The sequence below is a fragment of the Lysinibacillus sp. FSL P2-0066 genome, assembly GCF_037969495.1.
Lineage (GTDB): Bacteria > Bacillota > Bacilli > Bacillales_A > Planococcaceae > Lysinibacillus > Lysinibacillus boronitolerans.
The window spans coordinates 2885743-2943413 of sequence record NZ_CP150202.1; the positions used below are offsets into that span (position 1 = coordinate 2885743).

A 57671-nucleotide genomic window follows, 5' to 3' on the forward strand; every position below is an offset into this window, starting at 1 on the left:
GCGAGTGTTACATGTGACAAAGCATCGGCAATCAAGGACAGCCTACGTACAACAATAAACACCCCCAGCAGTGGTGCAAGTATGCCAATTAATAATCCAGAGAAAAAGGCATTTTGTAAAAATTCATAATGTAAAATTGCTTCAATCATGTGCCTACTCCTTCTAATGAATCTTTCTCACGGAATGGCCATACCAAGCATCTAGCGCGTCCTGAGAAATATTATCAAATTCATTTTTATAGCCGTGGAAGTGAATGGTTTGATTTAAACATGCCACATGACTAATACGATTTGATACCGTATCGACATCGTGTGTGACAAGAATCATCGTAATTCCTTGTTCCCGATTTAATTTCGCCAGCATATCATAAAATGACTGCACGTTCTCGTGATCAATGCCGACAGTTGGCTCATCTAAAATGAGCAGTTTGGGATCACTGACTAAAGCTCTTGCAATAAAAACACGTTGTTGTTGTCCACCAGATAATTCTCCAATATTGCGATTCATATAAGCATCCATGCCAACTGCCTTTAAAGCTTCTTGAACTTTGTCTTTGGCGTCTCGGCCAGGTCTTTTAAAAAGCCCTAATTTTTTTGTTAATCCACTTTTCACGACCTCTTGCACGGTTGCTGGGAACCCAGAATTAAAGGCATTGGATTTTTGTGAGACATAGCCAATCCATTCACGGTGCTTAAAGTTTGCGCTTGTTTCACCAAATAGCTTTATTTCACCGGATAAAGGTTTCAACAAACCTAAAATAATTTTTAATAATGTTGATTTTCCCGAACCATTTGGACCGAGAAGTGCTAAAAAATCTCCCTCTTCTACACGAAAAGAAATGTTTTTTAAAACTTGCGTATAGTCATATTGAAATGACACATTTTCAATGTCAATAAGTGTTGTTTTCATGCATGATCGCTTCTTTCTAATTCAAAATCATTACGATTTACAAATTGTAAGTATAAAGGAAAGTGCAGTTTTTGTAAAGAAAAGAAGATGGATGCTTTTTCGAATAGGCTGATGGCAAGTGTGTAAATGATTTCGTGAAAATAAAATGGGATAAAGGAGGATTGACTTTGAGTATTCAATTTTTACAGCAATTAGCACAAAGCACGGATAAGGAAATTGTCGCGATTGCTCGTGAAGAAGGTTTTAGCATTACGACTTCTGAAGTAAAAAAACTTCGACCTTATTTGGAGCAATTCTCATTTTCTTGGCTATTTTTAGGTATTCCTAAAGATATTCTTGTTGAAGTGGAAGCTGTTTTAGGGAGAAAGCGCTCTCGCCAACTGATTGCCTTGTTTACAAAATAAAAAAAGCCCGAAATCAGAACCAGCCTGATTTCGGGTTAGTTATATTAGCCCTTTAAAGCTTCAATATGCTCAGGCTTAAATGTACCGTTTCGTAACATATCGATTTCCACTTTATACGGAGCTACCTTAGATTTAGCGTCACTAGTGAGAGGGACAAACGGTGTCTCTAAAATTTTAGGAACATCCATTAATTGTGGATGGTGTACTACATAGTTGAGGGCATCAAAGCCAATATGACCAAAGCCAATATTTTCGTGGCGATCCTTACCTGCACCACGCACATTTTTGGAGTCATTGATATGCAATACTTTAATGCGTTCCACACCTATTATTTTATCAAATTCGTTTAATACCCCATCAAAATCTTCCACAATATTATAGCCAGCATCATGTGTATGACAAGTATCAAAGCATACAGAAAGTCGCTCGTTATTTGTTACACCATCAATAATTTTAGCAAGCTCTTCAAAGGAACGTCCACATTCTGTCCCCTTCCCTGCCATGGTTTCTAATGCAATTTGAACGGGATAGTCTTGAGATAAAACCTCATTTAAACCTTCAATAATTTTAGCAATACCAGCATCAGCACCAGCTCCTACATGGGCACCAGGATGTAACACAATTTGCGTTGCCTCCAGTGCTGCAGTACGTTCAATTTCCGATTGTAGGAAATCTACACCGAGACGGAATGTTTCTGGTTTTTCTGTATTGCCAATATTAATAATATAAGGTGCATGTACAACAATATTGGTCATACCATGCTCTTTCATATGCAGGAGTCCATTCATGATGTTTAAGTCAGCAATGGCTTTGCGACGCGTATTTTGCGGTGCTCCAGTATAAATCATAAATGTATTGGCTCCGTATGACAGTGCCTCTTTACTAGAGCCAAGTAGCATTTCTTTCCCGCTCATCGAAACATGTGAGCCAAGTAACATGTTAAAGCCCCCTTATTTTTTACCTCGTGCTTTTAAGCGACGTTCACGTTTTTTAATTTTTTCCATTTCCCACTTCATATTACGTTTGTAGCCAGGTTTTACCTTTTTAGGCTTACGTACCAACGCTTTTGCTTTCACATCAATTTCATTTTCTTGCTTCACACGATTTTTACGTGCATGACGCTCTTTTAACTCTGTCCATTCGCCATCTTTTACATCTTTTTGTACAAAAGGAATGCCCATTTTTTCTACGCGAACTACTGCATCCTCGTCTGATGGCTCAAATAATGTAATGGCTGTCCCTTTATTGCCTGCACGCGCTGTTCGACCAACACGGTGAATAAAGAATTCTAAGTCTTCTGGAATCTCGTAGTTAATAACATGAGAAATGCCTTGGATATCAATACCACGAGCAGCTAAGTCAGTTGCTACAATGTATTGGTAGTCAAGCTCACGGATTTGCTTCATCATTTTTTTACGATCACGTGGACTTAAGTCACCATGAATTTGACCACAACGGATACCATGCTCATTTAAGTAGCCAGCAACGTGTTCTGCTGTTTTACGTGTGTTGGTAAAGATAACAGCTAAAAAGGGATTAATGCCCTCAATGACTTCTAATAAACGTTTATTACGCGATTTTGAGCGCACTGGTACAAGCACAAAATCGATGCCTTCTGCCACTGGTCGTTTATCATTCATATGGACGTGCACTGGCGCTTCCATATATTTCTTTAAAAATGGCTGAAGTTTTTCTGGAATTGTTGCAGAAAAAACATACATTTCAAGCTTTTCTGGCATCTGTGAAGCAAATCCATCAATCTCTTCAATGAAGCCCATATCAAAAGCTAGATCCGCTTCATCAACAACTAAGATTGGTGCTGTATGCACAAATAACGCTTGTGCTGAAACAAGGTCACGAATACGTCCTGGTGTTCCAACAACAATTTGTGGCTGTGTTTTTAATTTATCAATGGAGCGTTGTTTGTCCGTACCCCCAATAAATAGTTTTGCTTGAATCGCAGTTCCTTCTATTAATTGATTTAATGCATCAAAAATTTGTTGTGCTAACTCTCGAGTAGGAGAAGTAATAACAGCCTGTACTTCCTGTTTTTCTACATCAATACGTTGAACAATCGGGATTAAAAAACTATGTGTTTTCCCTGTTCCTGTATGTGCCTGTCCAATAGCACTTTTTCCTTTTAATAAAAGCGGAATAATTTCTTTTTGAATTGGTGTCGGTTCTGTAAAGCCTAGATTTGCAATGGCGTCCTGCAAAAATGGCTGAAAATTATAATCAGTATATTTTGACATCATTCGTTCCTCCTAACATCTTTTTCATTGTACCATGATTCGAACTTTAAGGTATATTTACGTTCTATTTCTTACTAGCATAAACATATTTTTAATGTTTTATTATCACCGTAACAAAGCCCTTATCAAAGGTACTTGAAATACGCAGAATATGCAATCAAAAAAGCGCTGCAACAATGTTCGAAAACGCTTGTAATATGTAATTTTTATGTCAATTTATAGGGAACTAATGATTAGCAGATTTCCCACATGTTATGATAGAGCTGTAATATATTATGGGAGGTTGGTAGATTATGAAAGCAGCAAGATGGTATAAAGCAAAAGACATCCGTGTAGAAAACATTGAAGAACCAGTCATCGCACCTGGAAAAGTAAAAATTAAAGTACATTGGACAGGGATTTGTGGCAGTGATTTACATGAATACGCAGCTGGGCCAATCTTTATTCCAGTGGAGCAACCTCACTATGTAAGTAAAGACATCGCACCCATTGTGATGGGACATGAATTTTCAGGAGAAGTAGTTGAAATTGGCGATGGTGTAACATCTGTTCAAATAGGAGATCCTGTAGTAGTAGAACCAATCCTTGCATGTGGCGAATGTGCTGCTTGTAAAAAAGGTAAATATAATATTTGTAAACATTTAGGTTTCCACGGTCTTTCAGGCGGTGGCGGAGGATTCTCCGAATATACAATGGTAGATGAAAAAATGGTTCACAAAATGCCAGAAGGGCTTTCTTATGAGCAAGGAGCACTTGTAGAACCAGCGGCAGTCGCTTTACATGCCGTGCGTCAAAGTAAATTAAAAGCCGGTGACAAAGCTGCCGTCTTTGGAACAGGACCAATCGGGCTTCTTGTTATTGAAGCATTACGTGCAGCAGGCGCAGCAGAAATCTATGCTGTAGAGCTTTCAGCAGAGCGTGCCGCAAAAGCTTTAGAACTTGGTGCAACAGCCGTCATTAACCCTAAAGAGGAAGATGCCGTTGTGCGTCTGCATGAATTAACAAATGGTGGTGTAGATGTTGCCTTTGAAGTAACGGGCGTTCCTGTGGTTTTACAACAAGCTATTGACTCAACAACTTTTGAAGGTGAAACAATCATCGTGTCGATTTGGGAGTCTACAGCTGCTATCCAACCGAACAATATCGTTCTATCAGAGCGAACAGTCAAAGGAATTATTGCCTACCGCGATATTTTCCCAGCCGTAATGGAGCTGATGACCCAAGGTTACTTCCCTGCAGACAAGCTTGTTACGAAACGAATTGCTCTTGATGAAGTGGTAACAGAAGGCTTTGAGGCATTAATGAAGGAACGTAATCATATTAAAATTCTTGTAAATTCACAAGCATAAAATAGCATCCATAACGCCTCAGTGTAATGGTGTCCAGATTTTTTGAGCTTGCTTAAAAAGCCCCTCTTCAAAATCTGTGCCATCAGTAGTGGGCTTTTATCTTAATCCAGTCAGTGTTTGAACACCAGCTGAATCAAGAGAAAGAAAACGTCGAGTAATTGCTCGGCGTTTTTTTTAAGGTTCACTTGTGGCACAATTTTTTGGACTACATATAATACGTTCACAAGCAAAAAGTAATATGTCACTTCTGTGAATTTCCATATAAGGATCGTGGGTTGTTGTTGTTTTATTGATCTTTATCGAACCCTCCTATTAGCCTTTGCATATCATAGCTATAGTCAGGTATGTCATCAATGAAAAACAAGTAGAAAGGAGATCATTATGGTATTTCGACCACCTTATCCATACCCAATGTATCCGGGTGGCATGAGAATGCCCATGCCCATGCAAACACCTCCACAGATGTCGCCACAGTCCTTTTTCCCGCCTGGAGGCTTCCCTGTTCAACCACGAATTCCAGGCGGCTTTCCAATGGCTAATGGAATAGGTTCATTTGGAGGGCAAATGCCGATGCCACCTGTGCAAGAAGCTTCGAAAGTCGGCTCATTTTTACAGCAAGCCAACAGTTTATTTAATACAGCCAAAACCTATACCCCTTATATCCAACAAGCTATGCCGATGGTGAAAAATATTCCATCACTCTTAAAATTATATAAAGGATTCCAAGGACTTCCTTCCGCTGGCGGTGGAGCAACTGAAGCAGCAGGAAGCGATAGTAAGGCTGCTGGAGGCAATAGTAAGACTGCTGGAAGAAGACGGTCATCTAGGCAAAGTGCATCATTTACGCCTCCCGAGCCACTTCCATCTAAACCACGTATTTTCCAACCACCAATGTAAATGAACGTTTCTTTGTATTCACAGTCACTGTCCGTTATAATGTAGATAGGTAAGCTTGAAAGGAGTCACAACCACCATGCAAGTATTAAAAATTAATCCACGTGGCTATTGCTACGGTGTTGTAGATGCGATGGTGATCGCTCGTAACGCCGCACTTGATAAAACATTACCAAGACCTATCTACATCTTAGGGATGATTGTGCATAATAAACACGTCACAGATGCGTTTGAAGAGGATGGTATCATCACGTTAGATGGTGACAACCGCCTAGAAATTATTGAACAAGTTGAAACAGGTACTGTCATTTTTACAGCACATGGTGTTTCACCGGAAATTCGTGAGATTGCGAAGCGAAAAGGCTTAGTGTCCATTGATGCTACATGTCCTGATGTAACAGTTACCCACGATTTAATTCGTGAAAAATCAGCAGAAGGCTATGACATTATTTATATTGGTAAAAAAGGACATCCCGAACCAGAGGGTGCTATTGGCGTTGCCCCGGATCATGTCCACTTAGTACAGTCTTCTAACGATATTGATGCTTTACAATTAACGAATGATAAATTACTTGTCACAAATCAAACGACAATGAGCCAATGGGATGTCGCCCATTTAATGGATAGTTTAAAAGAAAAATTCCCACATATTGAGGTACACAAAGAGATCTGTTTAGCTACACAAGTACGTCAAGAGGCTGTTGCACAGCAAGCAGGTGAAGCGGATTTACTTATTGTTGTAGGTGATCCTAAATCCAATAACTCGAACCGCTTAACACAAGTTTCTGTAGAAATTGCAGGAACACCATCCTATCGAATTGCAGATGTTTCAGAGCTAAAAGTAGAATGGTTAAAAGGTATCAACATCGTTGCTGTAACAGCAGGTGCTTCTACGCCAACCCCAATTGTAAAAGAGGTTATTAACTTCCTTGATCAATTTGATGAAAATGATCCATCTACACACGAGATTAAGCGTACAGTGACACTAGATAAAATTCTGCCAAAGATTAAGACAGCAACACCTGTTGATAAAATCATGCCTTATTAATTACTCGCAAAAAATCCTGATTGCATAATGACAATCAGGATTTTCTTTATTTACTAAAGTAATAGTTTATAGGACGCCCAATGCCACCATAATGGACATCCATTGTAATTTCCTCTTGTTTTTCAAGATAATCTAAATATCTTCTAGCTGTTACGCGGGCAATGCCAATTCCACTGGCTACTTCTTCTGCTGAAGCACCATCCACCGATTGTAAAAAGTGCACAACCTTTTCAAGTGTTGTACGATTAAAACCTTTTGGGAGATTTTTCTCGGATTTCAATGTAACAGATTGATCCAATAGGGTTTGTCCATCACGATAATGAAATAACTGATCTAATTCTCCCTGTGTGAGCTCACGTTCTGTTTGAGTTTGCTTGTTAAAGCGTAAATAATTGTCAAGTGTCCCTTTAACACGTTCAAAAGAAAAGGGCTTCATAATATAATCAAAAACACCTAGATGTAGTATCTGTTTCACTGTCTCCATATCATTTGCAGCCGTCACGGTAATAACATCTACTGGTAGATCGAGCTCACGTATTTTGCGTAAGCTTGTAATACCATCTTGCTCTGGCATAAAAATATCCATAAAAACTAAATCAGGCTTCAGTTGACAAATTTGCGTAATGCCTTCTAACCCATTAGGTGCCTGTCCAACCACTTGAAAATGCTCTACCTTTTCAATAAATTGACGATTTACCTCTCGTACCATTGGATCATCCTCAATTAATAATACTCTAATCTGTGTCACTGCTAGCCCTCCATCCCATTATGAATAATAAAAGGTGATTAAAAAACTTGTTCCTTTGTTAGGCTCACTGATGACTTCGATGTCACCCTGCCCTTTTTCGACAATTTCCTTTATTAAAAATAACCCTATTCCACGGTAGTTTTTCTCTTTTGTAGAATAACCATTATCAAAAATGTGCTGCTTGACCTCTTCCGTCATGCCAACACCATTATCGGTTACTAATATGGCTAATACGTCATCATCTTCATCCACAGAAACATGAATCACCTTCTCCTCGACCTGTACATCCTTTAATGCATCAAACGCATTTTCTATCAAATTACCAAAGAGAATGACGAAATCATGATGATCCAAATTAGCTGGAAATGATGTAAATCGGCTTTCACGGTCAATTTCCAATCGAATTCCTTGTTCCTTCGCATAGGAAATTTTACTGAGCAATAGCCCAGAAATATTTTCATTTTTTATTCGTTCGTTTAAAAAGTTAGTGATTTCATCATGCTCTTCCTTCACTTGTGTTAAGTAAGAAAGTGCCTGTTCATGATGACCTAGCTGTAAAAGACCCGCTATCGTATGCAGTTTATTTTTATGTTCATGTGTTTGTACACGAAGGGCTTGGACAAATGCTCTAACGCCTGTTAATTCTTCGGCAAGCTTTTTCACTTCCGTACGGTCTTTAAACATGGCCACTGCCCCAACAGTTTCGCCATTAACCTGTATCGGAATTCGATTACTCATAATACTATGATTATTAATATACAGCTCACGATTAAATAACGGCTGATCCAGCTCTAAAATTTCAGGAAGTCGTGTATCTGGCAAGACATGAAAGATTTTCTGTCCAATCAATGTAGAGGGTTTTTCATAAACGCCTAAGATATCACAGGCTTTTTCATTAAAAATCGTAATGGTCAAATCATTATCGATAGCAATGATGCCTTCGTGCATGGCATTAAACGTTTCTGTCCGTTCTACATACATTTTGGCAATTTCATGCGGCTCTAACCCAAACATTTGCTTTTTCATATGAAGCCCCAATGTTCGTGCTCCCCATACACTAAATAGTAACGATAATAGTACAGTAACCATTAGTTCGGTTTGCATTGTTTGCAGTAACTCCACTACCGTAAGAACACTGTACCCTACTACTGTAACACCTATTTGTTGTCCTTCATGGTTCATAATCGGAACAAACGCACGAACCATATTACCGTGTTCTCCACGTGCAATCGACGTATAGTAATGCTCTGAAAAAGCGGCGTTTAAATCTCCAGATTGAGATATTCGACCAAGTTCCTGGCTATTAGGATGGGAATATTTTCGTCGTTGCATATCAAGAACAACAATATATTTTGCCCCATTGATATCACGGATTTCCTCTACAACAGGATTAATATGCTGTACGGCATCATAGTAATTTTCACTAGCAATATATGTTTTTATTTCAGGAAGCTGAGAGACGGTTTTTGCTACAAGGAGTGCCTGATCACTTAGTTTGGTCTTTTGCTCATTCATGACAAAACCTAACAAAAAAGTACCGCCAATGCTAAAGGAAAGCATGAGAATAAAAAAAGTCAGAGACATAATTTTTCTTTGCATGGATAACTTCTGAAATTTCAACTGACCGCCTCCCTCCTACTATATTTTAGCTTACTCCATATGTTAGAATAACAAAAACATCAGAAAATACGAATTAATTGGGTGTATACAATGAAAAAATTTATTATTGGTACGATTATAACTGTGCTTGTGTTAATCCTCACTATCAGTGTTCAACAAGGATTACTATTCGCCAAGCCACTTCCCTATGATGATGAGCAAAAGGGTTTAGACACACAGATAACAATTCATTTAAGTCATGTCGTCGCTGAAAATACCCCTAAAGGCCAAGCTGCCAACAAATTTGCTGAGCTAGTAGAAGAAAAAACAAACGGGAAGGTCAAAGTACATGTTTACTCCAACTCCTCTTTATTTAATGATGAAAATGAATTTCAGGCATTGCAAAAGGGAGAAGTGGAAATGATCATCCCTACTTTTTCTAAAATGACGGCTTATGTTCCTAATTGGCAGGTGCTTGATTTACCCTTTCTATTTAATACAAATGAGGAAGTAAAGGAAGTCCTAACGGGTTCTATTGGTGAACAATTGGTTAATGAGCTAGAGCCGTTCCATATTAAAGGGCTTGGCTTTTGGTACAATGGGTTTAAGCATCTAACCTCTGTTGAGCAGCCTATTCATACTTTTGAAGATTTACAGGGCTTACGAGTGCGTACGATGCCAAGTAAAACATTAGAAAAGCAATTTGAAGTGGTCAAAGCAACACCTATACCTATTTCTTTTAGTGAGGTCTTTTCGGATTTAGAGAAGCATGCAATAGACGCACAAGAAAATACCGCTTCTAATATCTATTCAAAGGGTTTTTACAAAGTACAAAAGCATATGACTATCACTCAGCATGGGATTTTAGGCTATGCTGTGTTAATGAATGAAACCTTTTGGAATTCTCTACCTATCAAAATTCAGCATCAGTTGTTGGATGCTATGAAAGAAACAACCGATTGGCAATTTGAGCAGGCTGAACTTATGAATGAACAAGATATGGACAAGCTGAAACAGCTAGATGATTTTGATGTGTATACAATGAGTCCCCAAGAAAGACAACGCTTTAAGGAACAACTTGCACCTGTTTATGATTTTTATAGAGCCCATATTCAAAACGATCAAATCTTAGCAGAGATTGAAAAAATCGTTGATCCCTAATACTTTTGTTCATTAATGAAAAATCCTTACAAAACGTAAGGATTTTTTCTTTTGTATTATAATAGTTTCCCCAATTTTAAATCTACTATAAAACAGCTTAAAACCCTTGATATCACTAGCACTAACTCCTCTTTCTCTCAGAATGAACAAAATGAACAATACAACCATTACGGTCATAAACACTATTGTCGGAAAATTTCAGCTATGATAACCACATGAAAGCGTTCACACAATATTCATCGTTGTTGTAGGGGGAGAACTATATGCGGATAAATTTTAAAAACTTGACAGTACAAGTTTTGATCGCCATTGTACTAGGGATTATCGTGGGAGCAACCTTCCCAGAATTCGGGGCAAAGCTCAAAATCTTGGCGGATATATTTATTAAACTTATTAAAATGTTAATAGCACCAATTATCTTCTTAACAGTCGTCATCGGCATTGGTAGTATGGGGGATGTCAAAAAGGTTGGGAAAATTGGTGGAAAAGCTTTAATTTATTTTGAAATTGTTTCAACTTTTGCCCTTGCAATTGGCTTAATCGTTGTCAATATTGTTCAACCCGGTAAAGGTTTTAATACAGATGCTGCAAGCGGTGCCGATGTTTCTCAATATACAGAAGCGGCAGCTGCAGAACATGGTTTAGGTGCATTTATTATGCAAATTATTCCTGAAAATGTAGTAGGTGCTTTAGCAAATGGTGAATTATTACCAGTCTTATTCTCAGCTGTTTTATTTGGATTAGCCGCTGCGGCAATTGGAGAACCAGCTAAACCTGTTATTAAATTTTTCGAGCAAGTGGCCGATATTTTCTTTAAAATCGTTAACATGGTAATGAAAATTTCGCCTATTGGTGCGTTTGGCGCCATGAGCTATACAATCGGAAACTTTGGACTTAAATCGCTAGGAAACTTAGGATTTTTAATGCTATCTGTTTACATTACAATGTTTATTTTTATTGTTGTAATTATTGGATTGATTACCCATTACTTCGGCTTTAGTATTTTTAAATTTATCAAGTACATTAAAGATGAAATCTTTATCGTTATCGGAACATCCTCATCTGAATCTGCATTACCTTCCATGATGCGTAAGCTCGAAAACTATGGCTGTTCGAAGCAAGTGGTAGGGTTAGTTATTCCCACAGGCTACTCATTTAACTTAGATGGAACATCCATTTACTTATCAATGGCTGCCATCTTTATTGCACAAGCCTATGGTGTGGATTTAGATGTTTGGCATCAAATTACGTTATTAGCCATCTTAATGCTTACTTCTAAAGGGGCAGCTGGTGTAACGGGCTCTGGCTTTATTACACTAGCAGCGACATTAGCAGCATTCCCGATGATTCCTGTTGAGGGGATTGCCCTTTTAATCGGCGTAGATCGTTTCATGTCAGAAGCACGTGCAGTTACAAATCTAATTGGTAATGGTGTAGCTACAGTGGTCGTGTCAAAAATGGAAAAAGAATTTGATACAGAGCAGGAAAAGCGTGCTCTATCCGGTCATACCCAAATGTCATAAAATGAACAGGCTGCTGAAAGCGGAAATAATTTGCTACTTCAGCAGCCTGTTCTTTTATTTATAAAGAGGTAAGTAGATAAAAAACACCGTAGAGCTAGTTTCTTGAAACCTCATCGACTACCTACTCGTATAAATAATGACTGGAGGTTTCTTTATGACAACTTTTACACTTACCTATCCGAAGGGCTTTAAAAGCTTCACTGATATTCCAATCGTGAATGAACAGAACGAAACAGTATGTGTACTTCAAAAAATGGAGCGTACCTCTGCTGGTAAAGTACTGAATGCTGTCTTGCTGGTAGCTGCACAGCAAACATTACCGTACCGTTATGAGACACGAACTACTTTAGGTGCACCACTTTTTCAAGTACAATCTACCCTGTTAACAAAAGGAGTCAGCCATCAAATTGTCATGCCTGATGGTAGCTTGATACCGATACAACGGAAAACAGTGCAATTATTAGAATCCTCTTATTCTTTCAAAATGGACGATATAGAATTTCGTTTTGAAAAGGATTTTACCTCTACTGCTTATTTATATTGCAATGATGAAAAGATTGCTAGTGCAAGCTCTATTGAAACTGAACTAGTACAGACAGGCATACAGTTTAAGCTTTTCCAAGCGGATGATATGCACTTTGTTGCACTCCTAGCAACCCTTTATCAAGCACTCTTTGCCATAACTACATAGCTGGATTTAAACATGATAAAGACATCGAGTGTCAAATTCTCGATGTCTTTATCATGTGTCATCATACACGGCTAATTTAATTTTTCTCGTTGTGCATTTAATATGTTAATAACATAGGAATCATTTTGTGATACTTTTGCTTGTACAATCTTTTTGATGGCTTCTTCCATCCTTAAAGCTAACGCAAGTGCCTCATTCGTAGCGCCCTTTATCGTTGTTTGTATGGTAATGGTTGTTTGATTTTCAATGACTAAATATTCATATACATCAAAAGCTTCTAAGCCTGCGATTAACTCTTCCATCAAAAGGTTCATATCATCTCCCATTACCTTGTTGTTATCAAGTAAGGAGGTAAACTCCCACCTTTCAAAAACTATCGGATAGTCCTTTAATGGAGACGTTCTTATAGCATTTTTTGCTATGGATTCCATATCTTTTTTAATTGACTGGAAATAGTCTTCTCCGCCTACAACTTGAATTACTAATTCCTTTTCTTCCGTCGTTTTAACGTCAATGCCGACATACTTTTCAAGGAGCTTATCCTTCAATCGAGCTAGACTTAACTCTTCATTTGTTATAAGCGATTGAGCCTCTTTATTTGCTTCTGACCTTTTCTCTCCTGCAAATATATCAAATAGGATCAACATAGATATAATGACTACTAACAGTCCGATGACAAGTCCAAACCGTTTACCCATTGAATCCCTCCTGATAGGAAGGTATGTCCCCTTTTACTACAATATTCGCTTTTCTAGCTTGAAACAGCACATACTTTTCATACTAAAAAACGAAGTGTCACATACAGGATCTCCCCTCCTTCATAAAGGAAATCTGCAAGTGTTCAAACACTGGACTATCAGATCCTGTATCGCTTATTTTTCCCCATATATTCCGTGATGCGAAATAAATTTGCTTTGTTTTGACCTTTCTGTGTCATACGTCTCAAAAAGGAGTACACTTAAGAGGTAGTAATTCTATCATTTTGGAGGGTTTTGTATGGACTCAAAAGCAGCGGATATTAAAAATATACTGACATTAAATTTGCTTGTACAAATCTTAGAGGAACGTGGCATTATGACAGATAAAGAACTAAAAGAGCGCCTCACCAATACAGTAAAATTATCATCGATGGAAAATGATTTAAAGGAAAAGGTCCTTGAAGAAATCAAACATTAATGGATTTTACCTCATCAAAAAACGACCGCTTTCTGAAAGCGGCCGTCTGAATCAAAACTTTAAGTTTAGGATCGAATTGTTTTCAAAGCAGTTGACCATGGCACGAGCTGGTCTAACATTTGATGTACAGAATCTGCTTGCACCTCTTTTGGTTTAAAGACAGAGCCGTTTTCAAAATCAGTAAATAATGATAATGCTGGATGCACTCGAACATCAGCAACTAGCAATTCTCCGAGAATTCCCCTTAGATGCTCTGCTGCACGTGCACCTCCAACAGAACCATAAGAGACGATACCAGCAGCTTTATTATTCCATTCCACTCGTAAATAATCTAATGCATTTTTTAATGCACCTGTAATGGAGTGATTGTACTCCGCAACAATAAAGACAAAGCCGTCACAAGCTGCTACTTTTTCTGACCATGCAGCTACACCAGAAGTGTCTCCACCTGGTTCCCCTAAAAATGGTAATTTAAATTCAGCGATATCAATTATTTCATATTCCGCATCACGACGTTTTTCCGCAACTTCCTTTACCCAAGTTCCAACCTGTGGGCTTACACGACCTTCTCGCGTACTTCCTAAAATAATACCGATTTTTAACATATGACGCCTCCTCTTATCATCCATTCTTGTGACTCCATCACGGTTCATCGTACGTGCTCGCCACTCGTAATCATTTTGGTCAGGAAAATATCTCTTTATTCATCACCCGTTCATTAGCTCTGAATAGTTAGAATTGAATTATCTCTAATTCAAGATTAAGGTACCATCAATCTTTCTTTCCTGTCAAATATTTAAACTAGAGGGATAAAGAGGATTATTTTATTTTAATGGGCTGCTCTAATGCCTCTAATTCCTCTTCAATAGAGGCGTATTGTCTTTCCACAACATACTTGGCATCTGATAAGGCAGCATTATAAATGTAGGGGGCAATATGCTCCTTGATAAAATCTAACAAACGTTCGGCTTCAAATTCACTAATATCTTCATCACGCTGATTATAAAAAAACCGTTGAATATCAGCAAGAATCATTTCCTGCTGATCTTTAGATAAACGAATAAACAAGACAACCCTCTCCACTTCTGTTAATCAATTTTTTCTTCATCTTATCACTATTTATAGATTTCTTGCATTCAAAAAGGCTGAAACACTAGTACTGCTAGCGTTCAGCCTCCACCTCATTGTTTACATTCAAATGAGTAGCTAGTGGATAAAAAGTTTTTCTCCTTTGCTACAATCGCTTGTCCACCATCATCTTCACATTGCTGTGTCATTGCATCGATTTTCTTATCATTGACCATATTTGTCATCACCGTCATACCAATACCAAAAATAACGATGAATAAACCAATCATGATCCATAGCTTGCCGGCTTTATTACCAGCTGGTCTTTCATTAGCCATATTTGTTCCCTCACTTATACAAATAAAAATGGTTCTGTATGGATCGTTGATTGGATGAATTCAACCAAGTATTTTTTATCCTTACATAGTTCAGTCATTTTATTTGCTACTCCTGCAATCATTACCTTTTCTACATGATGACCAGGATCTACTATTTGCAAATCAATAGCTTGTGCGTCCTGGGCTGTATGGAAGTACATATCGCCTGTTAAGAAAACATCAGCTCCTGCACGTTTTGCCGCATAGATATATTTATTACCATCTCCACCAACAAGCGCAACCTTGCTGACCTTCGATTGTAAATCACCCACTACACGAACAGCTGGCACATCTAGTTGCTGTTTAACGAATTCAGCAAATTGCTGTAACGTCATTTCCTTTGTTAAGTAACCTACACGCCCTAATCCCATCACATTTGTTTGCTGCTCAAGACGTATCACATCATAGGCAGGCTCCTCATAAGGATGACTAGTAAGCATGGCCTTTAACACGCGGCCTTTAATAGATTCAGGAAAAACAACTTCTACCTTTACTTCTTCCTCCACATGTAATTCGCCAACAGAGCCTACGAACGGATTCGCTCCTGCTAATGCACGGAACCGACCTTCTCCAGTCGTTGTATAACTACATGCTTCATAATCGCCAATACGACCCGCCCCAGCATTTGCAAGCGCCTCACGTAATGCTTCTGCATTAGCAGTTGGTATAAAGACTGCTAGCTTCAATAAATTCTCTGCATACGTTTCTTCTAATATAGAACGGTTTTTTAGCTGTAGGGCATCTGCTAATAAATCATTTACCCCACCTTCAGCTACATCTAAATTTGTATGAGCGGCATATACAGCAATATCGTGTTTAATGAGCTTTTCATATAAGCGCCCTGCTGGATGATCTGTGCGGATATTCGCTAGGCGTCTAAAGATTGGTGGATGATGTGCGATAATCAGCTCACAGCCTTTTTCTATTGCCTCATTTGCCACGGCTTCATTGACATCTAACGTCACCAAAACTTTACTTACAGGTTTGTTGAGGGTCCCTATCGCTAGTCCAATTGGATCATTGTCCATACAAGCTAGTTTTTTGGGCGACCATGCTTCGAACACTTGAATAACTTCTTGGCCATTTACCGTTTTCATCTTACAAAACTCCTTCTACTAAATGTATCAGAGCCGTTAACTCTGCACGCTTTTCTTCAATTTCAGGTGTTTGTTCTGCTCCTTCAATGGATTGTAGTACACGTTGCCAATTGTCTTTTTCACGCAACCATTTTTTCGTAAATGCTGGTGATTTACGCAGGCTTAGCTTAGGTCCAAACAAAATCTCTGCTGTAGAGAGCTCCATTTGCCCTCTTTGTAACACAAGGATTTCATAGATTTTATCATCTTCCTCTAAAATCTCTTCATCAAGAATCGCCCATTGATGTGCTAAAGCCCACTCACGGATAACCTTGGCGTGAATATTTGGCTGTAGGATTAGACGTGTGACACCTTGAAGCTTTTCTGGATGCTTCTCTAGAATGGAAACAATTAATGGTCCACCCATGCCAGCTATTGTCACCGTATCCACATGGTCAGCTTCTTCTATCGCTGCTAAACCGTCTGCAAGGCGTACTGTAATTTTTTCAGTTAAGTTTTCCTTCTGTACTTGTCCTACCGCCGATTCATAGGGTCCTTTTACAACTTCCCCTGCTATGGCATATGAGGCAGTCCCTTTGTGAATTAAATAGCATGGTAGATAGGCATGGTCACTACCAATATCCGCCATGACTGCTCCTGTAGGAACAAATTTCGCTACTGCTTCTAATCGCTTTGAAAGTTTTTGTGCGTTCATTTTTATACCGCCTATCTTCAATAGAGTCCATTAATAGTATGGATGATGTCGTGAAAAAAAACAAATGGAGTTGTCTCACATTTCTATGTGGACAACCCCATCTTCATGATGCTTAAATCTAAAAAGTAGCTGTACTATTTCAGTACAGCTACTTGTCAGTTTTACTATTCTAAAGTAGAAATGTATTCAGCGATTGCTTTTGCTTCCTCTTCAGTTTTCATGTTTGGTTGCATTGGAGTACCTTCGATACCCTTTGTTAAAACTTCTACGATATGTGCTTCATCTAAGCCATGTAGATTTGGACCCATACTACCAGTTAAGTCACCACCATGACAACCGATACAAGATTGTACTAGTGCTGAACCATCAGCTTCTGCATCTGTTGTTTCTGTAGTAGTTTCGCCACCACCCTCATGTTCAGCAGCAATTTCTTTCTTGTTATCTGCACCTTGTAAAGACATGAAGAAAATAAGACCAATACCAAATGCCAGAATTAAGATGTAAGGAACGACTGGATTGTTTTTCATAAGTTTCCCCTCCTCATTTTAAGTCTACTTCTATTATAATATAGAATCAGTCAACATCTAATATTGTACTTCATTAACAAAGAAACGAAAAGCCCTATTCGCTAAGTTTTCCTTTGTTTGTAACAAATTCGACATTTCTGTATCTATTGGATAAAATATGTCTTGCCAACATCCAAAATTGGTCAAATTTATCCTTTTATACAATTTCTTTTTCATTATATTTATGCTGTTATCATACCCTTTTCACTCATTGATATACCCAAAATTAAAAAATCTGTACGTTTTTAATTAGCGTACAGATTTTGAATCTTCTGAGGTAAAAACTTTAACATGATACTGACCCTATTATAGATAAATTGTCACAAATTATGGTTTTATATAAACACTAAAGATCAATTAAGTTTCTAACCTGATTTAGTAGATGGAGTTCCTTGTACATCGATAGAAATACCATTTGCTAAATCAGGATAAATTTATGATATAGTACCCAACTAGTGCTATTAATCCTAAAGCACCTGAGACTGTGAAATATAGAAGTTTCATTTTAATACCTGACAACAGCCAAATGACACAATTTGCTGCAATCAAGCAAAATAAAACCGTATTATTTCCACTAAAATATGTAGTACAAATTCGGATCGACATACTAAATAACAGGATGGCCGCTAGTACATGAAAAATGGGAGCTAGTAGATTTTTTTTTCGAGCCATTTGCCACGCAGCAATAAATAAGATGCATGCACCTACTCCCACGATTACTGTAAAAATCAATGTTAAAGATTGCATTGTAAAATAGAGTGCCAAAACAGCCATTATGGCGATACATAGACCCACTACCAATAGGATCATTTTTCTTTTTTCTGATGGCAAGACCGCTTGTTTAGGATGTTGCACTGGTTCTAACTCCTCTATGTCAGCCCCCTCCGTATAAAGAGCTGCTAAAAAGTCACAATAGTGCTCAGGTAAAAGTTTATTTTGCTTCCAAAACAAAATTTCATTAAGGATTATTTTTTTGCGAGGATTTGTCATAGTGTTAGCTCCAAACATTGCTTAATAATGGTTGTATTACAATTTTATCTCACACTATTTGAAAACACATCTGTATAAAGTCGCAAATCTAGCATTTCCCTCATTCTAATTATCTATGATTGCATAGCATCGATAGGTGAATAGCAGGGCTAATTTCTTTTTTGTTGACTTTTCAATTCTATAAAAAAGGAGCTATACCAATTAGTCATTTTCTCACTACTTGGATAGCTCCAGCTATTTTAAATTTTATTCTAAGAAGTCTTTTAAACGTTTACTACGAGAAGGATGGCGTAATTTTCTTAGTGCTTTCGCCTCGATTTGACGAATACGTTCACGCGTTACGCCAAAGACTTTCCCAACCTCTTCTAATGTACGTGTGCGACCATCGTCTAACCCAAAACGTAAACGAAGTACGTTTTCCTCACGGTCTGTTAACGTATCTAGTACATCTTCTAATTGTTCTTTTAACAGTTCATAGGCTGCATGGTCGGAAGGAGATTGTGCTTCTGAATCCTCGATAAAGTCTCCTAAATGGGAATCATCTTCTTCTCCAATTGGTGTTTCAAGAGATACTGGTTCTTGTGCAATTTTTAAAATTTCACGTACTTTTTCAGGTGTTAAATCCATTTCTTCTCCAATTTCCTCTGGAGAAGGCTCACGACCTAAATCTTGTAAAAGTTGACGTTGTACACGTATTAATTTATTAATGGTTTCGACCATATGAACAGGAATACGAATCGTACGCGCTTGGTCAGCGATTGCGCGTGTAATCGCCTGACGAATCCACCATGTAGCGTAAGTCGAGAACTTAAATCCTTTACGATAATCGAATTTTTCAACAGCCTTAATAAGACCCATATTTCCTTCTTGAATTAAATCAAGGAATAGCATTCCACGACCAACATAGCGTTTTGCAATCGATACAACTAGACGTAAGTTCGCTTCCGCAAGGCGTTTACGCGCTTCCTCGTCCCCTTGCTCAATACGTTCAGCAAGTGCAATTTCTTGCTCAGCAGATAATAAATCTACTCGGCCGATTTCTTTTAAATACATACGTACAGGGTCATTGATTTTAACACCTGGTGGCACACTCAAATCATTTAAGTCGAAAGTTTCTTCGTTCGCTTCTTCTTTCATTAGACTTTCTTCTTCAAATTCTTCTTTTCCAATGATTTGAATATCTTTATGCTTTTCAAGATCCTCAGCAAAATGGAAAATTTCTTCGTTTTCCAATTCATAAGGTGTTAGTTTCTCTGAAATTTCTTTCATTGAAATTTCACCCTCTGTTTTTGCTTTTTCTTGTAGGAATTTTTTTGCATCATCTAATGTAATTTCTACTTCTATCTCTTTTGAACGTTCTGACTTGTCCGCCATAAACCTTCCTCCTTCTAAACAACCGAATCGGGTTAAATCGCCGATAACGATTTTCTTAAATGAATAATCTGTTGGGCGATTTCAAGTGCACGTGCATACTCATGCATCTTCTCCGCTTCCTTTGACTCATGCATCTTTTGATAAATTTCTTGCTCAATTCTATATTTTTGAAGCTGACGGATAGAGTCCATAACCTCTGCCTCTGCTTGATCTGGATCTCGCTCAACTAAAGCCGCTTCCATGACAATTTTTCGTAATTCAGCGTCATCCAAAATTTCCACAAAACGTTGATAATCAGGATGACCATACTCCTCATAAAATCCAACTAAGCGAACAAAAACTGCCATATAGGCATCTCGTACAAATGGCTCTTTTTGCTCACTACGTAATACCCTGTCCACTACATCTATATTATGAAGCATATGAGCCAGTAATAAACGTTCGGCACGTTCGGCTGCGTCCATAGGCTTTTGTTGTTGCGTGACTGGCATTGAAGGTATCTGTGTAGGCATTTCTACTTTAGCAGAACGTACCTGATTAGCCTCCAGTTTTCGGAATTGGGCATAAATGGCTTCTTCCGAGATGTTTGTTTCATTTGATAGCTGTCGTATATACAAATCTCGTTCAACTGGTGAAGATCTTCCCACTAGCTGCTCAAGAACTTCTTGAATATATTGAAGCGTATCATTTTCAAATTGAAAGTTCTTATTGCGTCTAGCATGCATCATCATAAAAGCAATATACGCATGAGGTTTTTCCAAAATTTGTTCCTTAAATGCTTGTCCACCTAAAGTGTGAATGTATTCATCAGGATCTAATTTTTCTGGCAACACGGCAATATCAACTTTCATTCGCTCTGTATGCAGTAGCTGCGCCGCTCGTTTCGCTGCATCAAATCCAGCATTATCACCATCATAGCAAATCGTAATTTGCTCTACTAAGCGCTTTAGCTTTGTGATATGCTGATTTGTTAACGAAGTACCCATTGTCGCAACAACATTCATGACACCTACAGAGTTGGCTGCTAAAACGTCCATAAATCCTTCCATCAATACTACTTGACGATTTTTTCTGATAGAAGTTCGTGCTTTATCTAGGTTATACAGCACTTCACTTTTTTGGAAAATTGGTGATTCTGGACTATTTAAATATTTTGCTTCCTCACCATTGGATGAAAGGATACGTCCTGAGAAGGCAATAATTTTACCATTCTCATCTCGAATAGGAAACATGATACGTCCTCTAAAACGATCAAAATAACGCTCTTCTCCCTCTCTTTTGATGATTAAGCCACTTTCGGCAATTTCTTGTAAGTTATAACCTTTTCTTTCAAGCAATATTGTTAATGCATCAAAGCTTGGGAGAGACCAACCAATGTTATTAGATTCGATAAGTTCCCTTGTAAATCCTCTTTCTAGCAAATAATTTAAAGGTTCTTCACCATCTTCTGTATTCAACAGTAAATGATGAAAAAAATCTGCTGCAAAAGCGTGTGCTTCTTTCATCCTTTCTTCCGCTTTAGATATCTTTTTCGTTCCTCCAGGGAAACTTGGCTCAACATCTAAGTGTATGCCAACACGTTCCCCAAGTTTCACAACTGCATCAGGAAAAGAAATGCCTTCAATATCCATTACAAAAGTAATGGCATTGCCCCCTGCACCACAACCAAAGCAATGAAAAATTTGCTTGTCTGTAGATACAGAAAAAGACGGTGTTTGCTCTCCATGAAATGGACAGAGACCAAACCAATTTCGCCCACGCTTAGTAAGCTGCATGTATTCACTAATAACATCAACGATATCTGATTGTGTGCGAATCTGCTCAATTACTTCTTCTGGAATCTTCCCTGCCAAATCCATCACCATCTTTAATATTTGCGTTCTAGAAACACAATTCGCTATTCGTTTTAAAATTCCTTTATTTCTCGACAAAAAATTAGGATTTTTCTCTTATAAATATTTTTACCACAATTTTATTATTATAAAACAAAAATTAGTTTTTATCTATACCATTTTCAAAATCCACTCAAAAAAACCGCCTCTGCTAACCGAGGTGGTTTAAAATTCTATCCTTATTTACAGGTCAAAATATGTTCGATAATCGTATTTGCTGTCTCTTCAACAGCTTTATTTGTCACATCGATAACTTGACAACCTATTCTACCGACAATTTTTTCAAAATGCTGAATCTCATCAAGAATTCTTTCATGCTGTGCATAGATAGCATCATCATTCAAGCCGAGAGACATTAATCTTTCTTTCCGAATTGAGTTTAACTTCTCAGGGGAAATAATCAATCCAAAGCATTTTTTAGGGTCTATCTGTAATAGCTCTTCTGGTGGTTCTACCTCTGGCACTAAAGGTACATTCGCCACTTTATATTTTTTATGGGCTAAATATTGTGATAGTGGTGTTTTAGAAGTTCGTGATACACCAACTAGTACAATATCAGCCTGTAATAATCCTCTTGGATCTCTACCATCATCATATTTTACCGCAAATTCAATCGCTTCAATTTTTTTGAAATAATCATCATCCAGCAGATGAACAATACCAGGCGTTTCCAATGGATTTTCTTCCATAAAAGCTGCCATTGATTGTAAGGCTGGCCCTAAAATATCAACAGCCTGAATTTTTTCTTGTTCACATAAATCATGTAATAATTTACGCATTTCTTGGCGAACAAGTGTATAAACAATGAATGCTCGCTGTTGCGAAGCAAGAAAAACAATTTTACGGATAAGCTCCTCTGATTGAATATGTGGAAATCGACGAATCACAGTATTTTCAAGACCCGGTCGGAACTGGCTAATAACCGCTTTTGCAACTTGATCACCAGTTTCACCGACAGAATCAGATACAACAAATACGCGTAGTCTTTTCATGCAGCTCTCCTTCATTTAGACATTTTGTGCAAGAGATAAGAAAGCCCGTGTAATCGTTGTTTTTGTAAGACGACCAACAATCGTTAAACCACCCTCTTGCGGTTCAACTACTGGTAGTGAATCAACCTCACGTTCAATAAGTTTGTTCGCTGCAACAATTAAAGAATCTGATCTTTCACAGTACGAAATATTTGGCATACGCGTCATAATAATATGTACTGGAATTTTATTTAAATCCTGCGTGCCAATACTTGTACGCAGTAAATCTTTGCGAGATAGTACGCCTGTCAAAAACTCATTCTTATCTACGACAAAGAGTGTACCAACATCTTCTGAAAACATAAAGCAAATTGCATCATAAACCGTCATTGTTTCAGGGACAACTACTGGCCCAGAATGAAAATCCTTCACTTTTAAATTGTGAATACTATCTATTAATGTAACAGATGCCTTCTTACCTGAATAAAAATAACCAACCCTTGGTCTTGCATCCAGAAATCCTGCCATAGTTAGGATTGCTAAATCTGGTCTTAGAGTTGCTCTTGTCAGATTGAGACGTTCAGCAATATGTTCCCCAGTAATTGGGCCATTTTCTTTCACAATTTGTAATATGTCTTCCTGACGTTTATTGAGTTCGATTGGACTCACCGCCTCAAATCTAATAGTGTTATACTTATGCTCAATTATTATATACTATTTTAATAATTATTGCGAATTAAAGAACTACATGCTACAATATTGACACATACGCTTGCTCTATCAGTATTTTCGAGCAAATTGCGTTATACAGGCGATGATGGGAAAAAAGTATCTGTTCCATTCTATAGCGAGTAGAAGATGGTGAAAGTCTACACAGCAACAGAGAAAAGGCACTCCCTGAGCTAACTTTTTGAAAAGAGGTTTTAAACTACTCGTTTAAAACAATCAGGGTGGAACCGCGGGTATTAGCACTCGTCCCTGGGCATACAATGTGCCCGGAGACGGGTGCTATTTTCATTTAGTTGCAACTGAATGAAAAAACTATGGCGTTTTTACCGCTAAAACAACGTATTAAAAATTTAAAGGAGGCTATTTTATGGCTAACAAATCAATGGAAACCATCGTATCTTTAGCGAAGCATCGAGGCTTTGTCTTCCCTGGTTCTGAAATCTACGGAGGTTTAGCAAACACATGGGATTATGGTCCACTAGGTGTCGAATTAAAAAATAATATTAAAAAAGCATGGTGGCAAAAGTTTGTTCAGGAATCTGAATACAATGTAGGTATTGATGCTGCTATTTTGATGAACCCAAAAGCTTGGGTTGCTTCTGGTCACGTAGGAAACTTCAATGACCCAATGATCGACTGTAAATCATGTAAGGCCCGCCACCGTGCAGATAAAATTATCGAAGACGCTGCATTAGCGAAAGGCGATGAAATCATTGTTGATGGTATGACATTCGACCAAATGAAAGAAACAATGATTAAATATGACGTAGTATGCCCTGATTGCGGAAAGGCAGATTTCACAGATATTCGCCAATTCAACCTCATGTTTAAAACATTCCAAGGTGTAACGGAATCCTCTACAAATGAAATTTATTTACGCCCAGAAACGGCACAAGGTATTTTCGTGAACTTTAAAAACGTTCAACGTTCTATGCGCAAACGTACACCATTTGGTATCGCACAAATCGGTAAATCTTTCCGTAACGAAATTACACCGGGTAACTTCACATTCCGTACACGTGAATTCGAACAAATGGAGCTTGAATTCTTCTGTAAACCTGGTGAAGACCTTGAATGGCATGCATATTGGAAAGAATTCTGTAAAAATTGGTTACTAAACCTAGGCATGAAAGAAGATTCGATGCGCCTTCGTGACCATGAGGATGATGAGCTATCTCACTACTCTAACGCTACAACAGATATCGAATTCAAATTCCCATTTGGCTGGGGAGAGCTTTGGGGTGTAGCAGATCGTACAGATTACGACTTAAAACAACATATGGAGCACTCTGGTGAAGATTTCACTTACATTGATCCTGTATCAAATGAACGTTATGTTCCTTATTGTATTGAACCATCATTAGGAGCTGATCGTGTAACATTAGCCTTCCTATGTGATGCCTATGATGAAGAGGAGCTAGAAGGTGACGATAAGCGTACCGTTTTACGTTTCCACCCTGCTTTAGCACCTTTCAAAGCTGCTGTTCTTCCACTTTCTAAAAAATTATCTGATGAAGCTACAGATGTTTGGGCTGAACTGCGTAAAGCCTTCCCTGTTGATTTTGATGAATCACAATCAATTGGTAAACGTTACCGTCGTCAAGATGAAATTGGTACACCATTCTGTATCACATATGATTTTGATTCAAAAGAGGATGGCCAAGTAACAGTACGTCATCGTGACTCTATGACACAAGTTCGTATGCCTATTGCTGAAGTAAAAGCATATATTGAAAAACACCTACAATTCTAATCACTTAAAAAAAGAGGGGGTAGCCAGCCGGCAACTCCCTCTTTCTTATGCTTTAAATGTTGAAAATAAGCGCTCTTGCATTTTTTCCTCGAATGAAAACTTTTTCATGCTCAAACCTATTAAGCTCACTAATAGCTCCTCAATATCCGCTAGTGAGTAATAAAGGAATGTACCTTCTCGCATTGGACGAACCCGTTTGTCAAAAGTTAGTTCCTCTTCAATAAAGTAAGCGACATTAACATCACAATGTTCCATCAATTGCGTAATACGTTGATCATCACCTGGGTTTATAAAGAATGGCACAATTTTATCAATATACAAAATACTTTGAACAAGCTTAATGAAGAAATTTTCACGTAGCGATGTCTCCACAACTAATATGGTCGTTTGTTCATGTTGATAATCCATATATAAAACGTTTAATTGCTCCTCTAGTAGCGTTTTTAAAATACCAATAGAATTGCGATATTTCGTCATATCTGTTTGGATTTCTCTTGTTAATAAACGTAAAATACGAAAGGCTGGTAAGAAAATTTTTAAGACAATTTCTTTAGGATGTAAATGGTCAATTAATTTATTAAAATGAATTCTCAGATTATTTTCGTCACAGCGGATTAATTGTTCAACAAATAAGTTGAAAATCTCTTCAAAGCTATTAGCTCGATAGTCGATCATTTTCGCAATTCTCACACTGTAGTTTAAAGGTAAGTTCATTGATTTCTGCTCATCTAACAACCTTACTTTGGGTAATGTAGGAAATAAATCATAAACAAGCTCTACTTGCGCACTGCGGTTATCTGATAACATAACAACAGAGTTAACTGGATAAATCCCTAAACATTCTACAAATTTATGCATAAAGCTCTCATTATATAAATGACGATCTCTGTATAAGACAGCTAAAGCATCTGTAGCACCATAGCCAACATGATAGACTCTCTTGGATGTCATCGCTGAATATACATCAACAATTTGTAATAATTGTACACCCTCACTCATATCATCCGCGCAAAGTTGATTGGGATAGCCCTTTCCCGCAAAGCGTTCATGATGATCTCTTGCCAAATAGGCAATGTCTTCCTCGTTATGTTCCATGAGTAGCTCGTAGCCTTTTGTTGTATGTGTCTTTACAATATCGAACTCATCTTCAGAGAGTTTGCGTTTCAGATTTAATATTTCTTGAGGTATAAAAACCTTCCCGATATCATGGAACAAATAGCCCCTAGCTAGTGTTTCGATATCTGTTAAACCTAGGTATCTAGCAAAAATTGTACCTAATACAAATACATCAAATGAATGGACAAATGAATACTCGTCCCATTCCTTTAAACGCATAAGTAGCTCATAGCGATGTTTTTTTTCCAAAATCTTTTCAAAAACACCTCTTACATAAGCCGTATCCTGTATGCTTTTAAGAATTTGTCCATAGCGTAATTCGTGCACGACATTCTCCAACGTTGTCATAAAAAGCTGACTAACTGTCTCTTTATAATCATCCACAGGATCTCTTTTTTCAATTAATGGGGCAAATAGATCTTCATATTCTCTTGTTCGTTGAGCACTTAAATCATGGACAACTCGAACTGAATCAGATGGCAAATAGACAGATAATTCATCTACTTTACGAAGTTTAAGTAAGGCAATAATTCGCTCCGTTAAAACTAAATCCTTTTTAGCCAATAAACGATACTCTGAAAAAATATCTTCTGCTAATATATCATTTGCTTCAACTTCATGAATACTTAAGGTTACTTTTCGTAGCATATATTTTGCCACATACGCAATGTACTAAGCACTATGTGACTCCCTCCTTCTTCCATAGGACTGCGCTATTCTGATAAACGTATAACAATACGTTTTGCTGATAGAGGCTTTTATATTTCATAGGCATGTCTAAAGTGATCAAGCGTACATCAGTTTCGATGGAGATTAAACGACTTAATTATATTTAAAAAATATAATTACCATTATCTATACCATTTACAATATCATAGGTTAAAATGCCTTTTCAACTAGTATATGGGTCTCGAATGAACAGTTTCTACCACTTATATAATGAAAACTAAACAAAAATACAAATCTTTTTACCTATTAAAATACTTATAAATATAGATATAAATAAAAATATAGATAAATCAGACTTCATATTCTTTATTTAAAGACAGAAAAATAACAAATAAAATTAAATATCAGCAATAATTTTATTTTGTAAAAATTGAAATTTATTCATTAAAAAGAAAGGTAATATAGTTGCATCCTCCTATAAAATCAAAGGTATTTCTTTTTATTTAAAAGATAAAATGAAGTTAGTTCTACGCTATGCAAGTTAATTAGTTTTAGCTCACCCTTTTTAGGCATCATCGATTACCAAACACGTCATGATATGGATGAAATTCCCTCTATTCGCTGTTCCATCTTTTTGGTATAAATAAGTTATTATAGTTAGTATTAGCTGTTAAATAATGATTATTTAATAAGCTATAGACTCATCACCTTTTAACATTCATTCGTCCGGAAGTTTGAACTGATACATAGGAAGGTCTGACCAGAAACATATATACTATAAAATTTTCTATTGTACTTTTTGGAGGAATTTAATTGCAGTCTCAACGTTTATTTCAACTAGCTATGGCTTCTGCTTTAGCAACAAGTGCGATTATTATCGCACCACCCGCACATGCAGCATCATTTTTTCCTGATATCAACCCAACCAATGAGGAAGGTAAGGCTATTATTCAATTAGCAGAGCGTGGCATTATTTCAGGCTATATGGATGGGACATTTAAACCCGCTAATCCTATTACACGTACACAGGCTGCGAAGATTTTAGCAGGAATTTTAAAGTTAGATACAGTTCACGTAAAAAATCCCCAATTCAAAGACATCAAACCTGGCGATGAAAACTACGGAGCCATTGCAGCATTAGCAAATGCTGGCATTATTAATGGTGCAAATGGTTATTTCTACCCTACTCAAAATATCACTCGCGAGCAAATGTCTAAAATGATTGCGAAAGGCTTTGGATTAATAAGTACGAGTAACACGCAATTACCGTTTACAGATGTTAAAAAGGGGAATGAATTTGAGCCACATATTAAAGCATTGTTTGCAAATGGGATTACCAAAGGAACATCTGCAACGACTTTCGGCCCAAAAAGCAATGTAAAGCGCTCTCAGCTGGCTGCTTTTGTTGTACGAGCTGAAAAGTTGCTAGGCAATGCAACCGTCTATGCAAGTCAATTTAAACAGGACTATATTTTTGCCTCTTATGGTGGTCTTGAGCCAGCAGAGGATATTTTCACATGGAATGAAGAGGAAGATATGACAGAGTCTATCACGATTACCCCTATAAAAGAAGGTACGGGTAAATTAGTGATTACTGGATTGACGGATGATTCAGAGGACTTTATTGACATTTTTTATTTAGTACATGTCAAAAATGTAAATGGTAAGCTGAAGGTAACACTTGAAGAAGTAAAAGAAGATGATTATATCGAAAATTTACCACTCGATTTGTCTGAAAGCAAATTACCATTCATGCCAACAGAGGTGACGGTTCAAAACGCGAATGGACAGCCACTCGCTTCAAATTTCTATAACTTTAATCAACAAGATCAAACACTGTCCATCTCGCAAAATGGACAATACATTGTTACATTTTCAGATGGGACGCAACAACAAAAGATGGCCGCAGATGTGTATTCCTATGATTTTGTTCGCAGCATTGATTTATATCATTTGACAGATGAATTAATACTGACAGCGCAAGAATTACCTTTCGAACCAACACATGTAGCACTCGAAAGCTTTGGTTTTGAGCCAGTGCCTGTAAAAGCGACAATTCTTGACGGGCAACTACATATTACGCCAAAAGCTGAAGGTCTAGCGATTCTCCATTTAACAGGTAAAAACAATGAAACAGCATACCTTTATATTGAAAGTAAAAAAATTGCTGGACACTGGGCCTTTTTAGTGACAGAGGATGAGGATGAATTTTAAATAACGTGAAATGCCAGATGAACATTATGATTCATCTGGCATTTTGTCTTTCGAGCGTATTTGCAGTTCAGGGGTACGTTCTAGTTGCTCTATAAATTTTCTCGTCTTAAACCGAATACCGGTTTGTTCTTCATAGATGGTTGTTATAATTTTTTTAATGAAATATTTTGTTTCTTTTTTTAGTTCTATTTTTCCAATTTGGTCGATAGGAACAGTGTAGAACATCCTGATAAGTTTCAGCTGTGTTGGCGTTAAGCGAATGATATAGGGGTCATGCTGATAACAGCGATGGCATAAGAATCCTCCTTGAGCAAAGGAAAAAGCGAATTCCCCATCTACTGCGCCACACGCAGCACAGGCATGTAAAATAGGTTGTACACCTGTATAGGGTAACATCTTCCATTCAACAAACAGCGTAATGGCTTCAGGATCATAGCCATCCTCAATTGCTTGTAGTGCATGTAATAAAACATCAAACGCAAAGGGCTCTGGCTTCCCTTCTTCCACAACTCGCTCCACTAATTCCATAATGTAGCTAGCATAAGCAGTAGCCATAATATCCTCACGAATATGGCGCATTGAATTCAAATGTTCTCCCTGTTGCAAAGTTCCCATGCCCGTATGATGTTGAACCATAAACATGCCATAGGTAAAGGGTTGCGTGACGGAAGCCAATCTACTAGAAGGTTTTTTTGCCCCTCGAGCCATCGTAGCCACTTTGCCAGCTTCCCGTGTAAGCAAAATAACAATCTTATTGGATTCGCCATATGCGCGAACCTTTAATACAATACCTTCCCATTTATGAAGCATAATCCCCCTCCTTTCTTAAAAGAACTATCCATGAAAAGAGAGCTGCCCAAATAATTTTGGACAGCTCAAAAATAAAACGATCAAATACTGCCAGATTTTGTGCTTACAGAAGAAGCTAACCTAAAACCGTCACCTCAAAATCTGGCGTCTATATCCTGATCCACCAGGCACTAAACACCTGCTGAAAAAACTTATGTTCATCTCCCGAATAAGTGGGAGTCTTCTGTATCTGACGCTTCGCTTTCGATACAAATCAGGAAAAGAACTTAATATTCATCATCACGGAATCCGAAATCACGTAAATGTGTTGATTTATTGCGCCAATCCTTTTGTACCTTTACCCATAGCTCTAAATAGACTTTAGAACCTAATAGCATTTCGATATCCTTTCGCGCACGTGTCCCTACTTCCTTTAGTAAGGCTCCACGTTTCCCAATAACAATCCCTTTTTGAGAATCACGCTCTACAATAATGGTTGCCGCTACATGGATTTTATCCTCATTTTCTTCATCACGACGAATTTTATCAATTACCACTGCGATCGAATGAGGAATTTCCTCACGTGTTAAATGCAGGACTTTTTCACGAATAAGTTCTGATATAATAAATCGTTCAGGATGGTCTGTCACTTGATCTGCTGGGTAATACTGTGGTCCTTCTGGTAAGTACTTTTCTAATGTCATTAATAAATTTTCTACATTATTACCTTGTAGAGCCGAAATTGGTACTATCTCAGCAAAATCATAGCGCTCTTTATAGCTCTCAATAATTCCTATTAGTTCATCTGGATGAATGGCATCAATTTTATTGATGACTAAAAAGACAGGTGTTGGATTTCCTGCTAGCATTTCTAGAATAAATTCATCACCTTTACCGAGTTTTTGCTCAGCATTGACCATAAACATAATAACGTCCACTTCACGCAATGTGTTTTTAGAAACCTTCAGCATGAAATCGCCTAGTTTATGTTTTGGCTTGTGAATCCCTGGTGTATCAATAAAAATCATTTGGCTATCATCTGTTGTCAGTACGCCCTGTACTTTATTTCGTGTTGTTTGCGGCTTATCACTCATGATCGCAATTTTTTGGCCAATGACACGATTTAAAAATGTCGATTTGCCAACGTTTGGACGACCAATAATGGAGATAAAGCCTGATTTATAGCCATTTTTAGTTTCCTGCATTCTCTAAATCCTCCGTCGTAAATGCAAACGGTAGTAATTCGCCTACTGACGTTACCGTCACATCACCTTTTAAGTTCGTTAAATAGACAGGCATAGTTGGAGCGCAAAACTCCATCATGACCTGACGACATGCTCCACATGGGGCGCAGGGCCCGTCCGTATCAGCTACAATGGCAATGGCTTCGAAATCGTAAATTCCCTCCGATACTGCCTTAAAAAACGCTGTACGCTCAGCACAATTCGTCATACTATAGCCTGCATTTTCAATATTACAGCCGTGAATAACTTCTCCATCTTTCGTTAATAGAGCTGCCCCCACTTTAAATTTTGAATAAGGAACATAGGCTTTTTCACGCGCTTTTTTTGATTCCTCTAATAATGCATGCATATCCATTGTCATCTATACTAATTCTCCCTCACATTTATGGTTTATTTTCATTTAGAAGACACTCATTTCCATTAAAACCATTTTGGCAGAAAGATGAGTAATCCGATTATAGCACTGAATAGCGCAAATACAAGCACTGCACCTGCTGCAATATCTTTTGCCTGCTTAGCAAGTGGATGTATCTCTGGGGAAGCTAAATCGACTACCCGCTCGATAGCTGTATTCATCATTTCCAGCGCAAACATTAGTGCTATTAATAGTAGCACAATATACCATTCCATACGAGATAAACCTGTCAAATAACCAGCCAGTATCACAATGATTGCACTTACTATATGTGATTTTAAATTTTGTTCTTTACTTGCAGTTATGATGCCTTCAAACGCATAGCCAAAAGATCGCAAGTATTTGCGCAAATCCATCTAGTCTCGACCTAAGCCAAAAGTTTGGAGAATCTCATCTTGCTTTGCAAACATCACTTTCTCTTCTTCTGGCTCCATATGGTCATAACCAAGTAAATGTAAAAAACCATGTACTGCTAAAAAGCCTAATTCTCGCTCAAAAGAGTGATTATATTCCTCAGCCTGCTCTTTGGCACGGTCTGTTGAAATAATAATATCACCTAATATACGTGGCATTCCTTCAAAAGTTACTTCCATTTCCCCTTCCCCTAGCTCCTCTAGTGCAAAGGAAATGACATCTGTTGGCTGATCCTTACCACGATATTCACGATTAATATCTTGAATAGCCTCGTTCGTTACAAACGTCACCGAAACCTCTGTTTCTGGCTCAATGTTTTCTACACTAGCAGCATGCTGTAATAGCTTTTCAACAAGCTCGATATGCTGTGCTCCCACTTCATTTGTTTCATCCGTAAAATCAATTGTTAAAATCATAGATCCTCCTACTTATCTGCCTTTGGATATTCAATACGTGAATGGAATATCCCATTCAACGTTTCGCAAAGTACTCTCTCTATACATTTTAACTCTTTTATTGAAATATCGCATTCATCAAACTGATTATCTTGGACACGATCATCGATAATCGCTCGTACTAGCTTCTGAATTTTCTCTGCATTTGGCTCTTTCATAGAACGTACTGCGGCCTCGACACTATCCGCAACACTTATAACAGCTGCTTCTTTTGTTTGTGGTTTGGGCCCTGGGTATCGGAACTTTGCCTCATCAATATTTTTTCCTTCTTCCTTTGCTTTAAACAAGAAGAATTTTAACAAACTTGTGCCATGATGTTGTAAAGCGATATCAATAATCTCTTGAGGCATTTTATAACGTTTTAACATATTGGCACCATCTGTCGTATGGGCGATAATAATCTCTGCACTTGTTTCAGGTGGTAACGAATCGTGCGGATTGATGCCCGACATCTGATTTTCGATGAAAAAGGACGGTCGTTTGGTTTTACCAATATCATGATAATAACAACCTACACGTGCTAATAAACCGTCAGCACCAATCTCTTCACAGGCAGCTTCCGCTAAGTTCGCTACCATCACACTATGATGATATGTCCCTGGAGTTTCCATTAATAATTTTTTTAATAATGGATGGTTGGGATTGGATAACTCAATTAAACGTAAAGAAGAAAGCAAGCTAAACGCCGATTCAAAGAATGGTAAAAGTCCCATCGTTAATGCCCCTGAAAGCAAAGCAGATAACATCGCTGCTATTAAGTAAAATACTAATTCTGGTAGGCCATAGGATGATTGTGTCATCAACAAATAAAACGCGATAAATGCCATGTTTACAAGGGAAATCACACCAACTGCATGTAAAATATGTGAGCGTTTTTCTACACTACGCAAAAAGAATAAGCTGGCAAACCCTCCGAATATGATATACAGCGTAATTTCCATTTGCATAACAGACGAATAGCCTTCTTGAAAAATAACCCCTGCTGAAGCAGCCGTCATAACGGTAATTAATACAGCCGCTCGCTCATCCGCTAGCAATCGTACAAGCATCGTAGCTAGTGCTGTCGGGAATAAAAAGGCAATCGTCACATCAAAGCCACCAGAAATTAAGCTAATAAATTTCATTAGCAAAATAGACAAGCTATAAACAATCACTGTCACTAACAGTGCATTACGTTTTTTTCGTTCGTTAGCCTCCCAACGCTCAAATAAAATATACATAAACATCATTTGCAGTAGCGTTAAAATAATAAGTCCTGCAATAGGCTTCAAGGAGGCCTTATTACTAACCATCCCCAATAGCTCTAATTGTCTAAAGGCCTCATTGTCAATAATTTGACCTTCCTGAACAATAATCTGTCCTTGTAAAATGCGTGTCGGCTCTACACTTTCTTTGGCCTGCTGTTTTCGAATCTTTGTTTGTTCTTCATTAATTGTTTCATTTTCTATAATGCTTGTACGTCCTATTAACACGACTGTATTGAATATTTTATCGGGATATCCGCGTTGTCCACGAATTTTTGTCTCAAAATCATTTTGAGCAACAAAGACGTTCTCTGGTCGGATGGATTTTTGTAAATATTCCTCTACAAATTTGGATAATTGCGTACTTGTTCTAGTTAAATCTTCTTCACTTTGCACTAACAGACCTTCCAGCTGGGAATCTGTAAAAATTAACGGCATCTGGTCTTCGTCTATGGATTCAAATTTTTTGCGAAGCTGTGTAACCTGATCTGCAATAGGTATAGGTTCCTTACTATTTGCAACATCCTTTTTCACTTCTAAAACATAATCAAATAATGATGTTACAATCGCTGCTCTTTGCTTGGCGACATCCTCCGAAAATTGATAGACCGAATCCACTGCATTGGCAGCTTTTTCTCGCTCTAGCTGTGTTTTATAAGTGTCTTCAATCGTTTTAGTAGATCGTACGGTTTCAGGCGCAAGCTGTAATGGTTTGAAATCATATGTAACTCCTTTAACATTGCCATACATGAACCCAAATTGTAGGCCACCTGTTAAAATGAGAATGATGATAAGAAAGTAGCGAAAACCGATAAGCTCTGTAAATTTTCGAAGTTGTTTCTCCATCTGGCACCTCCTCTATCTACCTACTATCATACCAATTCAACATACATTTTTCTCGAAAAATGTATAAGAAAGCAAAAAACAGCTATGCATCTTCGCATAGCTGTCACATTTTTTTCCATATTTTGATTAAATTCGTGGTTTAGGTTTTAACTATATGGATGTTTTAAACCTCGTTACCCCTGTCGCTTCGCTTTCGGGGCAGACTTTAAAACCTGTTGCCCCTGTTGCTTCGCTTTCGGGGCAGACTTTAGACCTCGTTGCCCCTGTCGCTTCGCTTTCGGGGCAGACTTTAGAACCTGTTGCCCCTGTCGCTTCGCTTTCGGGGCAGACTTTAAACCTCGTTACCCCTGTCGCTTCGCTTTCGGGGCAGACTTTAAACCTCGTTGCCCCTGTCGCTTCGCTTTCGGGGCAGACTTTAGACCTCGTTGCCCCTGTCGCTTCGCTTTCGGGGCAGACTTTAACCCCTGTTGCCCCTGTCGCTTCGCTTTCGGGGCAGACTTTAGAATTGCTACGCAATTCTAAAGTTGCTGTTCTTCGTAGGCTTGGATGATTTTGGCTACGATTGGGTGACGTACGACATCGCCTTGTTCTAATACTTGGAAATGGATGGATTTAACATACTTTAATGTACGCTCCGCAACAATCAAGCCAGATTCTGTATTTTTAGGTAAGTCGATTTGCGTTTTATCACCAGTGATGACCATTTTAGAGCCGAAGCCCAGACGTGTTAGGAACATTTTCATTTGTTGATGAGTTGTATTTTGTGCTTCATCTAAAATAACAAAGGCATCATCTAATGTACGGCCACGCATATAGGCTAAAGGGGCGATTTCAATCGTTCCACGTTCAATTAGCCGCTGTGTTTGTTCAGAGCCGTAGATGTCGTTTAAAGCGTCATAGAGAGGACGTAGATATGGATCGACCTTTTCCTTTAAATCCCCTGGAAGGAAGCCTAGAGACTCTCCAGCTTCAACAGCAGGGCGAGTTAAAATAATTCGCTTAACATGGCCATTTTTAAGTGCCTGTGTTGCCATAACTACCGCTAAATACGTTTTCCCCGTACCGGCTGGACCAATACCGAAAACAACGTCTTTATGACGGATTGCTTGTATGTATTCTCGTTGACCAATTGTTTTTGCACGAATTGACTTTCCTTTCGTCGTGCGTGCTATTTCTTCATCATATAGTTCTGCAAAATATTCGATAGTTCCTTTTTGTGTCATTTCAATAGCTGTAGTGACATCACGTTGATCAATATTAATTCCTTTGCGAATGACCTTCAATAAAGCATGCAGAAGAAAGGTTGCCTGTTCCTTAGCATTTTCTTCACCCGCAAGTTGAATTTGTTCACCACGCGTAATGATATGAACATTAAGTGCTTCTTCAACTAATTTCATATTTGCATCGGAAATACCTAGTAGCATAACCGCTTCATTTGGATTATCCACCTGTAATACAGTTAACTGTTCTGACATAATCATTCTCCTTGTAGGCCTTGTATTGGACTTGCAATGTTTTCATTGACTAAAAATAGAACTTTCCCTTCAACTGTACCATTCCCCCACTTTGCCTGTAAAAGGTTTTCTTTCTTGATGATTGTTTTTGCAGGTAACGAGCGTAATACTTTTTCATGCAATAATGGAATAAGCAATGTCTCAATTTTCGATTCATCCAACTCCACTTGCATGGTTTTCGTCTGTTGCTCCTCCACAATCGAAACATAGGGGGCTAGCCAATTCGGTAAATCCTTTTTTTGAACATAATCCACCTTTTCCTCATGTATACCCTTTATCAACACCCGCCATTGCTTTTGCTGCAAGGTTTCCACGGTAATTTTTGTTGGAATTTTAAATGAACATTCAAGCCAATAATCTGCATAAACCTCACCTTTCGCCCCAACAAAAACTTGATCTGTGCCACTTTCTAATACACCACTTACGAGGACGTCACCCTCATAGGCTGTATCATTCACTGAAATCTTTCGCTCGCCATGCTGTATATTGAAGTGGGTAATGACACCACTTTTCGTTGCTACTATATGGGAGGCTAATTTGTCAGTTGTTTGCTCTGTTTGTTTCGGTGATTCTTGTGGTCTCAAAATTACTCGTCCGCCGTGCTTATCAATATGGACCCATGATAGTTCTCGGTGTTGCTCTAACAGCTTTTGTCGTATAACCGTATTAGAAGGTAACTTTTTTTGAGATAAAGGGGTTTCTAGTTGAAAGGTTTCATGAAAGGTCTTACCTAAACGCTCCTCCAGTTCTGGTGTCGCGGCTTCAATGTCCACTCGCCATATGACTTGTGCACAAAGGATTGGAATAGCAATCATGAAGGCTAAGCCCAATAGAGTCCAAATTTGTGCACGAAAAACTTGAAGCTCATCTGCATAAAAAACAGCCATTTTTAAGCGAAAACGTCTTCGTACACGGCGTATTTTTGGTAGGTAATGCATTGTCGTTTCAAAGGAAACTTCCTGATCACGAAAGACAACACGCTTTAACGGGACATGTTGAGCGTGCAATGCTTGAATAAAAGGATGAACATTTTCATGGCGCTTTATACGTATAATAATTGGCCGATTATTCCACATTTTAGCTCACACCCATATTCTTTGTCATTTTCATATGAAGTTCCTGAAGATTGTTAACAGATAGATGTAGCATTTCTTCTTTAAGCGCATTGATTGTCACTGAATCCGCATTGACAGTAATATGATAATCTGCATAGACAAACGAACAGGTCGTCGCATCTGCATGAATAAAACGGTAAGGTCCAATAATTTTTAATGATTCGTATTCTAACAACTCAAGTAGTGGCGTTAATTGAAATAATTTTTTCATAAAAAATGCCTCCTTCTTCGGCAATATATGCATCGAAAAAGGAGGACATGCTAGTTATTTTCTTTTTGATTTTGGTGGTCCTAATATTTCGGCCATCACAATTGCTTGCACAAGATCATTTTTAGATTGAGGTAGTTGTAAAGTCGAATGAGCGCCAACAGATTGCACTTCCTTTTTTCCAGCAGCTAATCGTCCCCGACTTTCTCGATTAGAAGAACGGCTAGGAATATCAGTTGGAATGACAGCTGGGGCAACATAGCTTGGTATTTCCTTTTTCACTTGTTCTTCAACAAATTTTTTAGGCTCCTCAACTTTCTCATTTTCTGGAATCCAATCTCCGATAAATTCTCGTGCAAAGTCTTCAAAACTCTGTGCTTTCCCACTACGATGTGGCTCTTTCTCCGTAACTGGAGGCTCCACCGCGGTGTCTTTATTAAAAGGAGGCATCTGCTTCTGAGGCTTTTTATTTTTTGATTTTCCGAAAATAGAGCTGACTATGGCAATTATGGCGAAGATTATTAACTGTTCCATATGTTAGTTCCGCTCCTTTCCGTTATTAAGCATTGGGTTCATTTTTTTCAGGCTTATCATTGCTTACTTTTGAAATAGAGTCACGCATTGCTGTATCCGCTTGGATATTGCGATAGTTCATATAATCCATAATACCAAGATTACCAGAACGTAAGGCTTCAGCCATCGCTTGTGGTACTTCTGCCTCTGCTTCTACTACTTTCGCCTTCATCTCTTGAACACGTGCAATCATTTCTTGCTCATTTGCAACAGCCATAGCACGACGTTCCTCGGCTTTTGCTTGTGCAATGTTTTTATCTGCTTGTGCTTGTTCAATCTGTAATTCTGCACCGATATTTTTACCGATATCTACATCGGCAATATCAATGGACAAGATTTCAAAGGCTGTTCCTGAATCTAACCCTTTAGATAATACTGTTTGCGAAATCATATCTGGATTTTCTAAAACTTCTGTATGATGTGTCGCTGAACCGATAGTTGAAACAATCCCCTCACCAACACGAGCAATAACTGTTTCTTCACCAGCACCACCGACTAAACGCTCGATGTTGGCACGCACGGTAATACGAGCCTTTGCTTTTACTTCAATCCCGTTCATTGCTACACCTGAAATGAACGGTGTTTCAATAACTTTTGGATTAACAGACATTTGAACAGCTTCTAATACATCACGCCCAGCTAAATCAATTGCTGCACAACGTTCAAATGACAGCTCTATATTGGCACGGTGAGCCGCAATTAAGGCATTCACTACACGGTCAACATTACCACCTGCTAAATAGTGACTCTCTAACTGATTAATCGTTACAGGTAAACCAGCTTTATGTGCTTTAATCAACGGATTAACAATTCGAGACGGGATAACACGACGTAAGCGCATCCCAATTAATGTGAAAATACTCACACGTACACCTGCTGCTAATGCAGAAATCCACAATGCTACGGGTACAAAGGTAAAGAATACCGCAAGCACAATGAATAAAATAACTAGTCCAGCAATAGGACCAATCAAAGCTAAATCAAAACCCATTTTCTATTCCTCCATCTCTTTATCTGTTTGTCTCACAACAATGCGTGAGCCTTCAACTTTAATAATTTCTACATGTTGATTAACATCGATATAGCCACCTTCTGATACAATATCAATGCGTTCACTACCAAGTACCATTGTTCCAGATGGACGAAGTGGCGTAAGCGTTTTCCCAATTTTTCCTAACAGTTCTGTGCGATTCACATTGGATACATACCCTTCTTCTGTCGTGGTTGCATCCATTAACACAAGCCTGTTTAAGACATGCAGTTTTTTTCCGAAAAATTTCATCAGAATCACCATTCCTATCATCGCTATCACAAGCGCAATGAGAATTGCTACTATCATTTGCATCATATTTGCACCTGCCAGTATCAGACTTAGTACTATTAAGACACCACCTAAAATACCAATAATTCCACCGGGGACAAAAAACTCTGCAATTAAAAGGGCTAAGCCAACAATAAATAACAATAATGTTTCATATCCCGCAAAGCCGGCCACCATATGTCCAAAGAAAAATAAACCAAGTGCTGATAAGCCCATTATACCTGGAACACCAAATCCTGGCGAATAAAGCTCCATCACAAGTCCTAAGCTAGCGATAGACAATAGAATAGGTACAATGATGGGATTTGTAATAAAACGAGCTAACTTTTCAGAAAAGGTTGGTTCAATGGGAACAACATCACTACCATTCAAGTTGGTTACTTCTAAAAGCTCCTGAAAATCTTTAACCGTCCCTTCAGAATATTTAACCTTTGCTGCCTCTGAGGCTGATAGGGTTAACAAATTCTTTCCGCCAGCACGGTATTCTGGTAGTTCATAGTTGGTATCTGCCATTGCTAATGCATATTTAGGGTCGCGCCCTGACGTTTCTGCTGCTGCTTTCATTTGAGCAAGCCAAGCGCTATTGGCCTTTAGGTCGGCTGCATTACCTGCTGAATCGATAACTGCTGCTGCACCAATTGTTCCATTTGGAACCATGTAGATCTTATCCGCATGTAAGGCTAAAAACGCTCCTGCTGAGTGCGCATCCTTATTAATATAAGCAATCGTTTTTATTTGCGTTGCATCCATAAGCATGGCGATATCGCTTGCTGCATTCACAAAACCGCCAGGCGTATGTATTTCTAAGATAATTGCCTCTGCATTGTTTTCTTCAGCCTCTTTAAAAGCTCGTTCTAAAAATGCATGAAGTCCTCGCTCTACTTCATTACGAATCGGAACATGATAAACCTTATTACTGGCAAAAGCCGAAGTTAATGGAAACGCTAACAAAAAAGTCATCCATATCACTAGTAAATAGCTGAGGATTCTCCGTTTTCGCATCTTTTCCCCTCCCTTCTAACATGCCTCTCCTCTGTATATACGGTCAATCATGCGAAAAGTTTCACAAATCTTAAAAATTTATTCACTTATTTATCACTAGATCTAATCCCAATTATCAACACTTAGTATGTGAAAAAAAGCCGAATGAAATCATTTTGATTCATTCGGCTTTTTCATATGTACGTAAAGTTGAGCAATGTAAAATACCTGAAATTAATCAAAAATGTGATTAATTTCAGGTATAACTTTGTCTGCTCAGTGAATCATACAATTGCGTGTTATGAACGTAGGGATTTTTAATGGGAAATTAAATTACCACTTACGTTTACGTGCAGCTTCTGATTTCTTTTTACGTTTTACGCTAGGTTTTTCGTAGAACTCGCGCTTTCTAACTTCTTGAATTGTACCACTTTTTGATACAGTACGTTTGAAGCGGCGAAGAGCATCTTCAAGCGATTCGTTTTTGCGAACGACAGTTTTTGACATCTCTCTTTCCCTCCCTCCGAACACACGTCAATACACAATTAGGCAAATCACCTTCTGTTGTGTACTAAAAAATTATATCGTATTGTCTAATAATGGTCAATAGAAAGTATGCGAAATTATCAAGTGAATTTTTGGTTTTATTTTTGCTCGAATTATTCATACACAATTCGCCCACAATAAAAATAATTACATTTTCTTAACAATTAAGGGGTTTACAAAAAATAGAATAAGGGCGTAGAATAAATCACATTCAATTTCATATCGGCCAAATCTCAACTATTTGAGAACGGAGGAACCAATCTTTTGGGGTTAATTCTGCTTTAGCAGAAGGGATGAGAAAGCTCTTTCGCCATCCTACCCGTCAGCTAACTTCGTCGGCTAAAGCGAAGGAGGTCGTTATTGACCACCATTATTAGCATGCTTTCTACCCTTTTCATGCTCTAATCGTAGGTCTTTTTATTATGCCATCTAACAAACAGTTGTTTACTATTCAGAATTGAGGAAAAATTAAATGAACAATTTTAAAAGAGCATTAAATCCTCCCAAAGTTCTTGTATTGGGCTTTGCCCTCATCATTGCCATAGGTACGTTTCTTTTAACAATGCCATTTTCTACTGAGGATGGGAAGGGTTTGCCCTTTTTAGATGCTTTATTCACTGCTACATCAGCTACTTGTGTCACAGGTTTAATTGTAGTCGATACAGGTGATACCTTCTCTACTTTTGGCGAAGTGGTTCTTTTATTCTTAATCCAAATTGGCGGTTTAGGATTTATGACATTTGCCACATTATTATTTTTACTGCTTGGAAAGAAAATTTCATTAAAAGAAAGACTGCTGCTAAAAGAAGCATTTAATAATATCTCCATTGCTGGTCTTGTTCGATTAGTGAAAAGAATATTACTCTTTACAGCATGTATTGAAATAATCGGTGGTCTTATTCTATCCATTCGTTTTTCTTTTGATATGCCTATTGGAAAGGCCCTTTATTTTGGATTTTTTCATGCCATATCCAACTTCAACAACGCTGGCTTCGATTTAATGGGTGGCTTTAACGGAATGACTGCCTATGTTGATGATCCCTTTGTTGTTTTCACCATCTGTGCTCTTATTACAATCGGCGGATTAGGCTTTATTGTGATGAATGAATTATATGAATATCGTGTGACTAAAAGGCTTTCTGTCCATTCAAAAATAGTCTTAGTAACGACACTTTTGCTAACTGTTAGTGGAACCATTTTGATATTTTTGTTTGAGTATGGCAACCAAAAGACACTGGGACCATTATCCGAATGGGGTAAAGTGTTAGGTTCCCTTTACCAAGCGGTTACACCACGAACTGCTGGCTCCAATACACTGGCTATTGGGGACTTAACGCATTCTACATTATTTTTAATGATTCTTTTCATGTTTATTGGGGCAGGCTCTGGGTCGACTGCTGGAGGTATTAAAATCACAACCTTTGCTGTTTTAGTAGCTACTATGTGGTCACAAATTCGAGGAAAAGAAGATGTCGTTCTCTTTAAACGTAGAATTGTTACTGAAACTATCTTAAAGGCTTTGACGGTTACAATGTGTGGAGGATTAATTGTTATAGTCGTGACGATTCTTCTCAGTATCACGGAACAGCATCATAGCTTTATGATGTACTTATTTGAGGCTACCTCTGCGTTTGGTACTGTTGGTCTTTCGATGGGCCTAACTCCAGAGCTAACACCTGCTGGTCGTCTTCTTCTGATTATTACAATGTTCGCAGGAAGAGTAGGACCACTAACCATTGCTTTTGCCATTGCAAAACGAAGAAAAAAAGAGAGTTTCCGCCACCCAAAAGGAAATATTATGATTGGATAACCAAATGAGAGGAAGACAGAACGCTATGACCATTAAACAATACGCTGTGATTGGCTTAGGTAGATTCGGAACAAGCGTCGCTCGCAGATTGCATGAAGCTGGACAGGAAATATTAGGAATTGATATAAATGAAGAAAGAGTAGAGGATGCCGAACCCTATGTGACTCACGCTGTGGTAGCAGATACAACAGAAGAAAAAGCCTTAAAATCGATTGGTATTGGTAACTTCGATTGTGTTATCGTGGCGATCGGTAATGATATGCAATCTAGTATTTTAACCGTCTCTTTATTAAAAGAGCTAGGGATCAAAAAAGTGATTGCAAAGGCACTAGGTAAAAGACATGGGCAAGTGTTAGATAAAGTTGGAGCTGATTGGATTATTTATCCTGAAAGAGATATGGGTGAACGTGTGGCTAATCAACTCCTATCCCCAAACATGTTGAATTATATCGAATTATCAAAGGAATACAGTATTGAAGAAATTATGATTCCTTCTAAAATGGCTGGACAAAACCTTCGCGATTTAGACTTGCGCGCAAAATATAACGTCAGTGTAATTGCAATTGTGCGAGAAGGGGAAATTATTATTTCCCCTTCTCCTGAGCAGATTATTGAAAAGGAAGATTTATTAGTAATGATTGGGCATCGAAAAGATCTTACATTATTCTCAAATATTCAGTAATCACAAAAAAGCTGTTTCAAGTTCTTAAACTGTACCCTATAAGATAGACACTTTGAAAAAAGTCTATCCTATAGGGTACTTTTGTTTATAATGAGAAAAAAGATGTTGGGGTAGAGTGAAATGACCAAAAGATATTTTACGAAAATGGAACAAGAACAACTAAAATGTAATCCAAATGTGCAAGCAGTTAGCGAGAAAGCGATCACATATACTGACGAATTTAAACGTCATTTTATTGCGGAAAATGAAAAAGGTAAATTCCCAAGAGAAATTTTTGAAAATGCAGGTTTAGATGTTGAATTAATCGGTATAAAACGAATCGAATCTTCAGGCAAACGCTGGCGAGCTTCTTATCGTAAAGCAGGTGTCGGAGGTTTACAAGATACACGTAAAACAAATTCAGGTAGACCTTCCGAACGCGAATTGACATTAGAAGAAAAATTGAAGCGTTTAGAGGCGAAAAATCGGTTACTTGAAGCAGAGAATGAATTGTTAAAAAAGCTCGATCTACTCGAAAGGCAGATGTTGAAGAAGAAATAAAAATCGCTACGACACTAAAATTTGAACTCATCCATCACACGATGAAAAAGTATAAATTAAAGCGTTTAGTCAGCTATTTATGTGATGTGATGGGTATATCTCGGTCTGGCTATTACAATTATTTTTTAGAAAAATCAGCTCAGAAGCGTGTGGAGCAAGAACAAGCAGATGAAGTGGTAAAGGAAATCATTTTAAAAGCGTATCATTTCAGAGGGCGAAAAAAAGGAGCACGTCAAATTAAAATGACGTTAGAAAATCAATATGGAATTACGTACAATCTGAAACGTATTCGCCGCGTGATGAAAAAATATCAGATTATCTGCCCGATTCGAAAAGCGAATCCAACTCGACGTATGGCAAAAGCAACGAAAGAACATCGTACGTGCCCAAATGAATTACAACGCAACTTTAAACAGGGTATGGCCGGAAAAGTGTTACTGACAGATATCACCTATTTAACGTATGGAAGCAGTAAACGCGCTTATTTATCAACGATTAAAGACGCTGAAACGAATGAAATTTTAGCGTATGAAGTGTCGTCTTCATTAAGTATAGATATTGCCCTCAATACGCTTCATCAATTGAAGAAACACCGCCATTTAACGGAAGATGCCTTTATTCATTCGGATCAAGGATTCCATTATACCAATCCACAATTCCAAAAACTTGTGAAGAAAATGGGGTTAGGACAATCCATGTCTCGCCGTGGAAACTGTTGGGACAATGCGCCACAAGAATCATTTTTTGGACATTTTAAAGATGAAACAACTATCGAGAAATGTGAAACATTAGAAGAAGTCAAACGAGAAATTAAGAGTTATATGATGTATTACAACCATTATCGAGGGCAATGGCATTTGAAAAAGCTGCCGCCTGCAAAATACAGACAGCAGCTTCAACAAGTTACCTAGCCTTTTTTAAAATGTCCTTTACAAAGGGTACAGTTTATCTACTTGATACAGCCTTTTTCGTCTTAGAAAACTTTCTTTTGATCTCTATCATCTTTTAAAATTTCAACAGCCTCTCTAAATCGCTGGGAATGAACAATTTCTCGCTCACGTAAAAACTTCAAGCTATCATTTAAATCCGTGTCATCTGATAAGTCAATAATCCATTGATATGTGGCACGTGCCTTTTCTTCAGCCGCTATATCCTCATACAGATCCGCGATAGGGTCACCCTTAGCTTGAATATAGGTTGCTGTGAATGGTACCCCTGAGGCGTTTTGATAAAAGAGAGCACGATCGTGATTTACATAATGATCACCCAAGCCAGCTTCTTTCAGCATTTCTGGTGTTGCATCTTTTGTTAGCTTATAAATCATCGTGGCAATCATTTCTAAATGTGAAAATTCCTCAGTTGCTATATCGGTCAATAACCCTACTACTTTGTCAGGAATCGTATAGCGTTGATTCATGTAGCGTAGAGCTGCTGCCAGTTCCCCATCCGCCCCTCCATATTGCTCAATTAAAAACTTAGCAAGCATTGGGTTACATGTACTAACTTTTACCGGATACTGGAGTTTCTTTTCATAATACCACAAAGATTATTCCTCCTAGTCTTTTGTTTAGACTTGCCATGGCCATGGTGTATCAATCCAGTTAAAAGGATAATTCGAATAGCTTCTCCCAAAATTCATGAGTGGTCCATATTTTTGCTCAAAATCAATTTTAAGTTTCATACTTTTCTCTGTATTTTCATTAAATTGCTGAATGGCGTCATAATCGTGTGGATGAGTGTCTAAATAGAGGTTTAATTCAACAATGACGAAATCAATTGCTTGAATTTCTTCTAATTGCTTATAAAATTCGGGCGGCATCTTTTTAGTCATGCTTCCTCCCTCCTTTTAGGGGAAATGGGTATGGGCTAAACAACTGTGGCCATAGCGTGCCTGCCTTCAGCGCTTCTCTTGCGGTTGGAAATTGTGGTAGTCCAGGTGGTTGAAAACCCATATATAATTGTGGGGGTGTTGCATAATACTTAACTTCTATAGGCTTACAAGGATCAAAGGGGCTAATATAGGGCCTCCAAGACTTATACTGTGTAAACATGACATCCTCCTTTCTGTATTTACATTCATCAGTGGAGTATATGTGCACAGAAAATTATTATGCTGATTAAACACAAAGAAGCCATAAGCTCATGTCAATGTACACATGAGCTTATGGCTCTATAAAAGGATAAAATTAATAGTTGGAGTCGGCAATTAAACCATTCATAATAGCTACACCAGAGCTAGCCCCAATACGAGTCGCACCAGCTTCTACCATTTTTTTCATGTCCTCTAAGCTACGAACACCACCTGATGCTTTTACACCAAGTTCTGGACCTACAGTTTTACGCATAAGTGCGATATCCTCTGCTGTGGCTCCACCAGTAGAAAAACCTGTAGATGTTTTCACATAGTCTGCACCCGCTGCTACAGCTAACTCACATGCTTTCACTTTTTCTTCGTCTGTTAGTAAGCATGATTCAATAATGACTTTTACAAGTGCGCTATCTTTAGCTGCTTCTACTACTGCGGCGATATCTGCTTGTACAAGTTCATAGTCTTTATCTTTTAACGCACCGATATTAATAACCATATCTACTTCTTTTGCACCGTTAGCAATAGCATCTTTTGCTTCAAATGCTTTGACTGCTGGCGTATTGGCACCAAGCGGGAACCCAATTACCGTACAAACTAAAACGTCTGTACCCTCTAATAATTCACTACTACGCTTTACCCAAGTAGGATTTACACAAACAGAAGCAAAGTTAAATTGTTTAGCTTCTGCACATAATTTGTCAATTTGTTCTTTCGTTGCCTCAGCCTTTAATAATGTATGATCAATCATACGTGCAAAATTCTTTTCCATTGTTGACCGCTCCTTCATTAAACAAGATGTACGTACCTCTTCGAATCATACCATTTTTTCACGTTGGCGTCTAATTTCTTTCTATATAATAAAAGCTGAAATGTAAACTTTTAAGAACATAGAAGTCATCAGAAGACAAATCACTTATTATTTCACAAAAAAATCTTATATGTACTGATTTTATAAGGTTTATGTTATCATAAATCACGTATCTAAAATATGTACAACGAAAAACTTATTAAATGTTTGGAAACACAAGGTAATGTGAATTGAAAGGATGATATATATCATGAGTAACGAGCGATCAAAAATCGTGAGTTTTCATACTCTAGGTTGTAAAGTAAATCATTACGAAACAGAAGCAATTTGGCAGCTGTTTAAAGAAGAGGGCTATGATCGTACAGAATTTGATCAACAAGCAGACGTTTACGTCATTAATACATGTACAGTTACGAACACTGGAGATAAAAAATCTCGTCAGGTCATTCGTCGAGCAATTCGTCAAAATCCGGATGCAGTTATTTGTGTAACAGGATGCTATGCACAAACCTCCCCTGCAGAAATTATGGCTATTCCTGGTGTCGATATCGTTGTCGGAACACAAGATCGTACGAAATTACTTGGTTATATTGAACAATATCGTGCGGAACGTCAACCGATTAATGCTGTACGTAATATTATGAAAAACCGAGTATACGAAGAATTAGATGTACCAGCATTTACAGACCGTACACGTGCTTCGTTAAAAATCCAAGAAGGCTGTAACAATTTCTGTACATTTTGTATTATTCCATGGGCACGCGGCTTAATGCGTTCTCGTGACCCACAAGAAGTATTACATCAAGCACAGCAATTAGTCGACGCTGGTTATCTTGAAATTGTCTTAACTGGTATCCATACAGGTGGCTATGGACAAGATTTAAAAGATTATAATCTTGCTCAATTACTACGTGATTTAGAGGCCAATGTGAAAGGCTTAAAGCGTCTTCGTATTTCATCCATTGAGGCTAGTCAATTAACGGATGAAGTAATTGAAGTACTACGTGAATCAAAGATTGTCGTGAATCATTTACATATTCCGATTCAATCTGGTTCTGATACGGTATTAAAACGTATGCGTCGTAAATATACAATGGAATTCTTCGGTGAACGTTTAACAAAATTACATGAGGCTTTACCTGATTTAGCTGTTACTTCTGATGTAATCGTTGGGTTCCCCGGCGAGACAGAAGAAGAGTTTATGGAAACGTACAACTTTATCCGTGATCATAAATTCTCTGAGCTACACGTTTTCCCATTCTCTCCTCGGACAGGAACTCCAGCTGCACGTATGGAAGATCAAATTGATGAAGACATTAAAAATGAACGTGTCCACCGACTTATCTCTTTAAATGATCAACTAGCAAAAGAGTATGCTTCTCGTTTTGAAGATCAAGTGCTAGAAGTTATTCCTGAAGAATTTGTGCATGATGGCAGTGAAGAAGAAGGCCTTCTAACAGGCTATACAGACAACTACTTAAAAGTAGTTTTTGAGGGTCCAGAAAGTCTAATCGGACAACTTGTAAAAGTAAAAATTACACAAGCAGGCTACCCTCACTCAAAAGGACAATTTGTACGCGTTTTAGAAACAGTGAAATAAATAGTAAAAAAAGGGCTGCCCATTTTTAAAATGTACCCTATAAGATAGACACTTTCAAAAAGGTCATCTTATAGGGTATTTTTATTTATAATGAAGAAAAAACGAGCGGTGGTAGATTGTATGACTAAAAAATTTTTTTCGGAACAACAACAGGCACAATTAAAATTAAATCCATACGTCAAAACAGTAAGCGCGAAAGCCATTACTTATACAGATGAATTTAAAGAATTTTTTATTGATGAATACGATAAAGGAAAATATCCAAGTGAAATCTTTTTTGAGGCGGGTTTTGACATTGAAGCCCTTGGTCCAGCTCGTATTCGGAGAGCTTCGAATCGTTGGCGTACAGCTTATAAAGAGCATGGGCTTACAGGCTTAGAAGATGCCAGAAAACATGCTTCAGGTCGCCCTTTAGAACGCGAATTAAGTATAGAAGAAAAATACGCCCGCTTAGAGGCGAAGATGAAATTGTTAGAAGCAGAAAACGAATTTTTAAAAAAGCTAGATCAACTCGAAAGGCAGCTGATAAGGAAGCAATCAAAATAAGTACTACACAAAAATTTGAGTTAATCCATCAAATTATTGAAAAATATCAATTAAAACGGATGGTACGATATCTTTGTGAAATGGCAAAGGTTTCACGCTCAGGCTACTATCGCTATTTTAGAGAAGAAGCTGTCTTAACTCGTCAAAAACAGAATGAAGAAGATGAAGTGGTGAAAGAAGTCATTTTAAAGGCCTTTCATTTCCGAGGACGAAAGAAAGGCGCACGTCAAATAAAAATGACACTAGAAAACCAATATGAAATTACGTACAACCTTAAGCGTATCCGTCGCATTATGAAAAAGTTTAATATTATCTGTCCCATTCGAAAAGCCAATCCAGCGCGTCGTATGGCAAAAGCAACGAAGGAACACCGTATATGCCCTAACAATTTACAGCGCAACTTCAAGCAAGGTGTGGCAGGAAAAGTATTACTAACCGACATCACATATTTAACATATGGAGGCGGTAAACGTGCTTATTTATCAACGATAAAAGACGCCGAAACAAATGAAATTTTAGCGTATGAAGTATCCTCTACATTGGGTATAGAAATTGCGCTCAATACGTTACATAAATTAAAGAAACATCGGCATTTAAGGGAGGATGCCTTTATCCATTCGGATCAAGGTTTCCACTATACGAATCCAAAATTCCGAGCCTTAGTGAAGAAAATTGGCTTAGGACAGTCCATGTCACGTCGAGGAAACTGTTGGGATAATGCGCCACAAGAATCGTTCTTTGGGCATTTTAAAGATGAAACAACTATTAGAGCATGTGAAACGTTAGAAGAAGTAAAGAAAGAAATTAAGAGTTATATGATTTACTACAATCATTATCGAGGGCAATGGAATTTAAAAAAGCTGCCGCCTGCAAAATACAGACAGCAGCTTCAAGAAGTTGCCTAACCTTTTTCAAAATGTCCTTTACAAAGGGTACATTTTATTTATATAGGCAACCCTTTTTCCTTGTATGAAGCTAATCATTCACTTGTATTTGATTTTTCATAATATTGATAGATGTTTTAAAGATTTACAGCTCCTATAAGAAAATTAGTAGTACAAACAAAATATCCTTCTGTACTACTAGCTTTGTTAGTATATTATAATATTCTCCTGTACTCTAAACTAGCACTTATCAAGGACTAGTAGGAGGTGTAAGTCCTAAAAGAACAGGCGTTATTACGCTACTGCCAGCACCAAGGCGGATTTGTTGAACTTGCAATACTTTTACAGTAAGTTCTAAGACAATTTTTTCACGTAATGTGCTGAATGTCCCTTCTGGAGCTGCCATAATCGGGGAAAAATCAAGTTCAAAGAAGTTGGCAGCTACTAATTCACCAAATGGTTGTTCATTGTATTTAACAAGATTTTGGAAGAAAGCCTTATCTAATCGAGCATCCATTTGTGTTCTTTCGTTAAGGAAGTTCGCTTCAGCAAACTCGGAAATGCCTAAGATTGGTGTTGCGCCTCCAGGTGTTTGTGGGAAAATAAGATCTGTAAAACCAGAAAACGGAACGTCAGCAATTCTATCTCGAAGTGCCCCATTACATGCTGATGAAGCATATTCAATATTTTTCCGAATATGTCCTGCTACAAATAATTTAGCTCGTGTTACTCTAAAGAAATCAGTGCCAGCAATACGTGCAAAGCTGACTGGTACAAGTTTCACTTGATTTAGGAAGACATTCTTTTTCACTCGTTTGATTTCTGTTGCAGCAGGGCTAAGTGTAATATCCGACTCAACAACAATTTGCAGTGTTGGTTCTGCCAATACAACTGGAACTTTGATAGTTGGCGTTGTAACCGGTGTAGTGACTACTGGTGTAATCTCATTCGTTAATGGAATTTGTTCAGTTGATGTTACAGGACAAGGTTGAAATTGGCTTTCTAATTGATCGCTCAAAAAATTTCCCTCATTTCATTTTTTTAGTATTAGAGAGCTCTCCTATCGCTAGAATATGTAGCATTTAAATCTATACATGGACGTATATATTAGTTTGATATTCATTTTATTTAAATTAAGGGATAAATTTCTATAATCCTCCATTACCTTGCCAGTCAAACAGTACTTTAATTTTTTGTACTTGTAACATTTGGATAATTAATTCTAATACTATATTTTGACACAATCGATTTGGATGAATGGCTGCCTTATTTTGCGTATTAGATACCCTATACTCAATATTGTGCTGTATGTAGCCCTCTATAAATAAATTCCCCTTTGATACCGTTCTTGTTCCATTTCCCAATGGCTGGGATCTATGAATAGGTACAAATCTACAATCGGATAGTACTACCTCATTTGTGATCTCTTTAACCTCTTCAATTCCTTTATCAAAAGCAATTTTTTCCTCCATACATATTTCTATTTTGTATTCCCCTAGGACAACAGGAACTCGTATATGTATAAAAGGCTCAGAGGAGTTAATTTCTCCTTTTTTAATTGCTTGTGAGTTATGTAAGGGAACTACTACAGATTTAAACGGATGCTGCTCACTACCATTTTTTTTATTAGTATCCGTTCTCATTAAAGAAATCATTTGATTAATGTTGGAGCTAACCAAACGACAATCTGGTTGTTCAGGGAAAACCGAAATGGTTTGGAGTAGCTTCGTCTGAAGTTGGGGAGATAGGTTATCATTTAAATCAAGAAATTCAAATATTGTATTTTGAACATTTTCACCATAAATAGGAGCATGAAGAAAATCGTTAATTTCTACATAAGTAGAAAAGGGACTTTTTTGGATAATGGTGCATACTTCACCTATTAAAGACTTTGCAATCCCTTTAATACGATTTGGAGGATTATTTTTCTCCTTTTCTGCTATATCATCCAAATGCATATTATTTCCAGCCTCAGACAGAGCTTTATTGAGAAATTTTGGATTATCGTCTGATTGAGCTGTTGAATTTTGTTCTTCAAGAGAGTTCTCATCACTATCTAGTAGATGGTCAATTTCTACCTTTGTTGGACTAGGTACGATTTGATTGCATGCTATCTGGTCTAAAGTTAATTCCTCTACATGGTTCTCATCCGTATTTCGGAAATGTTCTTTGTTCTCCTTAACATTCGCTTCTATAGGTATGGAGGCTAATTGCTCTATTAATGTCTCTTTTGTGTGACTCTCATCGATATCTAAGTGATGTTCGTTTTCTTGCTCAATATTATTTTCTGTAATTATGGGTAGTTCTTCATGGGTGATTGATTGCTCCGATAAAGTCAGTTCCTCTCCCCTACTCTCATCGATACCTAGAGGATGTTCGTTTTCTTGCTCAACATTTGTTTCTTTAGGTATAGGTAGCTCTTCATTAGATGCTAATAGCTCTGCTAAGCTAGCATCCTCCCTGAAGTTCTCAAAATTTGGGTGATGTTCGTTTTCTTCCTCAATAGTCGGCTCCATAGGTTCGGGTAGCTCTTCATTAGAGATTATATGGTCAGTTAAAGTAGATTCCTCTGTAAATGGTTTATATTCTATTTCATCAAGCAGATTATTATTTCCATTAAAAGTCTGTTCTAATGGAGATTCGTCATCTATTTTAGTTTGATACCTCCACTCAGTGTATTTATTTTGTTTAGAGGATATTTTCTTCATTTCTCTAAAATTAATCCATGGAGTTGCCATTCGTTCACTCCCAAATAATAATTTGACAAAAAGGCATAACAATCAATTTTTATTTAAGTTTTAATCTATTAGCTAATTCTTCTGATACGATTATGTTAGGACCTTTAAAATTATATAATTGAAAATTTACAATACTAATTACAATCCATATTATGCAATATTTTTACTTTTGTCACAGTCCCCACCATGAGATACAATTGGAAGGCGCATGTCCTTATCTTGCCAAAAAAAGCAGTTAAAAGTTCGTGTAAAAGTGAACTTTCAACTGCCCAACAACATATTTGATTTTATATCAGTATTATTGTTACCATCTTTGCTCCACTACATATAAAAATTAACAAGGCTCAGTAGGTGGAATAATACCAGGAACAATTGGTGTTGCTGGTGGAGTAAGCCCTTGAAGAACAGGTGTTACTACACTACTTCCAGCGCCCAAACGGATTTGTTGGACTTGCAATACTTTTACAGTAAGTTCTAATACAATTTTTTCACGTAATGTGCTGAATGCTTCTTCAGGAGCTGCCATAATCGGTGAAAAATCAAGTTCAAAGAAGTTGGCTGCTACTAATTCACCAAATGGTTGTTCATTGTATTTAACGAGATTTTGGAAGAAAGCCTTATCTAATCGAGCATCCATTTGTGTTCTTTCGTTAAGGAAGTTCGCTTCGGCAAACTCAGAAATTCCTAAGATTGGTGTAGCGCCTCCTGCTGTTTGTGGAAAAGTAAGATCTGTAAAACCAGAAAACGGAACATCAGCAATTCTATCCTGAAGTGCCCCATTACATGCTGATGAAGCATATTCGATATTTTTCCGAATATGTCCTGCTACAAATAATTTAGCTCGTGTTACTCTAAAGAAATCAGTGTTAGCAATACGTGCAAAGCTAACCGGTACCAATTTCACTTGATTTAGGAAGACATTCTTTTTCACTCGTTTAATCTCTGTCGCTGCAGGATTAAGTGTAATATCCGACTCGACAACGATTTGCAGTGTTGGTTCTGCCAGTACAACTGGAATTTTAATAGTTGGCGTCGTAAGCGGTGTAGTAACTAATGGTGTAATCTCATTCGTTAAGGGGATTTGTTCAGTTGATGTTACTGGACAAGGTTGAATCTGATTAATAAATTGTTCACTCAAAAAATTCCCTCATTTCAATTTATAGTATTAGTGAGCTCTCCTATCGCTAGAGTATGTCGCAATTAAATCTATGTATGGACATTGAACTTGTTCTTTTAATTATTTTATTTGGAATGTTTGAGGTTGTGATTTTCCCCGTTACCTTACACGACGGGGTAAAACTCCATTTAAGCAGGGATTTAACGCAGACCCACTTCAAATATGATTTAAGTAAAAAAACCCCCGTAAAAGTTAGATTGATGTCTAACTTTTACGGGGCAGTTCAAATATTATGTGGTTTTTCTAGGTTATGTTGATAGTAAATTATACATAGCTGTTATTCAAATTCATACGATATGGCAGACAGTGCGTATAATGGCGCTGTTTCTGCTCGTAAAATTCTCGGTCCTAATGACATCGTCTGAGCGCCTGCTTGTAATAGCGCTTCTGACTCTTGACGAGAAATGCCCCCCTCAGGACCAAAGATAATAAGCATTGATTTCGACTTCTTATCATACACGTTTTTTAGCTTCTCCGCAAACCTTGTGCGCTTTTTTGCTTTTGCATCCTCTTCATCAGCAATAAAAACGGCATCGAAATGATCTATTTGTTGTACTAGCTGTTTAAATGATATGGGTTCAAAAACTGTTGGAATATGTGTGCGGTGAGCTTGTTCCGCAGCTTCCTTAGCAATTTTCTGTAATCTTTCTTGCTTTTTTGCCCCTTTTTTCTTGTCCCATTTTACAATGGAGCGTTCAGCTTCAAAGGGTAATAAAGCAAACATCCCCAGCTCTGTGGCTTTTTGGGTAATAAGCTCCAGCTTATCACCCTTCGGTAAACCACAGGCTACTGTTACTTGAATGGGTAACTCTGGAGAGGGGATTGTTTGACCTGTCGCTTCAATGACGACCTCATCCCCTTCAAACCCTTCAATTGTACATATATGCGCAGTGTTTTGTGCAACAACTACAATTTTGTCGCCTTGCTTCATACGCATCACTCGTTCAATATGCCGTGCATCTTCTCCATTAATACGTGCATTTTCTATAGCTGTCTCAATAAAATAACGTTGCATGCCACACAGTCCTTTCTAGCAAGAAAGGAAAACGCCAAATCACAAGCAACAGGCACACGGCTCACGATTTGGCGCTTCCTCAGTCATGTTATAGTGGACGACGGGCAATAATGGCTACCCAATCTTCCATTAATAATACTTCTTCGATCACAAAACCTGAAGCTTCTAGTGCTACTTTAACATCATCACGTTTTGCACCGATGATGCCCGAAGTGACATATAATCCACCTGGTTTTACAATTGTATACGCGTCATCTGTGAAGGACATGATGATTTCAGCCAAAATATTAGCGACTACCACATCTGCTGGCTCTTTTACAGTATCCAATAAATTACCATGGAATACTGCCACCTTATCTTCCACTTTATTTAATGCTACATTTTCTCGCGCTGAACGTACAGCAACCTCATCTAAATCGAGCGCATGCACACTTTTGGCACCAAGTAATGCTGCACCAATAGACAATACACCTGATCCTGTACCAATATCAACAACTGTATCCCCTTCTTTAATGACCTTTTCAAGTCCTTGTAAACACATCACCGTCGTCGGGTGGGTACCTGTACCAAATGCCATACCAGGATCTAATTCGATAATTAGCTCATCTGTTGAAACAGGTGTGTATTCCTCCCATGTCGGTACGATAGTAAAGCGTTCAGAAATCTTAACAGGATGGTAGTATTGCTTCCAGGCAGTTGCCCAATCTTCTTCATTGACTTCCACAATGGATACCACATTCTCGCCGATATCAATGTTAAAGTTCGTTAAATTTGTGATAGCTGCTTTAATTTCTTCGACTGTTTCATTTAAAAAACTAGACTCCGATAAATAAGCTTTAATAATCACGCCATCTTTCGGAAAATCATCTTCATTTAGCGCATAAATTTCACCATATTGATCTTCACGTGGCTTCGCAAACTCTGCAGAATCTTCGATGACAACACCACTTGCACCTGCTTCATGCAAAATATTCGAAATTGCTTCTACCGCATCATTTTTTGTATGAATGGATAATTCTGACCACTTCACGTAGCTCTTCAGCTCCTCTAATTATTCACCTTGGAATTTTTTCTTAATTTTATCGAATAGTGAACTACCTTGTTCTTCAGGGATATCGCCACTAATTTCGGCAAATTCTCGTAGTAATTGTTTTTGTCTTTCCGTTAATTTTTCTGGTGTCATAACTTTTACTGTCACATACTGATTACCCATACCATAACCATGAACATTTTTCACACCTTTATCTTTTAGACGGAATTGAGCACCTGACTGTGTTCCAGCTGGAATACGTAATTTTACTTTCCCATGAACTGTCGGTACTTCAATTTCATCCCCAAGTGCAGCTTGAGGGAATGTTAATTTCAACTCGAAGTAAATATCGTCTCCATCTCGTTCGAAATCCTTGTGGCCTTGAACGCGGAACATAATATATAAATCCCCTGCAGGCCCACCGTTTATACCTGGCTCACCTTGACCAGATACACGAATTTGTTGTCCATCATCCACACCTGCTGGAATCGTCACTTTAATTTTCTTACGTTTTTGGACTTTTCCTTCCCCACGACAAGTCGTACATTTTTCTTTAATGATTTTACCTGTTCCATGACATGTTGAGCATGTACGACGATTCATCATACGACCAAATGGTGTATCCACTGCTTGATTGATTTGTCCAGCACCTTTACATGTTGAACATGTTTCAGGTTGCGTTCCTGGCTTTGCTCCTGAACCGTGACATGTTTCACACGTTTCATCTTTTGGGATTTCTATTTCTGTTTCTTTCCCAAAAATAGCTTCCTCAAATTGGATGTTCATACGATATTGCAGATCATCCCCTTTACGTGGAGCATTTGGGTCTTGACGGCGACCACCACCGCCAAAGAATGAACTGAAAATATCCTCGAAGCCGCCAAAGCCGCCTCCTCCAAAGCCACCACCAAAACCAGCATTCGGATCCTCATGACCAAATTGGTCGTAGCGTGCTTTTTTCTGGTCGTCACTTAATACTTCATATGCTTCAGCGATTTCTTTGAATTTTTCATCTGCACCCGGCTCTTTATTAAGATCAGGGTGATATTGTTTTGATAATTTACGGTATGCTTTTTTAATCTCGTCTTTTGTAGCCGATTTTGTTAAACCAAGCACCTCGTAATAATCGCGTTTCTCCATGATTCACACTCCGCTCTGTTTGCATAAAATCTATTGTAACATGCAGTTGAAAAAACTGCCTCTTTTTTTAGATTAAAGGTTCTATAAGTTCCATAAGATTGAAGATACTCACTTCCTAGCAGCTAACGTATGCAACTAACCCATAAATGGTGCCATTTACGTGAAGTGACCTCACATCATGACAAAAGCCAAAGCCGCAAGCGGTCTTTGGCTTTATCACTTAACTGTGCTACTTCTTATTTATCGTCTTTTACTTCTTCGAATTCAGCGTCTACAACACCGTCATCTTTTTTACCAGCGCCAGTGTCTGCACCTGCATCGCCACCTTGAGCTGCTTGAGCAGCTGCTGCCGCTTGTTCATAAACTTTCATCACTAGTGGCTGTAATACGCCTTCTAATTTTTCTTTAGCTGCTTTAATACCTTCTAATTCACCAGCTTCAAGCGCTTTTTTCAATTCATCACGAGCATCTTCAACTGACTTTTTCTCATCTTCTGTAATTTGCTCACCTAGGTCAGCAATTGTTTTATCCACTTGGAATACTAATTGGTCTGCTTCGTTACGAAGATCTGCTTCTTCTTTACGTTTAGCATCTGCTTCAGCATTAGCTTCAGCGTCTTTTACCATGCGTTCAATTTCTTCCTCTGATAAACCAGAATCAGATTGAATTACAATTGTTTGCTC

General features: G+C 37.9%; 59 protein-coding genes and 1 riboswitch (2 of these 60 only partly in view). Of the genes, 16 read left to right on the forward strand and 43 right to left on the reverse strand.

Features of this window, described 5'->3' with window-relative positions:
- Nucleotides 1-149, reverse strand: partial view of a metal ABC transporter permease gene (locus MKZ14_RS14440; protein ID WP_016993506.1) — the start only. It extends 715 nt beyond the left edge of the window; 149 of the gene's 864 nt are visible here — the first part of the coding sequence; the start codon lies at nt 147-149; its stop codon lies beyond the left edge, outside the window.
- Nucleotides 150-162: 13 nt separating this feature from the next.
- Entirely contained in the window at nt 163-909 is a 747-nt protein-coding gene (locus MKZ14_RS14445) for an ABC transporter ATP-binding protein (protein ID WP_036076215.1), read from the reverse strand.
- Between the two features lie 167 nt (nt 910-1076).
- Here MKZ14_RS14445 and MKZ14_RS14450 point away from each other — a divergent pair, with 167 nt between their 5' ends.
- Nucleotides 1077-1313 (forward strand): Nif11 family protein, encoded by a 237-nt coding sequence (locus tag MKZ14_RS14450; protein ID WP_004227236.1) that lies wholly within the window; start codon nt 1077-1079, stop codon nt 1311-1313.
- Nucleotides 1314-1357: 44 nt separating this feature from the next.
- On the opposite strand, the gene MKZ14_RS14455 is transcribed toward MKZ14_RS14450, so the two are convergent.
- Nucleotides 1358-2251, reverse strand: a complete 894-nt coding sequence (locus MKZ14_RS14455) for a deoxyribonuclease IV (RefSeq protein WP_016993508.1) — start codon at nt 2249-2251, stop codon at nt 1358-1360.
- Nucleotides 2252-2263: 12 nt separating this feature from the next.
- The gene (locus MKZ14_RS14460) at nt 2264-3565 is read right to left on the reverse strand and encodes a DEAD/DEAH box helicase (protein WP_016993509.1); all 1302 of its coding nucleotides are present in this window, start codon (nt 3563-3565) and stop codon (nt 2264-2266) included.
- Nucleotides 3566-3858: 293 nt separating this feature from the next.
- Here MKZ14_RS14460 and MKZ14_RS14465 point away from each other — a divergent pair, with 293 nt between their 5' ends.
- From MKZ14_RS14465 to MKZ14_RS14475, 3 genes are all read left to right on the forward strand, one after another.
- Nucleotides 3859-4914 carry a 2,3-butanediol dehydrogenase gene (locus tag MKZ14_RS14465; RefSeq protein ID WP_036076217.1) on the forward strand — a complete coding sequence of 352 codons (1056 nt, stop codon included), beginning with the start codon at nt 3859-3861 and terminating at the stop codon, nt 4912-4914.
- 381 nt (nt 4915-5295) lie between these two features.
- Nucleotides 5296-5811: a VrrA/YqfQ family protein gene (vrrA, locus tag MKZ14_RS14470; RefSeq protein ID WP_036076218.1), complete on the forward strand. Its 516-nt coding sequence runs from the start codon at nt 5296-5298 to the stop codon at nt 5809-5811.
- A gap of 76 nt (nt 5812-5887) precedes the next feature.
- Nucleotides 5888-6856, forward strand: a complete 969-nt coding sequence (locus MKZ14_RS14475) for a 4-hydroxy-3-methylbut-2-enyl diphosphate reductase (protein ID WP_004227216.1) — start codon at nt 5888-5890, stop codon at nt 6854-6856.
- A 46-nt stretch (nt 6857-6902) separates the two neighbouring features.
- On the opposite strand, the gene MKZ14_RS14480 is transcribed toward MKZ14_RS14475, so the two are convergent.
- Nucleotides 6903-7604 carry a response regulator gene (locus MKZ14_RS14480; protein WP_339280165.1) on the reverse strand — a complete coding sequence of 234 codons (702 nt, stop codon included), beginning with the start codon at nt 7602-7604 and terminating at the stop codon, nt 6903-6905.
- 18 nt (nt 7605-7622) lie between these two features.
- Complete coding sequence (locus tag MKZ14_RS14485; protein ID WP_167444839.1) at nt 7623-9164, reverse strand: sensor histidine kinase; 1542 nt, start codon at nt 9162-9164, stop codon at nt 7623-7625.
- A 150-nt stretch (nt 9165-9314) separates the two neighbouring features.
- Here MKZ14_RS14485 and MKZ14_RS14490 point away from each other — a divergent pair, with 150 nt between their 5' ends.
- The 3 genes from MKZ14_RS14490 to MKZ14_RS14500 all read left to right on the forward strand — a co-directional run bounded on the left by MKZ14_RS14490 (nt 9315) and on the right by MKZ14_RS14500 (nt 12578).
- Nucleotides 9315-10364 carry a TRAP transporter substrate-binding protein gene (locus tag MKZ14_RS14490; protein WP_016993522.1) on the forward strand — a complete coding sequence of 350 codons (1050 nt, stop codon included), beginning with the start codon at nt 9315-9317 and terminating at the stop codon, nt 10362-10364.
- A 263-nt stretch (nt 10365-10627) separates the two neighbouring features.
- Entirely contained in the window at nt 10628-11887 is a 1260-nt protein-coding gene (locus tag MKZ14_RS14495; RefSeq protein WP_016993523.1) for a dicarboxylate/amino acid:cation symporter, read from the forward strand.
- A 154-nt stretch (nt 11888-12041) separates the two neighbouring features.
- On the forward strand, nt 12042-12578 hold the full coding sequence (locus MKZ14_RS14500) for a hypothetical protein (RefSeq protein WP_333006498.1): 537 nt from the start codon (nt 12042-12044) through the stop codon (nt 12576-12578).
- A gap of 71 nt (nt 12579-12649) precedes the next feature.
- Here MKZ14_RS14500 and MKZ14_RS14505 read toward each other — a convergent pair whose 3' ends face one another.
- Nucleotides 12650-13276, reverse strand: a complete 627-nt coding sequence (locus MKZ14_RS14505; RefSeq protein WP_016993525.1) for a hypothetical protein — start codon at nt 13274-13276, stop codon at nt 12650-12652.
- A gap of 298 nt (nt 13277-13574) precedes the next feature.
- Between MKZ14_RS14505 and MKZ14_RS14510 the strand changes: the two genes are divergently transcribed.
- Complete coding sequence (locus MKZ14_RS14510) at nt 13575-13754, forward strand: hypothetical protein (protein WP_016993526.1); 180 nt, start codon at nt 13575-13577, stop codon at nt 13752-13754.
- A 65-nt stretch (nt 13755-13819) separates the two neighbouring features.
- On the opposite strand, the gene MKZ14_RS14515 is transcribed toward MKZ14_RS14510, so the two are convergent.
- The 11 genes from MKZ14_RS14515 to MKZ14_RS14565 all read right to left on the reverse strand — a co-directional run bounded on the left by MKZ14_RS14515 (nt 13820) and on the right by MKZ14_RS14565 (nt 23452).
- On the reverse strand, nt 13820-14359 hold the full coding sequence (locus MKZ14_RS14515; protein WP_016993527.1) for an NADPH-dependent FMN reductase: 540 nt from the start codon (nt 14357-14359) through the stop codon (nt 13820-13822).
- 214 nt (nt 14360-14573) lie between these two features.
- A complete protein-coding gene (locus MKZ14_RS14520; protein ID WP_016993528.1) occupies nt 14574-14822 on the reverse strand; it encodes a DUF2164 domain-containing protein in 249 nt (82 codons plus the stop codon).
- Between the two features lie 113 nt (nt 14823-14935).
- Nucleotides 14936-15160: a hypothetical protein gene (locus MKZ14_RS14525; RefSeq protein ID WP_016993529.1), complete on the reverse strand. Its 225-nt coding sequence runs from the start codon at nt 15158-15160 to the stop codon at nt 14936-14938.
- Between the two features lie 14 nt (nt 15161-15174).
- The gene (locus tag MKZ14_RS14530; protein WP_258859748.1) at nt 15175-16296 is read right to left on the reverse strand and encodes a Nif3-like dinuclear metal center hexameric protein; all 1122 of its coding nucleotides are present in this window, start codon (nt 16294-16296) and stop codon (nt 15175-15177) included.
- Nucleotide 16297: 1 nt separating this feature from the next.
- A complete protein-coding gene (locus MKZ14_RS14535; RefSeq protein ID WP_048392198.1) occupies nt 16298-16990 on the reverse strand; it encodes a tRNA (adenine(22)-N(1))-methyltransferase TrmK in 693 nt (230 codons plus the stop codon).
- Between the two features lie 164 nt (nt 16991-17154).
- Nucleotides 17155-17517, reverse strand: coding sequence for a cytochrome c550 (cccA, locus tag MKZ14_RS14540; RefSeq protein ID WP_016993532.1), 363 nt, complete (start codon nt 17515-17517; stop codon nt 17155-17157).
- 462 nt (nt 17518-17979) lie between these two features.
- Complete coding sequence (locus MKZ14_RS14545) at nt 17980-18546, reverse strand: hypothetical protein (protein ID WP_281216142.1); 567 nt, start codon at nt 18544-18546, stop codon at nt 17980-17982.
- Between the two features lie 246 nt (nt 18547-18792).
- Nucleotides 18793-19920, reverse strand: coding sequence for an RNA polymerase sigma factor RpoD (gene rpoD / locus MKZ14_RS14550; protein WP_004227165.1), 1128 nt, complete (start codon nt 19918-19920; stop codon nt 18793-18795).
- Nucleotides 19921-19952: 32 nt separating this feature from the next.
- On the reverse strand, nt 19953-21785 hold the full coding sequence (gene dnaG, locus MKZ14_RS14555) for a DNA primase (RefSeq protein ID WP_081011013.1): 1833 nt from the start codon (nt 21783-21785) through the stop codon (nt 19953-19955).
- A 206-nt stretch (nt 21786-21991) separates the two neighbouring features.
- A complete protein-coding gene (locus tag MKZ14_RS14560) occupies nt 21992-22804 on the reverse strand; it encodes a pyruvate, water dikinase regulatory protein (protein ID WP_004227157.1) in 813 nt (270 codons plus the stop codon).
- Between the two features lie 15 nt (nt 22805-22819).
- A complete protein-coding gene (locus tag MKZ14_RS14565) occupies nt 22820-23452 on the reverse strand; it encodes a helix-turn-helix transcriptional regulator (protein ID WP_004227151.1) in 633 nt (210 codons plus the stop codon).
- A 427-nt stretch (nt 23453-23879) separates the two neighbouring features.
- On the opposite strand from MKZ14_RS14565, the gene MKZ14_RS14570 reads away from it, so the two are divergent.
- Nucleotides 23880-25265: a glycine--tRNA ligase gene (locus MKZ14_RS14570; protein ID WP_004227145.1), complete on the forward strand. Its 1386-nt coding sequence runs from the start codon at nt 23880-23882 to the stop codon at nt 25263-25265.
- Between the two features lie 45 nt (nt 25266-25310).
- On the opposite strand, the gene MKZ14_RS14575 is transcribed toward MKZ14_RS14570, so the two are convergent.
- Nucleotides 25311-27029, reverse strand: coding sequence for an HD domain-containing phosphohydrolase (locus MKZ14_RS14575; RefSeq protein WP_036076238.1), 1719 nt, complete (start codon nt 27027-27029; stop codon nt 25311-25313).
- A gap of 834 nt (nt 27030-27863) precedes the next feature.
- On the opposite strand from MKZ14_RS14575, the gene MKZ14_RS14580 reads away from it, so the two are divergent.
- Nucleotides 27864-29264 carry an S-layer homology domain-containing protein gene (locus MKZ14_RS14580; protein WP_333006499.1) on the forward strand — a complete coding sequence of 467 codons (1401 nt, stop codon included), beginning with the start codon at nt 27864-27866 and terminating at the stop codon, nt 29262-29264.
- Nucleotides 29265-29288: 24 nt separating this feature from the next.
- Here the strand turns inward: MKZ14_RS14580 and recO are convergent, their stop codons facing one another.
- From recO to rpsU, 13 genes are all read right to left on the reverse strand, one after another.
- The gene (gene recO, locus MKZ14_RS14585; RefSeq protein ID WP_312126515.1) at nt 29289-30074 is read right to left on the reverse strand and encodes a DNA repair protein RecO; all 786 of its coding nucleotides are present in this window, start codon (nt 30072-30074) and stop codon (nt 29289-29291) included.
- Between the two features lie 266 nt (nt 30075-30340).
- Nucleotides 30341-31258: a GTPase Era gene (era, locus tag MKZ14_RS14590; RefSeq protein WP_333006500.1), complete on the reverse strand. Its 918-nt coding sequence runs from the start codon at nt 31256-31258 to the stop codon at nt 30341-30343.
- Complete coding sequence (locus MKZ14_RS14595; protein ID WP_016993543.1) at nt 31245-31658, reverse strand: cytidine deaminase; 414 nt, start codon at nt 31656-31658, stop codon at nt 31245-31247. Before MKZ14_RS14595 ends, era begins: the two co-directional genes overlap by 14 nt.
- Before the next feature lie 59 nt (nt 31659-31717).
- A complete protein-coding gene (locus MKZ14_RS14600; protein ID WP_016993544.1) occupies nt 31718-32068 on the reverse strand; it encodes a diacylglycerol kinase family protein in 351 nt (116 codons plus the stop codon).
- A complete protein-coding gene (gene ybeY, locus MKZ14_RS14605) occupies nt 32069-32542 on the reverse strand; it encodes an rRNA maturation RNase YbeY (protein WP_016993545.1) in 474 nt (157 codons plus the stop codon).
- An 8-nt stretch (nt 32543-32550) separates the two neighbouring features.
- Complete coding sequence (locus tag MKZ14_RS14610; RefSeq protein WP_339280166.1) at nt 32551-34671, reverse strand: HD family phosphohydrolase; 2121 nt, start codon at nt 34669-34671, stop codon at nt 32551-32553.
- A 518-nt stretch (nt 34672-35189) separates the two neighbouring features.
- Nucleotides 35190-36146: a PhoH family protein gene (locus MKZ14_RS14615; protein ID WP_016994096.1), complete on the reverse strand. Its 957-nt coding sequence runs from the start codon at nt 36144-36146 to the stop codon at nt 35190-35192.
- A 2-nt stretch (nt 36147-36148) separates the two neighbouring features.
- On the reverse strand, nt 36149-37261 hold the full coding sequence (locus MKZ14_RS14620; RefSeq protein WP_036076295.1) for a sporulation protein YqfD: 1113 nt from the start codon (nt 37259-37261) through the stop codon (nt 36149-36151).
- A 1-nt stretch (nt 37262) separates the two neighbouring features.
- Nucleotides 37263-37511 carry a hypothetical protein gene (locus MKZ14_RS14625; RefSeq protein ID WP_016994100.1) on the reverse strand — a complete coding sequence of 83 codons (249 nt, stop codon included), beginning with the start codon at nt 37509-37511 and terminating at the stop codon, nt 37263-37265.
- A 54-nt stretch (nt 37512-37565) separates the two neighbouring features.
- On the reverse strand, nt 37566-38042 hold the full coding sequence (locus MKZ14_RS14630) for a hypothetical protein (protein ID WP_258859753.1): 477 nt from the start codon (nt 38040-38042) through the stop codon (nt 37566-37568).
- Between the two features lie 25 nt (nt 38043-38067).
- Complete coding sequence (gene floA / locus MKZ14_RS14635; protein ID WP_112118215.1) at nt 38068-39072, reverse strand: flotillin-like protein FloA; 1005 nt, start codon at nt 39070-39072, stop codon at nt 38068-38070.
- 3 nt (nt 39073-39075) lie between these two features.
- Nucleotides 39076-40404: a nodulation protein NfeD gene (locus tag MKZ14_RS14640; RefSeq protein WP_131520553.1), complete on the reverse strand. Its 1329-nt coding sequence runs from the start codon at nt 40402-40404 to the stop codon at nt 39076-39078.
- A 312-nt stretch (nt 40405-40716) separates the two neighbouring features.
- The gene (gene rpsU / locus MKZ14_RS14645; protein ID WP_004227078.1) at nt 40717-40890 is read right to left on the reverse strand and encodes a 30S ribosomal protein S21; all 174 of its coding nucleotides are present in this window, start codon (nt 40888-40890) and stop codon (nt 40717-40719) included.
- A gap of 253 nt (nt 40891-41143) precedes the next feature.
- A riboswitch (cyclic di-AMP (ydaO/yuaA leader) is annotated at nt 41144-41285 on the forward strand.
- 116 nt (nt 41286-41401) lie between these two features.
- Between rpsU and MKZ14_RS14650 the strand changes: the two genes are divergently transcribed.
- The 3 genes from MKZ14_RS14650 to MKZ14_RS14660 all read left to right on the forward strand — a co-directional run bounded on the left by MKZ14_RS14650 (nt 41402) and on the right by MKZ14_RS14660 (nt 44872).
- Nucleotides 41402-42739, forward strand: a complete 1338-nt coding sequence (locus MKZ14_RS14650; protein WP_259419311.1) for a TrkH family potassium uptake protein — start codon at nt 41402-41404, stop codon at nt 42737-42739.
- 25 nt (nt 42740-42764) lie between these two features.
- A complete protein-coding gene (locus tag MKZ14_RS14655) occupies nt 42765-43421 on the forward strand; it encodes a TrkA family potassium uptake protein (RefSeq protein ID WP_016994106.1) in 657 nt (218 codons plus the stop codon).
- A gap of 120 nt (nt 43422-43541) precedes the next feature.
- Nucleotides 43542-44872, forward strand: a protein-coding gene (locus MKZ14_RS14660) for an IS3 family transposase (protein ID WP_339280167.1) whose coding sequence is annotated in 2 segments (ribosomal slippage) — nt 43542-43923 and nt 43923-44872 — 1332 coding nt in all. Because the reading frame shifts where the segments join, the coding sequence is not laid out codon by codon here.
- Between the two features lie 62 nt (nt 44873-44934).
- On the opposite strand, the gene MKZ14_RS14665 is transcribed toward MKZ14_RS14660, so the two are convergent.
- The 4 genes from MKZ14_RS14665 to deoC all read right to left on the reverse strand — a co-directional run bounded on the left by MKZ14_RS14665 (nt 44935) and on the right by deoC (nt 46819).
- The gene (locus MKZ14_RS14665) at nt 44935-45504 is read right to left on the reverse strand and encodes a manganese catalase family protein (RefSeq protein WP_004227065.1); all 570 of its coding nucleotides are present in this window, start codon (nt 45502-45504) and stop codon (nt 44935-44937) included.
- Between the two features lie 24 nt (nt 45505-45528).
- On the reverse strand, nt 45529-45792 hold the full coding sequence (locus MKZ14_RS14670; protein ID WP_016994107.1) for a spore coat protein CotJB: 264 nt from the start codon (nt 45790-45792) through the stop codon (nt 45529-45531).
- On the reverse strand, nt 45785-46012 hold the full coding sequence (locus MKZ14_RS14675; protein WP_016994108.1) for a spore coat associated protein CotJA: 228 nt from the start codon (nt 46010-46012) through the stop codon (nt 45785-45787). Before MKZ14_RS14675 ends, MKZ14_RS14670 begins: the two co-directional genes overlap by 8 nt.
- 135 nt (nt 46013-46147) lie before the next feature.
- A complete protein-coding gene (deoC, locus tag MKZ14_RS14680) occupies nt 46148-46819 on the reverse strand; it encodes a deoxyribose-phosphate aldolase (protein ID WP_312127347.1) in 672 nt (223 codons plus the stop codon).
- Nucleotides 46820-47108: 289 nt separating this feature from the next.
- Here deoC and mtaB point away from each other — a divergent pair, with 289 nt between their 5' ends.
- The 3 genes from mtaB (at nt 47109) to MKZ14_RS14695 (ending at nt 49909) form a co-directional block, all read left to right on the forward strand.
- Nucleotides 47109-48458 (forward strand): tRNA (N(6)-L-threonylcarbamoyladenosine(37)-C(2))-methylthiotransferase MtaB, encoded by a 1350-nt coding sequence (gene mtaB / locus MKZ14_RS14685; protein ID WP_312127349.1) that lies wholly within the window; start codon nt 47109-47111, stop codon nt 48456-48458.
- Nucleotides 48459-48578: 120 nt separating this feature from the next.
- On the forward strand, nt 48579-49004 hold the full coding sequence (locus MKZ14_RS14690) for an HTH domain-containing protein (protein WP_058844812.1): 426 nt from the start codon (nt 48579-48581) through the stop codon (nt 49002-49004).
- Nucleotides 48947-49909 (forward strand): IS3 family transposase, encoded by a 963-nt coding sequence (locus MKZ14_RS14695; protein ID WP_231745103.1) that lies wholly within the window; start codon nt 48947-48949, stop codon nt 49907-49909. The genes MKZ14_RS14690 and MKZ14_RS14695 overlap by 58 nt, the downstream gene beginning before the upstream one ends.
- A gap of 229 nt (nt 49910-50138) precedes the next feature.
- Here MKZ14_RS14695 and MKZ14_RS14700 read toward each other — a convergent pair whose 3' ends face one another.
- The 7 genes from MKZ14_RS14700 to dnaK all read right to left on the reverse strand — a co-directional run.
- Entirely contained in the window at nt 50139-50906 is a 768-nt protein-coding gene (locus tag MKZ14_RS14700; RefSeq protein ID WP_016994111.1) for a CsxC family protein, read from the reverse strand.
- Between the two features lie 130 nt (nt 50907-51036).
- A complete protein-coding gene (locus tag MKZ14_RS14705) occupies nt 51037-52626 on the reverse strand; it encodes a BC_2427 family protein (RefSeq protein ID WP_339280168.1) in 1590 nt (529 codons plus the stop codon).
- Nucleotides 52627-52960: 334 nt separating this feature from the next.
- On the reverse strand, nt 52961-53764 hold the full coding sequence (locus tag MKZ14_RS14710) for a CsxC family protein (protein WP_258859837.1): 804 nt from the start codon (nt 53762-53764) through the stop codon (nt 52961-52963).
- Between the two features lie 316 nt (nt 53765-54080).
- Nucleotides 54081-54818: a 16S rRNA (uracil(1498)-N(3))-methyltransferase gene (locus MKZ14_RS14715; protein ID WP_312127178.1), complete on the reverse strand. Its 738-nt coding sequence runs from the start codon at nt 54816-54818 to the stop codon at nt 54081-54083.
- Between the two features lie 88 nt (nt 54819-54906).
- Complete coding sequence (gene prmA / locus MKZ14_RS14720; RefSeq protein ID WP_016995415.1) at nt 54907-55848, reverse strand: 50S ribosomal protein L11 methyltransferase; 942 nt, start codon at nt 55846-55848, stop codon at nt 54907-54909.
- A 21-nt stretch (nt 55849-55869) separates the two neighbouring features.
- On the reverse strand, nt 55870-56988 hold the full coding sequence (dnaJ, locus tag MKZ14_RS14725) for a molecular chaperone DnaJ (RefSeq protein WP_016995416.1): 1119 nt from the start codon (nt 56986-56988) through the stop codon (nt 55870-55872).
- A 236-nt stretch (nt 56989-57224) separates the two neighbouring features.
- A protein-coding gene (gene dnaK, locus MKZ14_RS14730) for a molecular chaperone DnaK (RefSeq protein ID WP_036076287.1) crosses the window boundary here: on the reverse strand, nt 57225-57671 show its final stretch. It continues 1395 nt past the right edge of the window; only the last 447 of its 1842 coding nucleotides appear in the window; its start codon lies off the right edge, out of view; it ends in the stop codon at nt 57225-57227.

Coding starts and splice junctions, on each gene's coding strand:
- MKZ14_RS14640 (WP_131520553.1), bottom strand. CDS start 40,404: ATGCGAAAACGGAGAATCCTCAGCTATTTACTAGTGATATGGATGACT.
- MKZ14_RS14485 (WP_167444839.1), bottom strand. CDS start 9,164: ATGCTTTCCTTTAGCATTGGCGGTACTTTTTTGTTAGGTTTTGTCATG.
- floA (WP_112118215.1), bottom strand. CDS start 39,072: ATGGGTTTTGATTTAGCTTTGATTGGTCCTATTGCTGGACTAGTTATT.
- MKZ14_RS14515 (WP_016993527.1), bottom strand. CDS start 14,359: ATGTTAAAAATCGGTATTATTTTAGGAAGTACGCGAGAAGGTCGTGTA.
- MKZ14_RS14530 (WP_258859748.1), bottom strand. CDS start 16,296: ATGAAAACGGTAAATGGCCAAGAAGTTATTCAAGTGTTCGAAGCATGG.
- MKZ14_RS14630 (WP_258859753.1), bottom strand. CDS start 38,042: ATGGAACAGTTAATAATCTTCGCCATAATTGCCATAGTCAGCTCTATT.
- deoC (WP_312127347.1), bottom strand. CDS start 46,819: ATGGAAAAGAATTTTGCACGTATGATTGATCATACATTATTAAAGGCT.
- MKZ14_RS14620 (WP_036076295.1), bottom strand. CDS start 37,261: ATGTGGAATAATCGGCCAATTATTATACGTATAAAGCGCCATGAAAAT.
- MKZ14_RS14475 (WP_004227216.1), top strand. CDS start 5,888: ATGCAAGTATTAAAAATTAATCCACGTGGCTATTGCTACGGTGTTGTA.
- MKZ14_RS14490 (WP_016993522.1), top strand. CDS start 9,315: ATGAAAAAATTTATTATTGGTACGATTATAACTGTGCTTGTGTTAATC.
- MKZ14_RS14615 (WP_016994096.1), bottom strand. CDS start 36,146: ATGTCAGAACAGTTAACTGTATTACAGGTGGATAATCCAAATGAAGCG.
- MKZ14_RS14445 (WP_036076215.1), bottom strand. CDS start 909: ATGAAAACAACACTTATTGACATTGAAAATGTGTCATTTCAATATGAC.
- dnaG (WP_081011013.1), bottom strand. CDS start 21,785: ATGGTGATGGATTTGGCAGGGAAGATTCCAGAAGAAGTAATTGAGCAG.
- MKZ14_RS14675 (WP_016994108.1), bottom strand. CDS start 46,012: ATGTTTACACAGTATAAGTCTTGGAGGCCCTATATTAGCCCCTTTGAT.
- MKZ14_RS14575 (WP_036076238.1), bottom strand. CDS start 27,029: ATGCTACGAAAAGTAACCTTAAGTATTCATGAAGTTGAAGCAAATGAT.
- MKZ14_RS14715 (WP_312127178.1), bottom strand. CDS start 54,818: ATGCAACGTTATTTTATTGAGACAGCTATAGAAAATGCACGTATTAAT.
- MKZ14_RS14465 (WP_036076217.1), top strand. CDS start 3,859: ATGAAAGCAGCAAGATGGTATAAAGCAAAAGACATCCGTGTAGAAAAC.
- MKZ14_RS14570 (WP_004227145.1), top strand. CDS start 23,880: ATGGCTAACAAATCAATGGAAACCATCGTATCTTTAGCGAAGCATCGA.
- rpoD (WP_004227165.1), bottom strand. CDS start 19,920: ATGGCGGACAAGTCAGAACGTTCAAAAGAGATAGAAGTAGAAATTACA.
- MKZ14_RS14460 (WP_016993509.1), bottom strand. CDS start 3,565: ATGTCAAAATATACTGATTATAATTTTCAGCCATTTTTGCAGGACGCC.
- MKZ14_RS14455 (WP_016993508.1), bottom strand. CDS start 2,251: ATGTTACTTGGCTCACATGTTTCGATGAGCGGGAAAGAAATGCTACTT.
- mtaB (WP_312127349.1), top strand. CDS start 47,109: ATGAGTAACGAGCGATCAAAAATCGTGAGTTTTCATACTCTAGGTTGT.
- MKZ14_RS14500 (WP_333006498.1), top strand. CDS start 12,042: ATGACAACTTTTACACTTACCTATCCGAAGGGCTTTAAAAGCTTCACT.
- MKZ14_RS14600 (WP_016993544.1), bottom strand. CDS start 32,068: ATGGATTTGCGCAAATACTTGCGATCTTTTGGCTATGCGTTTGAAGGC.
- MKZ14_RS14495 (WP_016993523.1), top strand. CDS start 10,628: ATGCGGATAAATTTTAAAAACTTGACAGTACAAGTTTTGATCGCCATT.
- MKZ14_RS14595 (WP_016993543.1), bottom strand. CDS start 31,658: ATGACAATGGATATGCATGCATTATTAGAGGAATCAAAAAAAGCGCGT.
- MKZ14_RS14525 (WP_016993529.1), bottom strand. CDS start 15,160: ATGGCTAATGAAAGACCAGCTGGTAATAAAGCCGGCAAGCTATGGATC.
- MKZ14_RS14705 (WP_339280168.1), bottom strand. CDS start 52,626: ATGGCAACTCCATGGATTAATTTTAGAGAAATGAAGAAAATATCCTCT.
- MKZ14_RS14670 (WP_016994107.1), bottom strand. CDS start 45,792: ATGACTAAAAAGATGCCGCCCGAATTTTATAAGCAATTAGAAGAAATT.
- MKZ14_RS14625 (WP_016994100.1), bottom strand. CDS start 37,511: ATGAAAAAATTATTTCAATTAACGCCACTACTTGAGTTGTTAGAATAC.
- ybeY (WP_016993545.1), bottom strand. CDS start 32,542: ATGATTTTAACAATTGATTTTACGGATGAAACAAATGAAGTGGGAGCA.
- era (WP_333006500.1), bottom strand. CDS start 31,258: ATGCAGGAAACTAAAAATGGCTATAAATCAGGCTTTATCTCCATTATT.
- MKZ14_RS14560 (WP_004227157.1), bottom strand. CDS start 22,804: ATGAAAAGACTACGCGTATTTGTTGTATCTGATTCTGTCGGTGAAACT.
- MKZ14_RS14545 (WP_281216142.1), bottom strand. CDS start 18,546: ATGACAAATCCTCGCAAAAAAATAATCCTTAATGAAATTTTGTTTTGG.
- vrrA (WP_036076218.1), top strand. CDS start 5,296: ATGGTATTTCGACCACCTTATCCATACCCAATGTATCCGGGTGGCATG.
- MKZ14_RS14510 (WP_016993526.1), top strand. CDS start 13,575: ATGGACTCAAAAGCAGCGGATATTAAAAATATACTGACATTAAATTTG.
- MKZ14_RS14535 (WP_048392198.1), bottom strand. CDS start 16,990: ATGAACGCACAAAAACTTTCAAAGCGATTAGAAGCAGTAGCGAAATTT.
- MKZ14_RS14655 (WP_016994106.1), top strand. CDS start 42,765: ATGACCATTAAACAATACGCTGTGATTGGCTTAGGTAGATTCGGAACA.
- cccA (WP_016993532.1), bottom strand. CDS start 17,517: ATGAAAAACAATCCAGTCGTTCCTTACATCTTAATTCTGGCATTTGGT.
- dnaJ (WP_016995416.1), bottom strand. CDS start 56,988: ATGGAGAAACGCGATTATTACGAGGTGCTTGGTTTAACAAAATCGGCT.
- MKZ14_RS14505 (WP_016993525.1), bottom strand. CDS start 13,276: ATGGGTAAACGGTTTGGACTTGTCATCGGACTGTTAGTAGTCATTATA.
- MKZ14_RS14610 (WP_339280166.1), bottom strand. CDS start 34,671: ATGGAGAAACAACTTCGAAAATTTACAGAGCTTATCGGTTTTCGCTAC.
- rpsU (WP_004227078.1), bottom strand. CDS start 40,890: ATGTCAAAAACTGTCGTTCGCAAAAACGAATCGCTTGAAGATGCTCTT.
- recO (WP_312126515.1), bottom strand. CDS start 30,074: ATGCTTCATAAATGGGAAGGTATTGTATTAAAGGTTCGCGCATATGGC.
- MKZ14_RS14690 (WP_058844812.1), top strand. CDS start 48,579: ATGACTAAAAAATTTTTTTCGGAACAACAACAGGCACAATTAAAATTA.
- MKZ14_RS14650 (WP_259419311.1), top strand. CDS start 41,402: ATGAACAATTTTAAAAGAGCATTAAATCCTCCCAAAGTTCTTGTATTG.